The organism is Leuconostoc sp. LN180020 (genome assembly GCF_014844115.1).
GTDB lineage: Bacteria > Bacillota > Bacilli > Lactobacillales > Lactobacillaceae > Leuconostoc > Leuconostoc citreum.
Genome location: NZ_CP039736.1, coordinates 1,748,089 through 1,805,759 on the forward strand (window position 1 = coordinate 1,748,089; position 57,671 = coordinate 1,805,759).

Sequence of the window (57,671 nt, forward strand, 5' to 3'; positions counted from 1 at the left end):
CACCGTTAGTGTCTAAAATTGTCCGAGAATCAGTACCTGACGCGGTTCGGAATGCGATACGTCCCGGAATATTACTTTTGATTGTGCCATTAATTACTTTAACATCCGGCCGCTGTGTGGCTAAAATCATATGAATGCCTGCGGCACGTGCTTTGGCGCCTAAACGTGCTATAGACACTTCGATTTCTGATCCTACTGTACTCATTAAATCAGCAAATTCATCAACTATAGCAACAATGTAGGGCATTTTTTGCATGATGGCTGCCCCAGTAGTGGCTGCTTCATCGTTCTGCTTGGCAACAGCTGCGTTATACTCACCAATATTTCTTTTGCCAAATTGTGCCAAAAGCTTATAGCGATTTTCCATTTCGTCAACGACTTTTTGCAAGGACTTAGCAGCTTTACGGGGATCGGATACCACCGGTGTTAATAAATGCGGAATACCATTATAAATTGATAATTCAACAACTTTAGGATCAACCATCATCAATTTTAATTCACTCGGTTTTGCTTTCAACAATAGCGACACAATAATGCCATTCAAACCAACAGATTTTCCCGAACCAGTTGAGCCAGCAATCAGCAAATGCGGCATATCGGCTAGATTAGCTGTAATGATATTGCCAGTAACATCGCGCCCTAATGGCACACTAAGCAAATGCTTATCATCCTTCGGTGCATGTTCTATCATATCTCTAAAACCAACAACTGCTTGCGTATCATTAGGAACTTCGACACCAACATATGGTTTACCAGGAATTGGTGCTTCAATACGAATCGATTTTGCCGCAAGTGCGAGCGCGAGATCATCAGCTAAATTAGCAATACGGTTGACTTTTACACCTTGCCCTGGCTTCAATTCATATTGTGTAACTGTCGGCCCTAAAGACACACTCGTGACTTCTGCCTCCACGCCAAAACTCGACAGTGTATCATGTACCAAACGTGATTTTTCAGTTAAACTCTGAAACTCGTTGGTTTGGTCAGTTGGCGATACTTGTGTCAATAAATCGGATGATGGTAATTGATAATCTGGATTGTCGATTTCTGGTTGATCTGTCGTCATCACGGTATCATCATCGCGTGCTGTTTTGTCAAGGCTGTTTGTTGTTTCGGCTGTTGGTGCTTTTTTAGGTGCGTCCGATTCATTATTTACATCATCAGTCACTGGTCCTTGCCACTTGATTTCCGGCTCAACAAAAGGTTGTGCAGGCTCTTGATGTACCGCGGGCATTTCCGATTGCACAATTTCTGCTTGCTTTTTATGGTGAAGACCTAATGGGTCTTCACCATAATCTGTAATATCTTTCTTGGGCTTTTTTCTAAATAAAGACTGTCGTTTTTCTGGTCTATTTTCACGTTGAGACTGAACATAGGCAACCCCTTCTTGAGCTTTTTCGAAGCCTTTTTGGGTTAAATCACGTGCTGGAATCCTGAAGAAAATCACTACCCCACCAAAAAAAAGTATCAATGAAATAATCCAAGTCCCTATGTTAGAGAGTAGCGTAAATGATACTTGATAGAGTAGTGCGCCAACTACACCACCTCCTACGGGCGTGTTAGCTGATTTGTTGGCGACATCTTGTGCAATCAACCGCAGAATTTCACTAGCAAAACCATTACTATTTTTTATGTCGTACGTGAAAAATAATAGTGATGATAAAGTCAAAAGTGCTACGAAAGCCATAACCAAACCGATAACAAAATGATGTGCCACTTTGATCCATTTTTTAAAGATAAAATAATAACCTAAAGATACGGTTAATGGTAGTAAGGCCACCCAATACAAATTTCCAAATAGAAAACGACCGGCATCAGCCACATAGACACCTAATAAGCCAAGTTTAAAAAGACCTAAAATTCCTAGTAATGTTGCGAGTAAAATAGTGATATTTTTACCAACAACAACACGAGTGCTTGTTTTTTTGCGCGATGTAGTTGTTCGCCTCTTTTGTGGTGTTTTTCGAGTTGCCAATGGTTTTATCCTTTAAAATTAAATTAATATATCATCTTTTATTTTAGCATGAAACAAAAACAAACACATGTTCGTTTTTGTTTTGCTTAACCTCATGCTATATAAAAAGCCGCAACCGAAGTTGCGACTTGATATAGCTCGTGAGAGAATCGAACTCTCGATTCCGCCGTGAAAGGGCAGCGTCTTAGCCACTTGACCAACGAGCCATGGTCAGTGCAGTCTAACTGTGTTAGACAACTATAATATAATACCAAGAAAACATCTAGCTGTCAAGCGCCTACTTCAACTTATCTTGTTCATACGTATGCGTTGTTTCCAAGTTTTGAAAACTTTGTTGACGTAATGCTTCATATAAAACAATCGCAACCGTGTTAGATAAGTTCAATGACCTAATGTGTGTATCATCTTGGGGTATACGAATGGCTTTTTCAGGATTCTGTCGCATAAATACCTCTGGTAAACCAGTCGTTTCTTTACCAAACAAGAAGTAATGGTCACCCTGAGATTCAGCATAATCAGGTTGTGTATAATCCATATTAGCAAACTTCGATACCAGATATAAATGATCTTTTTCAGTCAACGTCTCTAGAAAATCAGGTAAGCTAGCATGCTTGACCAACTGCACATGATCCCAATAATCAAGGCCTGCACGTTTAACATGCTTATCATCTAATTCAAAACCAAGCGGTTCAATGAGATGTAAAACAGCATCAGTCCCTGCTGTGGTACGCGCAATATTACCAGTATTAGCTGGCATCAAGGGTTCAAATAATACGATATGATTTGTCATTTTGATCCATCTTCCAATTCTTCTTTAAAAAATTCTGAGTTACTACGCCACCAAGTATAGATACGCGTGACAATAACTTTAATCACAGCATAAGCTGGAACAGCCAACACGACACCTAACACGCCAAATATGTGACCACTGCTTAGCAGTACAACAATCACAGTTACCGGATGAATTGATAATGCTTCACCAAGAATTTTTGGCGCAATCACATGCCCTTCTATAGGTTGCTCAATAGCTAATACAATAATCGCTAAAATTAATAGTTTTGGTCCACCAGCAATCAAGGCGACCGCAAAGACCGGCACTTGTGCCAAAATAGATCCAACGTAAGGTATCATATTAAAAATACCTGCCATAAGTGCTAGCAAAATACCATACGGTAAACCAATGACCGTATACCCGATACCAAACATCACCATTACAGCGAAAGCCACACCCAATTGGCCTCGAATATACTGCGCAATTTGTTTACTAATATCTGTTAATAATTGCCCAATAGAGCGCTGTGCTTTTCTAGGAAATTTTTCAGATATAAAAGCTGAAAATTTGTGCCCATCTAACAGCATATAGTAAAGAATAAAAGGTGTTGAGACGGCGGTAACCCCTACACTTGTCAAAGTAGAAGCAAACGTACCTATGCCAGCTACACCACTTGTCAAATATTTACGACTCCAGTCGATCATGCTCTGATTGATGTTGGTATTTGTATTATTCAAAAACTCGCGTACTGGCCTAAACTGCGCGGATTTGAAAGTTTCATTAATGAAATTTTGACTCGTACGCCAATAGTCAGGCCAGTTATTAATAAAGGCAATGATTTGGTCACGCAAGACAATGACGACCACCGCTAAAATACCAGCAATGATAGCCAACAGTAAAATCAAAATAATCGCAATGGAAAGTCGACGTGGCATGCGCGTGTATCTACTCATCAAATTGATCAACGGACTCAGCAGATAATATAACACACCGGCAATCAATATTGGTGCGCCTACTGCAGTAAATAATGCACGCACTGGCTCAAAAATAAATCGAATTTGCCAACTTAAAAAAATAATTAATAAGATAAGCAAAATAACTAACAGCCCGTTTAAAAGATTATTGCCGGAAAACCAGCGCCTATACCATGATGGCTTTTCGTTGTTTTTCATTGTCAGAGGCCCTCTATTTTTAGTTTATTAGTTTATAATTTTAGCTTGTAATACCATCATATCATACTCTAAATGTAATCGTTGATTGGTTGTTTCACAATTAAATTGCGTTAGTGTCTCTCCATTAAAATATATGATATTATTAAGTTAGTTTAATTTTAGGAAGAACAATATGCCTTCAACTGCCACAGCCCATACAAATATAGCCCTAATCAAGTATTGGGGCAAAAAAAATACGCGTTTGAATTTACCAACAACGTCGTCAATTTCATTAACACTCGACCAATTTTATACGAAGACAACAGTCACACCAAATAGTCAGGCTGATCAATTATTTATTAATGGCAACGCCACCGACGCAACGCGTGTACACAACTTCTTAAATAATTTGCGCCAATATTTAGGTGATTTTGAACCTTTAACTGTCACTTCCAATAATCATGTCCCCACAAGTGCCGGACTGGCTTCATCGGCATCCGCTTTTGCGGCCTTAACCGCAGCCACAGCACGTGAACTGAACTTCAATTTACCCTTAACGACACTCTCCCGGCTCGCTCGCCGTGGCTCTGGGTCAGCATCACGTTCATTCTATGGCCATTTTGCCATTTGGCATGAAGGTATTGATGATACGTCGTCTTTTGCCGAAAGTTTGAATGCGCCAGCTATGCCAATCGCATTAGTCGTTGCTGAAGTATCTGATGCCGCCAAAAAAGTTGGTTCCACAGAAGGGATGCGGCGCGCCGTCACTTCTCCGGACTATCAAGAATGGTTACGTGAAAGTGCTAAACAATTAGTTGATATGAAGCAAGCCATTCAGCACAGTGATATTGAAAAAATTGGTGCCATCGCCGAAAAAAATGCCCTCAGTATGCATGCTTTGAATTTAACCGCACGTCAAAAGCCTTTTACATACTTTACTTGTGACACGCAACGTATTTTATCTATTGTCTCTGATTTGCGTCATCAAGGCATATTAGCTTTTGCTACCTTAGATGCAGGCCCTAATGTTAAAATAATTACAACTTTGGATTCCGCTAAGCTAGTCGAAGCGGCTTTGTTATCTGAATTACCGGCACTTCATGTTCAAACCGCTACAAGCGGTTCAGGTATTATTTATGACTAAAATACTCATCCCCGGCAAACTATTTTTAGCCGGTGAATATGCAATTACACATCCAGGAAATACCGCATTAATTGCGACAACAAAGACTGGTTTATCTGTTGAAATAGAATCAGCCGCCCAAACATCGGTCATACATTCCAATACAATTACTACCGATTGGCATTTCAACATTACAGAAACCGCAATAGTTAGCACTGACGACTGGCGTTATGTCAGAGCAGCCGTCAATATTATGCAAGCTTATACCACAACAAATCAATTCAAACCATTAAGCAATATTAACGTCAACATCACTAGTAATCTTAACAGTCCCTTTGGTAAAATCGGTCTTGGCTCTTCTGCAGCTGTCGTTGTGGGCATAGTTGAAGCTATTAATGCACAATTTAATCTGAAACTACCAATTTTAACACGCTTTAAATTGGCTAGTCTTGCCCATCTACATGTTCAAAAAAACGGGTCCCTGGGTGATATTGCAGCTATTATGTATGGTGGTGTGATTGCCTATCAAAGTCCTGATTTATCCAGTTTTAGACAAAATGATGAAAATTGGCTTAGACCATCATTGGCTAACAAAATTTGGCCAAAATTGCATATTGCGCAGTTGCCTTGGCCGCCAAAGTGGCAGTTACTTTTGGGCGCAACTTTGGAGTCGGCTGATACAAAATCAGCGCTAGAACATTTTATTTTATCAAAACAATTTATTACAGAAAGTCAACAAATAGTCCAAAGCCTTATCCACACCATTACTCAAGAAGATTATCCACAATTAGCACTAGGTTTGCGTCGCAATCAAGAGCTACTGCAAAACAGCTTACCCACAGGCTATATTACGCCTAAACTTGCCCACTTACTCGAAAGCTTGACCAATATAGCTGGTAAAATTAGCGGTGCTGGCTTTGGCGATAATGGCTTTGCGGTACTGCAAAACAATGCTGAACAACTAGAATCAGTTTGGCAACGATATCAAATTGTTGCACAACCTATTATCATTTCACCACAAAAGCGAGGTTAGTCTATGCGTGAATCAGCTCAAGCTCATCGCAAAGATGAGCATTTGTCACTCGGCGTCAATCTTTGGCGTCAGCAAAATTTTCTCACACCTGGTGCAAGTTACGAAGATGTGAGATGGTTGCCTGTAGTGTTCCCAGAGATGGCCGTATCCGACACCGATGTAAGTGTTGATTTGTTTAATCATCATTTTGACTGGCCTTTTTATATCGAGGCTATGACAGGAGGCTCCGAACTCACCGGACGAATCAATAGTCAGCTAGCCGAAGTGGCTAGAACAACCAACTTAGCCATGGCGGTTGGCTCACAATCTATTGCACTCAAAGAACCCGATCTTGCGAGCACTTTTAAAGTTGCTCGCAAACAGCATCCGGATGGCTTTTTAATTGCTAATTTAGGTGCCGATCATCCAATTGAAAATGTTCGCGCAGCTGTTGATATGATTGATGCCAATGCCATTGAAATGCATGTCAACGTTGCCCAAGAATTAGTCATGGCCGAAGGCGATCGAGAATTTTTTTGGCTAGATAACTTGGCTAACGTTATTGCCAAATCGCCTGTCCCCGTTATCATTAAAGAGGTCGGCTTTGGTATGAGCCAATCAGCTATAAAAACAATTCAACAATTGAATCCAGCTGCAATCAATATCGGTGGCGCTAACGGTACCAACTTTGCAGTAATTGAACGTCGTCGGAATCGCCAAGCTGAAACATTGAACATTGATCAATTTGGTTTATCAACAGTTGAAAGCCTTATTTCTGCTCAAATCATGCAAAATCAATATCCTATTATTGCAACTGGTGGCATTCAATCAGCCAATGATGTGATTACGAGCTTGATGTTGGGTGCAACATTAGTCTCTAGTGCTGGCTTTATGTTAAAAACATTAATGGATAATGGGCAAAGTGCTTTAGTACAACAAATTGAGGGTTGGCAATCTGCTTTACCACGATTACTTACCCTACTGGGTGCGCAATCCAACCAAGAGCTCGTCGAAAAACAACGTCTGTACTCACCCTCTTTACAAAATTTCATCACACAACAAAAAGCGTCACCTGAAAATAGGTGACGCTTTTTGTTAGTTTATTTAATTAAATCAACCTTGTCAAAGTCAACAACAGCAATAACTGGTAGATTTCGGAAAAAATTGTTATAGTCCATACCGTAGCCTACTAAAAATTCGTCAGGCACATCTAAACCAAAATAATCAACTTCAAAGTCAACAACACGTGCTGCTTTTTTATCAGCTAAAGCCACAGTCGTCACACTAGCGGCTCCCTTTAACTCAAAGTAGTTATGCAACCACTGCATCGTACGTCCTGAATCGATAATTTCATCAACAATCACAACATCTCGACCAGTTAAGTCCATGCTGACATCATGAACCACTTTAACTTGACCTGTTGATGATGCGCCAGTATAACTTTTTACATCAATAAAATCAAAATCAACATCCAATGCCATTTTGCGTAGTAAGTCGGTTGCAAAAATCACCCCACCCTTTAACACAGCAATAAAAACTGGCCGTTGCTCGTGCTCAGCAAATTGCAATGTTAATTCGTTAGCCACCCGTTGCACCTGGGCTTGAATATCTGTTTCGGTTGCTAAAACTGTTTTAATCGCTGGATGGTTAATTAATGATTTCATGCCAAACCCACTCTCTTGAAAATATCATCAACATGACGCAAATGATAATGATAATCAAATGCATCATCAATTTGTGCCTTGCTCAACTTGTCTGTAATTGTGGGATCTGCATCAACCAACTCACGGAACATTAAGCGTTCATCCCAAGAACGTGCTGTTAAAGGTTGCACAGTATCATATGCCTGTTCGCGTGATAATCCGGCATCAATAAGACTCAAAAGTAAACGCTGAGAATAAATTAAACCGTACGTACGATCCATATTTTGACGCATTGTATCAGGGAAAACACCCAAATTATTCAAAATACCTGTTTGGCGGTCCAATATATAGTCTAATATTGCTGTTGCATCAGCTAAAATAATGCGTTCAGCAGAAGAATGAGAAATATCACGTTCGTGCCATAAAGTCACATTTTCAAGTGCTGTCACAGCATAGCCGCGCAACACACGTGCCAAACCAGTAATATTTTCATCACCAATTGGATTACGCTTATGCGGCATAGCGGAAGACCCTTTTTGTCCCTTGGCAAAGCCTTCTTCAACTTCATGAATTTCCGAGCGTTGTAAAGAACGAATTTCTGTTGCTAATTCTTCCATTTGTGTTCCAATCAAGGCAATGGTTTGAATGTAATCCGCATGCAAATCACGTGGCAACACTTGTGATCCAATTGGTTGTGGTGTTAAGCCAAGTTCTTTCATAGCCACAGCCTCAACATAAGGGGGCACGTTGGCAAATGTGCCTACGGCACCAGATAATTTACCGGTTTCCACTTCTGCCGATACACGGTCGAATCGTTCAATGGCACGTGATGCTGACGCGTAAAAACGTGCCATCTTCAAACCAAATGTAGTTGGTTCAGCATGAACACCGTGTGTCCGTCCCATCATCACTGTGTCCTTATACTTTAAAGCTAAAGCTTTTATGGCTGCCTGCCATGCTTTTAAATCTTTCTTGATAATGTCATTAGCCTGTCGCAAACGCAAGGCCTGCGCGGTGTCAACAACATCTGTTGACGTTAAGCCATAATGAATCCATTTACGTTCCTCGCCCAACGATTCAGAAACGTTACGCGTAAAAGCAACGACATCATGACGCGTCGATAATTCAATTTCGGCGATACGATCAACATCAAATGTTGCATGCTTGCGAATTTTGACTAAGTCAGCTGCCGGAATATGCCCTGCGGCAACCCAACCAGCATCAACAGCAATTTCAACATCAAGCCAAGTCTGATATTGATTATGTAATGACCAAATATCACGAAGTGCTTGACGAGAGTAACGTTCTATCATTTTAAGATTTCCTCTGCTTAATTAGTGTTCTATCTTGCAATTCAATTGTACCAGTTAAATGTGCCCTTGCGTTCGTTATTTTATTAGTTTTATCTCACAAACTCTGTTTTTCATCACCTAAAAGCGAACAATGGAGCTGTTTGATGGTATCAAGACGAACGTTAGGATTGTAAACGTTTTATTGAATTAATGTTTGCTGGGGTTTAACTACCCAAGTTGCGATGATATAAGCAATAGCGTACAGTACAGCGATTGCAATAAACACGTTTTGGTAGGGCATCTTCAAACCATGTACAATAAAACTGGCTAATTGATTACCTGATAAACCAGCTGCCGCCCAGGCAGTTAAAGCCACGCCATGAATTTTTGAAATTGCTTGCATACCAAAGCGATCCGCGAGCAATGGTGGTAAAGCTGAGAAACCGCCACCATAACCAGCATTAATTAAAAAGAAAGTCATAACCAGTACAATAGGCATGAGGCGACTAGCATCTGGTAAGAAAAATGCGGCCAATGACATCATTAATGACATGGCAAAAATAATGCGATAAATCGTGTTGCGGTCACGCAATCTATCTGAAAAAGTAGCAAAGCCAATACGACCTGCGGCGTTAAAAAACGCATCAATACTAACAATCGTAGCAATAGCGGCTACTGAGAAGACGGCTGAACCAGAATCATTATGAAGACCTGACAAAATATCTTTTTCTTGTGAAATAATGGCTAGCCCAGCAGTAATATTTAAATAAAACATCAACCAAATACCAATAAAATTCGTGTTTTTGATCAAAATCATTGGGCTAAAACGATTTTTCAAAGGTTTTTCATGCCAATTAGCTGGTTTTCTAATCAATAACGCCCCACTTAACATCATCAACGCAAAAATGACACTCAAAATCACAAACATTTGCCACAGACCAGCACTTTTTTGGAGTGACATCATAATTGGTGAAAAAATCATTTTTGACAAACCAAATCCAGCAACCGCTAATCCAGTCCCTAGTCCTTTATTGTCTTTAAACCATAACATCAAATTTTTGACCGGTGTCAGATAACCGATACCAAGACCAATGCCCATGATTACCCCATAAAAAATATAAATACCCACCAGCGATTTCTGCTGAATACTGATGCCTGTACCAACCATACCCACAACAAAGAAAGCAGTAGATAACATAGCTGATTTTTTAATATCCCGCTCAACAAAAGGTCCCAAAACTGCAGCTGATAAACCTAAAAACAAAATAGCTATCGAAAATGCCCATTCAACGCTTGGTACCGATTGCCCAATGTTATCAGCAATTGCTTGTTTAAAAACACTCCAAGCATACACTGTTCCAATACTGCCGTGAATGAGTAGCGCTGGCAATGCTGCTCGTAACCACTTATTTTCCATGTGACTGATTCTCCTAATAATTTATCTTATCATTTAATCATATTTTTTAAACGGTGTAAACAAAATACGTATATTTAATAATAAAATGAGATTAATATAATTAAAAACACGAACTTTTTTCAGTTCGTGTTTTACGAAAGTCGTTTTTCTTGTTGATAATTAATCGGTAGCCACTCAAGCACACGCTCAATTTGTTTATCCCAGTAATACCATTCATGTTCACCGTGACTTGTTTCAAAAACAACATCATATCCCAACGCTTTAATTTGCGCTATCGATTGCTGATTATTTTCAAACAAATAATCTTCTTCACCAATCCATGCATATAATTTTGGTAGGTTCGTCTGTTGTTGCGTTTGTTGCTGTGCAAGCGCCAGCAAATCATTTTCTGACCCCTCAAATTTTGACAAATCACCAAAAATACCACGCCAGTAAGCATCATTTTGCCATGTACTACGCTCAGGAAAATTTGGATTGCCCATTAAGGCACCAGATAATGAAGCTGCATAACTAAATTGTTGGCTGCTAAAGGCCATTTTAAAGGCCCCATAACCGCCCATTGACAAACCTGCAACGAAATTTTTCTCCCGCCTACGAGATAGTTGTGGTAATAAAGTAGCCACTTTTTCGGGTAATTCTTGTAATAGTGCATCAAAATATGACATACCGTATTGCGTATTGGTATACCAAGCCAAATCTGTGGATGGCATAACAATAGCCACTGGTGTTTGCCGAACCAGTCTTTCAATGCTTGTCCGACGTGACCAAACTGCCTGATCACCTGACATACCATGCAAAAGATAAAGGACTGGAATATCTTGCAAGTCCGTGTTTGTCCATTGTGGATTATGATCAGACAATTCAGGTAAAATCACATGCATGATACGATCCATACCCAAAATTTGGGAGTAATAATTAATTTGTAAATACGCCATTCAAATTATCTTTTCCTCAATTTATACAACGCAAACAAGCGTTCCCAGCTAGCAGAACAACATATTCTTAAAACAGACCTGTAATTTTCCCTGTCTCATCAATGTCAATATCAAGTGCCGCTGGATGTTTTGGTAACCCTGGCATCGTTAAAATAGACCCAGTCATCGCCACGAGAAAACCTGCGCCTAATTTGGGCACAAACTCACGAACATGTATCACAAAGTCTTTGGGTGCGCCCAATCGTTTAGGATCATCAGAAAACGAATATTGCGTTTTAGCCATAATAATCGGCAATTTGTCCCACCCTTGCGCCTTAAAAGCCATGAGTTGTTTTTGCGCTGTTGCCGATAATTCAACGCCTAATCCACCATAAATTGTGGTGACAATCGCATTAAGCTTATCAGTTGCTTCATCTTCTGGTTGATAGAGTGGTGTGTAGTCTGCTTCTTGATCAGCTGCTTCAATAACCGCTGCTGCCAAATCTTGTGCTCCGGCGCCACCTTCTGCCCAAACTGTTGTCGTATAAGCTGCTGCACCAAAGGCCTGTGCATAGTCCTTAATCGCTTGAATTTCCGAATCAGTATCAGCAGAAAAACGATTAATAGCAACAACAACAGGTACACCGTATCGGCCCATTGCCTTAAGATGCTGACCCAAGTTTTCTAAACCAGCTGCTAGTGCTGTTAAATTTTCATTATTCAAGTCAGCTAAAGCCACACCCCCATGATGCTTTAAAGCACGCACTGTGGCAACTACCACAATTGTATCAGGTGTCTTGCCTAGTATTGGGACTTTAACATCCAAAAACTTTTCACCACCCAAATCAGCACCGAAGCCACCCTCAGTGACTGTATAGTCAGCTAATTGCAGCGCTGTTTTAGTCGCCAAAATTGAGTTTGTTCCCTGTGCAATATTAGCGAATGGGCCACCATGAACAATCGCTGGTGTATGTGCCAGCGTCTGAACTAAATTAGGCATAATTGCGTCTTTTAATAGCACAGCTAAAGCACCTGAGACACCTAAATCAGCGACTGTTACAGGTACTTTATCATAAGTATAACCAACCACAATACGTGCAACACGCGCTTTTAAATCCATCAAATCCGTAGATAATGTTAAAATAGCCATCAACTCAGAAGCTACCGTAATATCGAAACCGTCTTCTCTTGGCACGCCCGATGTTGGGCCTCCCATACCAATTGTGATATGGCGCAAAGCGCGATCATTGATGTCCAAGACACGTTTCCAAATGATGCGACGTGGGTCAATATTTAATGGGTTGCCTTGTTGTAGGCTATTATCTACAACAGCAGCCAAGGTGTCATGTGCGGCAGTTAAGGCATGAAAATCGCCTGTAAAATGGAGGTTAATATCAGCCATCGGTATAACTTGTGACATACCACCACCCGTTGCACCACCTTTCATTCCCATCACAGGTCCAAGGGACGGTTCACGCAAAGCAATCATTGTTTTTTTACCAGCTAACGCCAGTGCATCAGCTAGACCAACTGTCACGGTTGATTTTCCTTCGCCTGCTGGCGTTGGATTAATAGACGTTACCAAAATTAACTTCCCTAAGTCCTTTTTGCGGGAAATTGTAGGATCTAATTTAATTTTAGCTTTATCATAACCATAAGGTAAAATTTCATTTGGTTTCAAACCGGCTTTTTCGGCAATTTGTGTGATTGGTAATATTTCAGCTGATTGTGCAATGGCGATATCTGTCTGCATCGTTTTAACTCCTCGTTCCATCATAATAAGTATTAACTAGCTCATTCTTTCGCTTCGTGTGCTATTGCTTGATAAGCAATATCATGTCTGTATTGAAGTGATGTGTCTAATTGATCAATTTTATTATAAACTTTTTGTTGTGCTAACGTGGTGTTCACGTCATGGGCTACCACTGTTGCAACGCGCCCACCACTGGCAATGCCGTTTTTCACACCAGCAAAATTAATTACTAACGGTGCAACATCTTTATCTGTTGGCACTTGTGCACCTTTTATAGGCGCTTCCGGATAGCCCTCAGCCGCTAGAACAACACCAACATAAACATCAGAGGTTTGCCAGTCAGATGTGATTTGCTCACCATGACATAATTGGTTGATTAAATTATAAAAATCACCAGTGTATTGTGGCAAAACTACTTGTGCCTCTGGATCCCCAAAGCGCACATTAAATTCAATGACCTTTGGCCCATCGGCAGTCAGCATGACCCCTGTGTATAACACACCAGAAAACGGTGTGCCCTCCGTTGTCATTGCCGCAATCGTTGGCATCACAAGTTCAGCAATTGCACGTTGACGCGTTACGCTATTAATCCAGCGTACGGGACTATATGCGCCCATTCCACCAGTATTAGGTCCTTTATCGTGATCAAAGCGTCGCTTATGATCTTGAGCCAGCGGTGCGTGTGTCACAATCCCGTTTTGCCCCACCAATGAAAAAATAGAAAATTCGACACCTTCTAAATATTCTTCAATAACTAATTTAGCTTTGGGTTCATGCTTATATACTTTAGATAAATAAGCTTTTGCATCGGCTTCACTTGTAATAATAGACACACCTTTACCCAAAGCTAAACCATCTAATTTAAAAACAATTGGCAACCCGAGTTTTTCTACAGCAGCTATAGCGTCAGCCATTGAAGATACTGTGCAAGATTGGGCTGTTGGGATGTGATACTTTTCTAAGATGTGTTTCGTAAATGACTTTGACCCTTCTAGTTGTGCTGCGACTTTACTAGGTCCAAAAATAGTTAATCCCGATGCTTGAAAAACATCGACTACGCCAAGTGTTAATGGTTCCTCGTTACCAACAAATGTCAAATCAACAGCCTGTTGAATTGCTAACTCACGTAAGCCAATTAAATCAGTTACGGCAACTTCAGCCAGTTGTATTCCCGTATCACGCATCCCATCATTTCCTGGTGCAACAATAACCGTTGTTACTTGTTCACTACGTAAAAATGCCTGTGCTAAAGCGTGCTCTCTTGCCCCTGAACCAATGATTAATATTTTTTTCATCTTATCCTCTGAATGTTCGTTTTATGACCTTATACATTCCTAGTTTACCAAAAAAAAAAGCCTTTGTGTTCGTATATAAATTATCTTTTTCTAACAAAACAAAAAATCATTCGTAAATAACGAACAATCAGACGTTTTTTAAGTTACTAAACGAACGTTTGTATTTTAACCATCTACAACCAATTGAGCGTGGTTTCTCCGGTACTCGTTTGATCAAGTGACAGTTCACTAATTGTTGGTTGGTCAAAAACCGGTAGCATGGCCATAAAAGTTGGTGGGGTTACCATGTCTTTTAATGCCTCACGCGTCGTCCAAAAAATATGCCCCTCACGACTAGTCTTGATATCGCCATAATAGTGGTTCGTTTTGAACAACATCACAATATATCGACCATTTGCTGTCAAAGGCCACTCTTTAATACCTACAAATCTCAAATGATTAACATGTAAGCCAGTCTCTTCAAAAGCCTCACGAATCACACTGGCAACAATTGTCTCACCATTTTCAATATGACCACCAGGAAATGTCACCCCAGGCCAAGCAGGATTTTTGCGATCTTCAACCAAAATTTCTTTTGTTTTTGGATTTTCAATCATAATCATATTCATTAACTCAATCGGTATTGTACGGTTCATAATAACTCCTTATCAAAAGTATAGCATAAAAAAAACACCCATTAGTGGCTGGGTGTTTTAGCTAATTTTAGTGCTTAAAATGACGTGTACCTGAAAAGACTAAGGCAATGCCTAATTCATCTGCTTTGGCAATTGAATCTTTGTCTTTAATAGAGCCTCCTGGTTCAACAACGGCTCTAATACCATTTTCTGCCGCATACTGTACTGAATCATCCATTGGGAAGAATGCATCAGACGCCAAAACAGCTTCATCAAAGCCAGACTTAACTGCCGCTTTTTGGATTGCATAAACTACGGAGTCAATACGGTTAGGCTGACCTGCACCCATACCTAAAGTCTGCCCATCACGGGCAACAATAATTGCATTTGATTTCACATGTTTAACAACTTTTTGCGCAAAAATCATGGCACGTAACTGTGCCTCAGTCGGCTGTACTTTTGACACAACCTCAAAGTTAGCTTTTGATTCAGTATACAAATCACGTTCTTGCACAACAACACCGCCTAATACAGATGTCACTTCTAACTTTTGCGGTACGGTTGTCGTAAATGGTACCGTCAACAAACGCAAATTCTTTTTAGCTGACAGAATGTCAAACGCTTCCGGTGTAAAGCTTGGTGCAATAATAATTTCCAAGAAAATAGCGTGCATTTTTTCAGCAGTAGCAGCATCCACTTCACGATTCAAAGCCACAATACCGCCAAAGATAGAAACATCATCTGCAGCAAAAGCCTTATCCCAAGCTGTTTCAATTGTTGATCCCTGGCCGATACCTGCAGGATTCATATGCTTAACAGTCACAACCGTTGTTTCTTCGAATTCAGCAATAATACGTAACGCAGCATCCGCGTCGCGAATGTTATTATAAGACAATTGTTTACCGTGCAAAATATTGGCATTCAAAACAGAATAATCTTCAGGCAAAGCTGTTTTGTAAGCTGCTGCTTTTTGATGTGGGTTTTCGCCATAACGCATATCATCAAACTTTTCATAAGGTAGCGTCAAGTTATTTGGAAATTCTGATACAGTCAAATAGTCAGCAATTAATGCATCGTAAGCTGCCGTATGTTGAAACACTTTGGCTGCCAATGATTTACGGTAATCAGCATCTACTGAACCAGACTGTAACTTATCTACGACGACATCATAATCGGCGGGATCAACAATCGGCAAAACACCAGCAAAATTTTTTGCGGCTGATCGTAACATTGAAGGACCACCAATATCAATATTTTCAATGGCCTCAGCTTCTGTCACACCGTCTTTTTGAATTGTTGACTTGAAAGGATACAAATTAACAACTACCATATCAATTGGTGTAATGTCGAATTCCGCCAGTTTTGCCATATGTTCTGGTAAATCGCGACGCGCTAACAAGCCTGCATGAACACGGGGATGCAATGTCTTAACACGCCCATCCAACATTTCCGGAAAATCAGTCACATCGTCAATGGCGATCACATCCAAACCGGCTGCTGCCAGTACACGATGTGTCCCACCTGTTGATACCAATTCATAACCCAAAGCCACCAATTTTTCGGCAAATGGGACAAGTCCTGTTTTATCTGAAACACTCAATAATGCACGGGTCATTTTAAAAATACTCCTTCGTTAAGTAACTTTTCTAAGGTATTAGGGTATAAAACATGTTCAACATGATGAATACGTGTCTCTAAATCAAGCAAGGTATCACTAGAAAAACATGGCACAGCTTGTTGCGCAATAATTTCACCTGTGTCAATGCCATTATCGACAAAGTGCACTGTAACACCAGTCTCATCAACACCGGCTTCATAAGCATCCAAGATACTATGTCGTCCAGGAAACTGAGGCAACAGTGCTGGATGTAAGTTGACAATTTTGCCAGCATAAGCATCAATGAGTTTTGGTGTTAAAATACGCATATAACCTGCTAGTAAAATACCATCCACTTCATCTTGGGTGAGTTGATCCAAGATTACCTGTTCAGCATCGATTTTTGTATCATAATCTGAATATTTAATAAAAGTTGCTGGTACACCAAATAATTTGGCCAAATTTAATGCCCCTGCACTTGATTTGTCAACAATCAAGCGCACGACTTCAGCATTTAACTGACGTTGTAAAATGGCATCATGTAACGCTTGAAAATTTGTCCCAGTACCGGAAGCAAATATTGCTAACTTGACTTTTCTTACCATGGGGCATCCCCAGTCCACACAACAGGGTTATCTTGACGTGACGTCATTTGCCCAATGACAAATGCAGATTGACCACTTTCTGACAGCATTGTCAAAACACGTTGTTTATCTGCTGGTTTGATAATTAATACCATGCCTAAGCCATTGTTAAAAGTCAATAACATATCTTCGATTGACAACTGACCTGCCGACTGTAAAGTATTGAAAATTGATAAAATTGGCCAACTACCCCAAGCAATTTCTGCTGATAGCTGTGATGAAAACGCTCGTGGTAGATTTTCAGTGATGCCACCACCAGTAATATGTGCCATCGATTGAACTAAACCAGCTGATACCAATGGCCAAACTGCTGCCGCATACAATGCAGTAGGTGTCATTAGTGCTGTCTTTTGTTCGTCAGGTAATGCATTAAAGTCATCTGCTGTTTGTATACCTAATACGTGGCGCACTAGTGAATAACCATTTGAGTGAATGCCAGAAGATGGTAGGCCAATTAAAACATCACCAACACTAGCATTGTCAGGCTTCAACAATTGTGCCTTTTCAGCAATGCCAACTGCAAAGGCTGCAAGATCATAATGATTTGGTGCATATAAACCGGGTAGTTCCGCACTCTCACCACCAATTAACGCCATACCTGATGCTTTTGCTGCTTTTGCAATACCTGTGACAATTTCAGCGACGATTTCTGGTCGCATCTTATCTACAGCTAAGTAATCCAACATAAAAGCTGGCTTAGCCCCTTGCGCCAAAATATCATTAGCCACCATGGCTACCAAATCTTGGCCAATTGTTTGATGTTGATTGGCTGCAATAGCTAATAATAATTTTGTGCCAACACCATCAGCCCCAGAAACCAATACCGGATTTTTATAGTTTTGTCCCAAAGCAAAGGCTGCCCCAAAACCACCTATACCATCCAAAACATTTGGTGTGTATGTATCAGCCACTGCATCTTTCATTAACTCAACAGCACGTTCGCCTGCCTTAATGTCAACACCAGCTTGTTGATAAGCATTTTGTTCACTCATGCTTCTACTCCCTGAATTGTTTGTGAATCTAAATGAATTGTCCCATCATCCTGTAAGGCTTCATTTCGCAATGAAGCAACTTGTCTCGGATGGTATGTTGTCGTTGGTTCTTCAGTAAAATCAACACTACCCGCTGCAATAAACTGAGATAAACTTGCTTCATAATCATAAATTGGACTGGGATAATGACCGTCAAAATAAGCCGTTGTTAAGCCTGTGCCTTTCCCGTCATAAGGTAAATCAATTGCTTTAACAAGTGCCTTAACCGATAAGAAACCAAGCGAATCTGCTTCAATTTTTGTACGCATTTCGTCTAACGTGTTATTGGCACCCATTAATTCATCGGTTGTTTGCATATCAATACCATAAAAAGATGGAAACTTGAATACTGGACTAGCAATGCGGACATGCACCGACTTGGCGCCAGCTTCTTTTAACATGCGTATGATATACATTGATGTTGTCCCACGAACAATCGAATCATCAACTAAGACCACGTTTTTATTGCGAACAACATCCTTCACTGCACTCAATTTCATGCGAACAGCACGTTCACGTTTATCTTGAGTTGGCTCAATAAACGTACGAGCAATATACTGATTTTTCACTAAACCTAATTCGTTTGGTAGGCCAGTTGCTTCCGCAAAACCAGCGGCCGCTGATAAACTAGAATTTGGTACACCTACCACAATATCTGCTTCAGGTACAGGTTGCTCCGCTGCCAAAGCTGCCCCCATACGTTTACGTGCTTTGTGGACATTGACACCATAAATCGTTGAGTCTGGCCTTGCAAAATAGATATACTCCATCGCGTCAATATTCAATGTGGTTTTATCGGTATAGGTGTCAATAGTCAAACCATCATCATTAATGATTAGTAATTCCCCTGGTTGTACATCACGCACGAAACGTGCCCCAATAACATCTAAAGCAGCTGTTTCCGAAGTAACAATATAATTTCCTTCTGGCATTTGTCCGACAACAAAAGGACGGAATGCATGTGGATCAAGTGCGGCATATAATCCTTCAGGCGTCAGCAGCAAATATGCAAAGCCACCTTTCACAGTGTTTAATGATTCTTTTAACTTATCCACAAATGTAGTCGCTTTAGAACGGCGAATTAAATGCAGTAGAATTTCTGAATCTGATGAACTTTGGAAAATTGAACCGTCTTCTTCCAGTTGCTCCCTCAGTGACATCGCATTCGTCAAATTACCGTTATGAGCTAAAGCCAGTTGCATATCATGAAAGTTCACCATTAAAGGTTGAATATTTTCAACGCCGTGTGATCCGGCAGTTGCATAACGTACATGCCCAATCGCACTCTTGCCCACTAAAGCTTTGATACGTTCAGGGTCGCGGAAAACATCGCTTAGTAAACCCAAGCCTCGTTCTTGCCATAAATGGCCATTGTTATTGGCGACAATTCCTGCCCCTTCTTGACCACGATGTTGCAAGGCATGCAACCCATAATAGGTTAACTGGGCCGCATCCTCGCATCCCCAGACACCAAAAATACCACATTCTTCATTTAAACTACGTACATTGACACGCGTCTTTTCGCTTTCACGGGCATGTTGTTCTATCGCTTGCTTTTGCGCTATGCTTTTAATTGACATGCGAGGCTCTCCTGATATACCTTTTTTGTTGCTGTACGAGATAGCATAATGGTTTGATTGGTTGTCACTACTTTTAGGACGTCATCATCTGTCACAATACCAATTTTAGTTGCTTGTGTCCCTGCTAATTGTTCAAACGCTTCGGCTTTTTCGGCCGCTACGCTGACAACAAAACGGCTTGGTGTTTCGGCAAATAAATACTTATCTGCCTGTTTTGTCTGAACATCAAAACTCAAATCACCAGCGAAACTACTTTCAAGCAAACCAACAATTAAACCACCCTCTGATAAATCATGCGCACTCGATAACAGTTGCTTTGAAATAGCTGAATAAACTAATTTTTGGGCAGCTATTTCGGCTGTGTCGTCAAACGCAAATAATTGACCTGTTAACTCACCGTGCTGCATCTTTTGAATTTCTGATCCATTAAAACTGTCATTGGTTTCACCAATAACGTAAATGCTATCACCAGCATGCTTAAAATTAACCGTTGTCGCATTTGTAATATCAGATAACAGACCAACCATGCCAATCATTGGTGTAGGATAAATGGCCTGACCATCTGTTTCGTTATACAGTGACACATTGCCTGAAATAATTGGTGTATTGAGTTGCTTGGCTAACGCGTTAATACCGGCTACCGCTTGATCGAGTTCATAATATACTTCTGGATTGTCTGGTGAACCAAAGTTCAAACCATCAGTAATGCCAATTGGCAAAGCGCCTGTTGCCACAATATTACGAGCAGCTTCAGCCACAGCCATCTGGGCGCCTACAAATGGATCCAAATAAAGATAACGTGCATTCACGTCTGTAGTCATAGCTAACGCTTTTTTTGTACCACGTACGCGTACCAAACTAGCGTCACCACCTGGTTTAATGGCCGTATCAGCACGTACCATTGAATCAAAATGACGGAATAACACAGCTTTAGAAGCAATGGTTGGTTGCGCAATCAAGTCTAAAATTGTTTGTTTCACATCGTTAACGGCTGGTTCAAACTGTGCTGATGAAAATCCAGCGATGCGCTTAGGTTCAGCCATTGGCAAATTTTGCTTCGGTGCATGTGTCAAAAAGTCAATTGGTACATCAGCAACTATTTCATCATCAAAGGTTAAAATATAGCGACCATTATCGGTGACATTACCAATGATTACTGCATCCAAATCAGCGGCTTGGAACAAATCAATTATTGCCTGTTCCTCACCACGTTTAACAACGAGTAGCATCCGTTCTTGTGATTCTGACAACATCAATTCATACGGTGTCATGTTTGTTTCACGTTGTGGCACGCTATCAAGATTAAGCGTGATACCCATACCCGCTTTTGCTGCCATTTCCGAACTTGAAGATAACAAGCCAGCCGCACCCATATCTTGAATACCGACAATAATATCAGAATGTTCACGCACAGCTTGCAACGTTGCATCCATGACTAATTTCTCTAAAAAGGGATCACCAACCTGAACAGCCGAGCGATCTGACTCATGTGCTGTTGAAAATTCAGCTGATGCAAACGACGCGCCATTGATACCATCTCGCCCTGTTTTAGCGCCTACATAAATAATTGAATTACCAACGCCCTTCGCTTGCCCAACTTGCATAGCTGCTTGATCCATCAGGCCAACAGCCATCACGTTAACTAGCGGATTGCCTGCGTATACCGGATCAAAACTAATTTCACCACCAACTGTTGGGATCCCAATGGCATTGCCATAACCGGCAATACCGGCAATTACCCCATCAACAATATGTCGTGTATGTGCATCATCTAGTTCCCCAAAACGAAGCGAATCAAGCACTGCAATTGGTTGTGCACCCATTGAGAAGATATCACGTAAAATGCCACCGACACCAGTCGCAGCACCCTCATAAGGTTCTACAAAACTTGGATGATTATGGCTTTCAGCTTTGAATACAACTGCTTGCCCATCCCCAATATCTAAAATACCAGCACCCTCACCTGGCCCTTGCAATACCCGTTCATTAGTTGACCAAAATTTTCGTAAAATCGGTTTTGATTTTTTATAGGAAACATGTTCCGACCACATACCAGAAAAAATACCTGTTTCTGTAAAATTGGGCAATCGTTTTAGTTCAGATACAATCAGCTCATATTCAGCTTCAGTTAATCCCCATTGTGTATATATTTTTGAATCACGAACTTGCTCAGGTGTGAGTTCATTATTAGTGACCGTTGTCATACGTCTATTGCCTTTCATATCTTAGCTATTTAAAACTCGTTAATCGGTTGATTGAAAAATTAAGCCTTTGTGAGAATCCCTGATAAAATACTTTTAAAGAATTTTTGCCCATCAATATTTCCCGTTACTTGATCAACTGCTCTTTCTGGGTGTGGCATCATACCAAAAACATTCCCCTTCTCATTCATAATACCGGCAATATCATGTGCTGAACCATTTGGGTTATCAACATAACGAAAAACAATTTGGTGATTTTCTTCAAGTTTGTCCAAAGTTGTTTCATCAGCGAAATAATTTCCCTCACCATGAGCAATAGGAATTAAAATCGTATCGTCATTGTCATAAGCGTTGGTATAGGCCGTATTAGGATTAGCAATTTCTAACTCAACTTCATCGCAGATAAATCCTGGTGTTGCGTTCATCAATAATTGGCCGGGTAACAAACCTGCTTCAGTTAAAATTTGAAAGCCATTACAAACGCCAACAATCAGTTTACCGGCATTAGCGGCCTGTGTAACTGCCGACATGATTGGTGAAAAACGGGCAATAGCGCCTGTTCTAAGATAATCACCATAAGAAAAACCACCTGGTAAAAAAATAGCATCAAAACCAGTAAGATCATTTTTTTTGGCGGAAATAATTTGCGCATCAACGCCAAAATCTTGCAGTGCGTATAACATATCAAAGTCGCAGTTTGATCCAGGAAAACTAATAACTGCCGCTTTCATAGCGTCACCTCATCTTCTACCAAACTCAAGTCAAAGCGATAGGTTTCTGTATTTTGGTTGATTAACAAAGCAGTCGTAAAACTCTCTACTTCAGCTGTAGCAGCATCAACATCTTTAGCGTTTAATTTTACTTCGAAGTATTTACCCTGTGTCACTTGTGAAATGCCTGCATAGTCCATACGGTGCAAGGCTGATTTAATCACCTCACCCTGCGGGTCTAAAATCGATGGCTTATAAGTAACATAGATTTTTGCTAAATACATGAATTTTCTCCTCAATCTTCCTGTTGTAAACGTGTTAAAACATCTTGATAGCCAATGGTCACATCACCAGAATGCTGACGAAATACATCTTTATCAAGTGATGCACCTGTACGCATATCGACAAGTCGCATATTATCTGGTGATAATTCATCTGCTAAAATCACTTTACCGGCTCGTGTACGACCAAATTCTAACTTGAAGTCAACTAGATGAATCCCAATTTTTTCAAAACGTGCGCGTAATAATTGGTTCACATCTTGTGATTTTTGACGTAGTTGTGCCAATTCAACCGCGTTAGCATAACCCAAAGCTAAGATTTGTGAGTCATTGATAAATGGATCATCTAATGCATCAGATTTATAATAAAACTCTTGGACGGTTGGCGTTAATTGTTGCATAGGTGTGACGTCAAACTTACTAACAAAGTGTCCTGACGCATAATTTCGTGTCACAACTTCAATTGGTAGAATATCTAATGTAGTGACTAACTCATCTGTTTTGGAAACTGCTGTTAAATAATGATTTTCAATACCGTTTTGAGTGAGATAATCAAACAGCAGATGACTAATCGCACTATTGAGTTCACCCTTACCTGCAATCATTTCTTTAACTTTACCGTTCAAAGCGGTTGCCTGATCCATATAATGTACCCAAAGAATATCTGAATCATTTGTTTGAAATACCTGTTTAGCTTTACCCTGATAACGCAATGCTTGCTTTTCAATTGTTTGCCCTTGATAATCAATGCTGACCATGTGTTTCTCCCCATTTTCGTAAAGCACTAATGTTTTCTTTGCCTAAAACAGTAATATGACCCATTTTGCGATTGGCCTTAATTGTCGCTTTACCATAATCGTGAAAATGCCATTCTGGATGATTAACCAGGTCTTCACGAGCTTGCGTCAATTCATCACCCAGTAAATTTAACATCAGCGAAGGCTCATATAATGTCACATCAGACAACGGTAAACCTGTAATACTTCTAATATGTCCTTCAAACTGAGAAATAGACGTTGCTTCAATCGTATAATGGCCTGAATTATGTGGGCGTGGTGCCAGTTCATTAACCCAAACCTGACTGCCATTAACAAATAACTCAATACCAAGCACACCACGTAACGTTAATGCTTCAGCAATACGGGTGGCAATACGTTCGATATTTTTAGTATCCTCACTGCTAATTGCTGCAGGTGCATCACTTGTTTTCAAAATGTGATTGACATGCACGTTCTCAGCAATTGGCCAATGGGTCACCTGACCTTTTGCATCACGGGCAACCATGATACTCAATTCTTTTTTAAATGGGACACACTGTTCTAAAATTAACTGACCACTAGGCCAATTGTTTAATAAGTCAGCCACATCATGATCATTATTTATTGACCATTGACCGTGACCGTCATAACCACCACTAACCGTTTTTAAAATAGCTGGTAAGGTAACTTGTTTAATCGCTTCTTTAAACATTGCTGGTGAATCCACGGCCACAAAATTAGCAACTGGCACCTTAGCAATATCTCGAATAAATGACTTTTCCGTCAACCGATTACTTGTTATTTCAAGTAATTTTGTCCCTTGTGGCAAGGCAACCTTTTGCTGTGACAATGCCGCTACATCAACGTTTTCAAATTCGTATGTCAACACATCACTACGTTCAGATAATTGCGTTAAAGCAACGATGTCGTTATAGGCAGCGACAATTTGAAAGTCTGCAACCTGACCTGCTGGTGCTGCTGGCGTTGGATCTAACACCCCAACTTTATAACCCATTGCTTTAGCAGAAAGAGCCATCATTTGACCTAATTGTCCCCCACCGATAATGCCTATTGTGGCTGGCGGTAATATTGGTGAAGTCATATTAAGTCATCCTCACTATCTACTGACTGTTGCGTTTGCCTTGCACGAAATGTTGTTAGTGCTTTCAAAATTGTATTGTCTTGTAAGGCAATGATTTGCGCTGCTAATAACGCTGCATTCTTAGCGCCCGCTTCTCCAATGGCTACTGTAGCTACTGGTATACCTGCTGGCATTTGCACAATAGACAGTAACGAATCAATGCCATTTAAAGCATGTGATTGCATTGGAACACCAATAACTGGCACTAACGTATTAGCGGCTAACATACCAGGTAAATGTGCTGCACCACCAGCTCCAGCAATAATAGCTTTTAAACCTTTGTCTTGTGCTTGTTGACCAAACACTTGTAAGTGCTGAGGCATACGATGCGCTGAAATAATATGTTTTTCGTATGTCACACCTAATTCATCCAGCAATACTGTTGTCTTTTGCATTGCTGGCCAATCACTCGTTGATCCCATGACAACTGCAACCTGAGCCATAAATCCCTCCATTGTTCGCTTTTTAACAGCAAGAACATGATTTAATCTTATTTAGTTCGTTTACAATTTAAATTTAACAGAAAAAAGAACAAAATGCTTCGCTTTTAAATAAGAATATTCACACAATAAAAAAAATCGTTCGTTTATACCGAACGATTCACCTAATTTGTAATTGATATACGAACGTTAGCTTTGTAAGTGTTTTCAATATTGATAAAACTTAATATTCGGAAATTTATGGTCAAAAAAAGCACCAACAATAGTTGATGCCTTGAAATGTTAACGGCCCGTACGCGCCATACGCTTTTCAGCATAACCTAATGCACGGCTAATACCAAATGTTAACACAAAGTATATCATTGATGTAATCAAAAGTGGGAAGAAGGGTTTAAAACTTGCCCCCTGCACAACCCCAGTTTGGAACATCAATTCACCAACACCAATAACCGAAACGACAGATCCTTCTTTGATGACTGTCACAAATTCATTACCCAATGCCGGCAAAATATTCTTAATAGCCTGTGGTAAAATAATGAACCGCATGGTCTTGCCTTTAGAAAGACCGAGTGAACGTGCAGCTTCAGTTTGACCATAGTTGACTGAGTTAATACCAGAACGAATAATTTCTGCAACATAGGCTGCAGAGTTCAGTCCCATAGCTAAAGCACCCGCAGCAAAGGCTGATAAATTAAGTCCTATAACTTGCGTTCCAAAGAAGACCATAAACGCTTGCACCAAGAGCGGTGTACCACGAACATATTCAACATAGATATTACCAACGGCCTTTAATAGGAAGTTGGGTGACAACTTAAATAATGCAAATACAGTACCTAAAATTGAGCCAATGACAACTGCCACAGCAGCCAACGCCAACGTGATTAGCGTTCCTTTAATGAACAAATTACCATATTTCGACCAAAAAGACTGCTTAGCAAACATCAAGGTATTTGCTTCTTTCTTATAGGCTTTCAATTTACCTGATGACACAATATCATCAATAGCCTGATTAATTTTTTCTTTTAGCACTGGTGAGTTTTTAGGCATTGCAACCGAAACTGCGCCTTCAGCTTCGTTTGGTTGCGGATAAATCACTTTTAAAGCTTTATTTTGTTGTGCGTATGCCTCTGATATTGGATCATTTAATACAACACCAGCTATTTTACCTGCTGATAACTGTGAAACAAGGTCCGGCACTTTTTGAAGACTAACTAAGGTGGCACTAGACATATTATTTTGCACAAAGGTCTCTTGTGTTGTCTGACGTTGTGCTCCAACCTTTTTACCAGCAAATGAATTCACATTTGAAGTAAATTGGGCTGCATTTTTCTTTAACACCAGTACTGTCTGCTTTGGTGATAAATAAGACTTTGAAAAATCAACAACCTTCTCACGATCTGGTGTTGCATTAATACCGGAAATAATCACATCGATCTTGCCAGTTTGCACGGCACCAATCAGACCATCAAAACCCATTTCTTTAATTTGAAGCTTGACCCCCAAATCTTTAGCAATCTGCTTAGCCATTGAAACCTCAAAGCCAACAATCTGGTCACGTCCTTGAACCGTGGCATGAAACTCAAACGGTGCATAATCAGCTGATAAGCCAACTACCAACACACCACGTTTTTTGATAGCAGAATAGGCAGGGTCTGTTTCAGCTGCTTGTGCCTTTGGTGTTGCAACCATCATTAATGGCAACAACAAGATAATGCTCATCATTAATAATGATATTTTTTTCAATGTTTTATTTATCATACGGTATTCTCCCTAGAATCTATACTATTAACGTTTTTAATCATAACCCGCTCTGAATTTTTATGCAACATTTTCAGGCGAATATACGAAATGAGCTTGTATATTACATGTACATATGTATAAAACGCCATAAAAAAACGCCACAAAGTGGCGTCACCTGCTGTAAGCATCTATAGGCCATGTTTTGTTCCAGTGATATGCAGGTACATATCACTTTCGGTAATCATCTATCTAAGTTTGTAATCAAACCATACCAACCATCGCTTCAATTCGCTAGATTAGCCGCCCCTACCAAAAGTTTGGGTTGCCCGCTTGTGGGGTTTACCTCGTCTCAAACGCTAACTTTCATTAACGCATACGTTTCTATGGCACCTTCGAGCCTATTTAGACATAGCTAGAAGCCTTAGCCCTTTCGACCGCCGTGGCATTACTGCCCCTGGGTTTATTTTTTATCCCAGCACAATCACTACAACCATCTCAGGTTGTGCGAGCATGGACCTTCCTCACGCTAGAAATATAACGCGCAATTACCCGATACTTACATGTCGTGTATAAAAATTTAATTATTAAATGACGTGGTAATTAGATATTATCAGAATCATGTCCAAAGACTGCACGTTCAAGATTAGCAACGCGCTTAATCAAATCTAAGTTCGTCACAACTTGAGCAGCTTTTGGTGTTTCAACTACTGGTGTCACTGGTGCCTCAACTACTGGTTCAGCAGCAACATTAGTCTGTTGTTGCTTAATTGCAACTAACTGATCCTGTGATGCTTTCAAAGCCGTCTGTAATCTCGCGACTTCACCTTGTAATTGTTCAATACGACCAGCAAAAGCGCCATAGTCCTTGATAATATCATCTAGAAAGCTGTCAACATCGGCGGGATCGTAACCTACACCCATTCGCTTTTGCTTGAAAACGCGTTCTAAAATATCTTTTTGCGTGTACTTTACTTGTTCCACAAGTCACACCTCATTTACTTTTTTACTTAACCTATATTACCAATAAATCGATTAAATTACAAGTTTATAACACATTTATTCAAAGAAATCGTTTTCGGCTTGCTGTTCACTATACGTCGTTGCATAATCTTGTAATTGATCCATGTCAATTAGCGTCAAAGGATATGGCGTTTTACGTTGATGTTGTTGAATAATTTTGTAGTCATATTTAGCTTTGCCTTCAAACTCAGGATCGTAAAATAGCAATGCAGCGTCTGTATGGTTTAACATAAAAGCTTGATAATTTTGTAATTGCCCTGGCCCTTGATATGTTGCATGCGAGACACTGTCAACAAAATCAACGCCTTGTTTAAGTACCTGTAATTTACTTTGACTATTGGGCTGCCATTGACTGCCAAAATCTTCGAAAGGCAACATCATGGCCACTTTAAGCATTGGCCAATCCTTTTTGAGTGCTAGGACGACTTCAATAGTCCATTGCTCAACACCGAGTTGCCCGCCAGTTAGTACCCATTCCAACCCATTTTCAAGTTGCTGACGTACCAATTGTTCTATAGCATATTTCATAACCAATATTTTAGGATCTTTATCGCCAAAAGTACCCATCTCATAGCTGCGATATCCTGTTATCCAGAGTCTTGACATCCCACCACCTCGAATAAAAAGCCTTGCATGTGCAAGACTTCCAAACATAAAATTAATGACTATTATTATTACCAACTTCAGCTGGCGTTGCACCTGATTGTGGTATTGAGTTAACAGATGGTAAGCCACCATTACTCCACTTAGCACCCTTAACTTCATATTCTACAATGTTGCCACGTACCTTAGATGTCACTGTATCAGGCATCGTCCAATCTGTATTTGGCTTATTTTGCATAGCATATGACATCACACGTTGGTAGAATTGCGCCGGTAAATCTTGATAAGACCACGGAATGTAATTTTCCCGTGGCACATCATATCCTGTCCAGACTGACAACGCATATGACTTAGTATATCCGGTAAACCACGCATCCTTAATAGCTTGGTTAGGCATGCCTTCATCATCACCATAACCAACCAAGCCAGATTTACCTGCCTGATGTAATCCAGGAATAATAGCATCACTGGCTGTCGCATTAGGCTTAATAACACCTTTCATCATATCAGTTAACATGAAAGCAGTACTTGTCTTCATAGCACGTTGACCATTGACACTATAATTATGGGTAGAGCCATCCGCTGTCACAATTTTTGTGATATAAGTTGGCTTATAATATGTGCCACCATTTGCTATAGCGCCAAAGGCTCCAGCTTCTTGTTCAGTAGAGGCTGTAATACCAATCGCATCAGCACCACCAGGCGTATGATCAATTGGCACGCCAATACCATTAATAAACTTACCAGCATCAGTCCCACCAACATCTTCCAATGTACGTGCTGCTGGTGTGTTACGTGACTGCGTCAGCGCTGTTCGCATGGTGATATTACCCATGAATTTGCCATCCCAGTTTGACAGATTTTTATCTGTGCCGGCATACTTATATTCTTTATCTTCAACTGTTCGATAAGTTGGCCAATTCAAGTATTCAATAGCAGGACCATAATCTAATAGTGGCTTGATTGATGAGCCTGACGAACGTGTCTTCAGTCGGGCGTGGTTAGTGCCTTGTAATGTTTTAAGATTACGACCACCAATTTGCGCAACAACGTTACCGTTGCTTGGATCAGTCATTGTTGCCCCAATTTGCGTATCTGCTGATGGGAAAGTCACAGCGGTTCCATTGGCATTATCATACATGGATTGTTGTAAATTAGAATCCATATTCGTATAAATTTTCAGACCTGACTTATTCGTATCATAACCGAGTGAAGCGGCTTCTGCGAGTGTTGATTGTACATAAGCATCGACAACTTTACGATTTGTATTAGCTAACGCTGTTTTTGATGTCAAATCTTGCAAGCCGTCATTAATCGGTACCTTGATGGCATCATCTGCTTCTTTTTTGGTAATTGCCCCATACTTAACCATTGCCAACAAGACTGTATTACGACGTTCTTTAGCAGCTGAATTATCTTTAAGGTACGGGTCATAATTTGTTGGTGATTGTGGCATACCTGCTAGTAAAGCTAGTTGAGGTAATGACAATTCTGTCAATGGTTTGCCGTAGAAATACTCCGCAGCTGTTTTCATACCAGAAACACCATGCCCCATATAAACTTTGTTCATATAGAACGTTAAAATTTCATCTTTACTGAAATTTTTCTCAACGCGCAAAGCGAGCCATGCCTCTTGTGCCTTTCGTTTCAATGTTTGGTCAGCCGTTGACGTACTAAATACAGACAATTTAACCAGTTGCTGTGTTAAAGTTGATCCGCCTTGCATACCCAATGATGAGCCACGTAAGTTGGCTAATGCAGCACCAGCAATACGAACTGGATCGACGCCGTTATGTTTATAAAAACGACGATCCTCGATTGAGACAACTGCTTGTTTTAAGGACTTAGGAATTTCATTAGAATTAGCGTAATCTCTCTCAACAGCAGATAACTTCCAAATTGGATTACCTTGACTATCGTATATCGCGCTAGATGGTTCTGAAGCTAGATTAGAAGCTGTAATGTTAGGTGCATCATTCGCATAAGTCACAAAAACAGCTGCGCCTGCTAACACCCCAATGAAGCCAATAACTAAGAGCCATAAAATAGTGGCTAAAATCCAACGTCGCTTTTTCTTTTTTGGTTTTTGGGGGCCACCCGTGCTATTACCATTGCCATTATTGGGTGGCATAGTAGGCGGTTCAGTCGCCGGATGGTTATCGTACATATTTTGGTTACGGTTGACACGCGACCACTGATTCTTATTTGCCATAATTGACGACATACTCCTAAATAATTAGTTAAGGTTCTCAAAATATTGATCGACAGCTTTTAGATAATCTAAACTTGGATTCAGACTTTCTGGCACACGATAGCCTTCAGCAATGATATCTTGGTAAGCGATTGACTGTTTACCACGTAACTTCTCCCATTGCCTAATCAGTGCTTGTGCTGGGTAAATATAGGATTCATCTAAACTGGTAAATTTGATAATCACAAAGCCAACCCCATTTTGAGACAATACATTGGCTAAATGCACAATTTGATGTTCGTGGAAATTTTTGAGTGGGAAAGAAGTTTTATTTTTTGTTTCTTTTGCGTCAAAGTCAATATATCTACCTTGATAGACACCATTGTAATCCGTTGTTGACGCTTGCTTAAAGTAAGCTTCAGTAATTTTTGCTGCTGAGCGCGCTGGATAATCAACTTTAACAATCGTAATGGGTGTCGGTTTCTTATGTATCACCGCTAGATGATTGGCGAGATAATAATCATTAGCTAGATTAATCTCGTCTTCTAGACCCATACCTCGTTTGCCAAATGTTAACGCTTTTTTAGTTGTTTTGCCCGTACGCATTGTATTTTTTGCTTGCGCAGTTCGTCGTCGTGTGCCGGCCGGATAATTAATTGCCATTAATCCCCTCAACGTTAAATTAAACTATATATTTTCTATTTTACCATAAAAGGGAAAATGACAAACTAGTTTTTTCGACGCTTTATTATGCGACACAATAACAGCCTGTGACTTTCCAGCCGGCGCAACTATGCTAAAATAATCATTGATAACTACGTGCTGGTCATCTTGAAAACATCATTTGAACAGCACAATAGATTGGAGTATCAACCATGCAAAAAGTTTATATTATTGAAGATGATGAAGGCATCACCCAACAAATGAGACAAGCACTTGAAAAATGGCATTTTGCCGTGTCTAGTGTAGCCGATTTTGAGGCAATTGATACTGAAGTTAAACAGTGCCAGCCAAACATTATCGTCATGGATATTACCCTACCTTACTTTGATGGCTTCTTCTGGACGCAAAAAATTCGTACCTTTTCACAGGTACCTATTATTTTTGTTTCTGCAGCTAGCTTAGATCCTAATGCTATCAGGGCAATAGCCATTGGTGCCGACGATTACTTAACTAAACCTTTTTCAACAGCGGTTTTTATTTCTAAAATTCAAGCAATTTTACGACGCATAGGTCAATATGATGACTTCAATGATACAATTACATGTGGCAACTATAGTTTAAGTATTGTGACAAATATCCTGCAAACCCCAACAAATTTTATCAAACTGACTGCAACAGAAAGTATCATTTTGAGATTATTAATGCTTAATCCAAACCAGACTATTTCCAAAGAAAAGATCATCAAGCGTATTTGGCAAAATGGTGATTTTACAGATGAAAACATTCTAAATGTTAATATCAGTCGTCTTCGTGATAAACTAACGCAAGTTGGGCTAAAAAATAGGCTTACCACTGAATACGGGAAAGGTTATAAATTTATCTCATGAGCACTGTCAAACTTTATGCCAAAATCAGCATATCTGAATGGCCTATCATCTTAGCCTATAGCCTATTGATGCTACTGTTAAGCTTTTTAGGCTATCTTTATAAAATTGATTTAGTTATCATAATCGACCTTATACGTTATTCTATCATTCCTCTTTTGATTATCGTTAGCACACGAATCTATCAAAAAATCATTGATACAAAGCAGGTTCAGAAAGCAATCATTGAACAGAAAGCCACAAATATCAAAATGCACGGGTTCTATGGTCACTTATACGCCAAGACCCTAACAACTTTTATGAACAAAGCACAAGCTGATAACCGACAACTCATAGAAGCGTTCAAAGAACGTCAAGATTACTTGACTTTATGGAGTCACGAAATGAAGACCCCTTTAACTACCTTAACCTTAGCAGCTGAAAATAATACCGTTGTACCAAGTGATTTGGTTAGCGAAAAAGCTGACCTACTGACATATCATATTGAGCAACTCTTAACGATTGATCGTTTGGCTGATTTTAACAAAGACCTTTATTTCGAGTACATATCTCTGTCTACTTGTGTTACCGATGTTGTTAAACAAAATACCTCTTATTTTTTATCCCACAAAGTAGTACCTATAATTACCCTACCAGAAGTTATGGTGTTATCTGACCAAAAATGGTTGTGTGTCATGCTAACACAACTGATTAGTAATGCAATTAAATATTCACCTCAAAATAGTCGAATTGCGTTAACTTTTGACGACCACACTTTATGGATTAAAGATTTTGGCGTTGGCATCTCGCAAAGCGACCTACCTCGTATTTTTGACCAAGGTTTTACCGGGACAAATGGCCGTCTTAATAATGAAGCCACAGGTATGGGACTTTATATCGTGCAAAGAATTGCTGCTATATTAGATATTCAAGTCACTATCCAATCATATCAACAAAAGGGAACCAGTGTTGCGGTTCAATTCAATCCTAAAAAATTAAAATATAACAAACTGTAAGTATTCTCTCGCTTTTGTAACTACAACCAATCGCAAATCTTCTTTATACTCAGGGTATCAATAAAAGGAGTTTTGATTATGAGTTTATTAAATTTAAAACATATTAAAAAGGTTTTTACCGAGGGAAATACTAATCAGGTTGTTGCCCTCAGAGATATTGATCTTTCAGTTGAGAAAGGTGAGTTTGTAGCTATCATGGGTGAGTCTGGCGCCGGTAAGTCAACGCTACTCAATATTATTGCTACACTTGATCAGCCTACTAGTGGCACAATAACGCTTAATCAAACTGACCTTAGTCATCTATCAGAAAAAGACTCGTCCCAGTTTCGCAGAGAACATTTGGGTTTCGTCTTTCAAAGCTTTAATTTACTGGATACATTTAATAATCGTGATAATATTTTTTTGCCTCTGGTTTTATCAAAAGCCAAACATGAATTCATGATAGAACGTATCAAACCATTATCCAAAGCTTTAGGTATTGATAACCTATTAGATCGTCAGCCATCTGAAATTTCCGGTGGACAAAAACAGCGTATTGCGATTGCCCGAGCATTAATTACACAGCCGGATTTATTATTAGCCGATGAACCGACAGGCGCTTTGGATTCCGGTAATAGCGAAAAAATCTTGCAATTATTTAATCACATTAATCAAAGTGGACAAACAATTCTAATGGTGACACACAGTGCTGAGGCGGCAAGCTATGCTCAACGCACATTATTTATTAAAGATGGCATCATTTACAATGAACTCTATCGTGGTAATCAAAACCGCAGTCACTACCTCGAACAAATCATCAACAGTCTAGCTGCTTTACAAAGTAGAGAGGTGACTAGCCAATGATTCAATTTAAGCTCGCCTATCATCATCTTGTTAAGAATAAAAATCAAAGCCTACCCTTTATTTTCTCCAATACCATTTGGGTAGCTGTTGTTTATATCTTTTTAGCAATGTTATATGATACTAACCTGAAAAATATTTCTTTTGGTGCGATAGCTGTTGCGCTTATGCAACTTGGCCTTGGCTTTGTCATATTAGTTTCAGGTTTAGCCATTATTTATGCTGAACAAACCTTAAGTAAACAACGTACTAAAGAACTTGGGTTGTACAGTATGCTTGGTTTAAACAAGCACAACTTACGGCAAGTCATCGGCATTGAAAATTTACTTTTTTATGCCATCAGTACAGGTCTTGGACTAATTATTGGTATTACCTTTTCCAAACTTTCTGTAATGAGTTTACGTGTGCTGCTTAATTTTGAACATCTTCATCAAACACTCACCATAAAACCTATTGCTATCGCTGCTATCATTTTTGCCATTATTTTCTTATTACTGACGCTATACGATTTTTGGGGGCTACGCCACATTAATCCTATTACACTATGGCATAAATCTTCTAAAGCGGAAACAGTACCGAAAGGACATACATTTTTAGCAATCACTGGCTTAATCGTGCTCATCATGGGTTATTATATTTCTATTTCATCCCGAGCATCACTCTCGGCATTTTTGCAGATGATGGTCGCTATTATACTTGTCGTGGTTGGTACCTATTTGATTTTTATCATTGGAAGTATTGTGTTTCTAAAGCTATTAAAGCAGAATGAAAATTACTATTATAATCCTAAAAATTTTATTGCTGTCGCCAACATGCTTTTTCGAATGAAGCAAAACGGTGCTGGCCTAGCAACAATCAGTCTTTTGTGTACCGCCACCTTAGTATCAATTATCGCCTCTGTCTCACTTGTCGCCGGCCAAAATAATCTACTCAATTTGTGGAGTCAAAAAGATATTCAAATCGTTTCTAGGTCACCAATTAACCTTGTCCAGAATGAACAGATAACACAATTTGCTAGCAAAACAAATATAAGCCTTCAATCGCGGCGCCAAATGACTGTGACGATGCCAACAAACGGTGAACTGAAAAATAACTATTTTAAAGCCAATAATTCTTTAAAAACTGAAGTGGCGATATCGTCGCTGGACTTACAACAATATAATCACATAGAAGGCACACATTATCATCTGGCTGATGACGAAATTCTCTTGTACAGTCCAGACAACACTTATCAAGGCAAGGAGATTATAATTCATGGTCACAAATACAAAGTTAAACCAGTGACATCATTTAACACTTCTTTTGTATACAACCATAGCACCTATAAACCAATTTTTATTATCGCTAAATCACAAGCGATCGCACAAAAAATTAATCCCACACCTGTACTTTACGTCACCAGTTTTAACACTGTTGGAACTAAATCGGCTTGTAAACAATTTGGTGAAAAACTTCCTAATCTGCTCAACGCCGATCCTGCCAGCATCACGTCACGCTTTGTCATTAAAGATTTGTTTGGTTCACTGTTTGGTGGTTTCTTATTTATTGGTGTGCTCATTAGTTTAGTGATGATTTGCGCGACCGCTATGATTATTTACTACAAACAAGTTTCTGAGGGTTATTCAGACAAGGCAAACTATGCGATTATGCGGCAATTAGGTCTTAGTCAACAGGAAACAAGAAAAGCAATTAATAGCCAAGTACTTACTGTTTTTCTCTTACCAATTGTTGGTGCTGTCATCAATTTAGCTTTTGCACTACCTGTACTCAAAAATGTTTTATCGGTTTTTTCAATGTATAATATTAATATTTTGATAAGTGTTAGTTTCATTTGCATTGCCCTACTCATCATCATTTATATGTTAATATATTGGGCTACAACAGTAGTCTATAAACAAATTATTGCTTCATAACAAAAAAACATCGTGTTAACAGGTATGCGTTAGCACGATGCTTTTTATAACATTAAATGGACTATGACACTTATAACCCGAAACGCATGCCAGATTATTTACTTGGTTTGCGCCACAGCTTGATCAGACTTATTCTTTAAATTTTGCGCATCTTGCAGTGCCTGCAAGAGATTATCTTCTGAATGTTTTTTATCATCTAATTGTTTATTTAAATCACTAATTTTGCTATTCAATTGATCTATCTCTTGTTGCTTTGCAGCGACTTTTTGATTGCCTTCGTCAATTTTTTGCTGAATCTCCTTTTTCAGGGCTTCTTCTTCATTGTTTTTCTGGTTGACTAAGTCCTGATATTGCTGTTGTTGGCTCTTTAACTGATTTTTCAAATCAGCCAGTTCTTGTTGATTTTGAGAAGCCTCCCCTTTTAAGCTATTAATACGATTAACTAATTTATCAATATTATCAGCAGTGGCTTGCATGTTTTGATGGCCAACTGTCCAATCAATTGCTGCTTTAACACCAATGACTGAGCTAAAAAACGCAATCACTACTATTGATGCAACAATTATTTTTTTGAAACGCATTATTCTTCTCCATACTACTTATCTTACTGTTAATGACAACGACAACTAATATTTTCTATTTACGACATAATAACCACCTACCTTTTTGATATATGCCCACAGCCATGGCTTTATCGTCAGGGTCGCGATAGTAACAGGTCTAGACGCAACTTTTGATTTTTTAAATAAATTCATCAAACATTACGTCTGTTATTATATTAACGTCAATTAATATATTTTCGATTAAAATAGTATTTTTTAAATAAAAAAACATGTACTTAAATGCCTTATTTAATAATCCGTCAGTAGTTTGGCCTCAGTCATTAGCATCAGCGCACACTTTATTCTGGTTTCAATATACGATACAATGGGAACGTTACTAATAATAATAAAAGCAGTCGTATGTTTAATTTTTTGTTAAATGTTAAACAGCACAAAAAACTTTTTAAGGAAAATAACAATGAAAAAAATTATATTAGTTGTCGTCGTTATAGTAGCAATTATCACTGTTCTAATCATGACATCTAAAACAGATACCTCTTCTAGTACCCAGTCTTTTGCAAGTCAAAAATTACAAACCACAACTGAAGCACAGGACGATAAAGTGATACTAAATAAAGTTTCCGTTGATCTCAAACAAACTTCTGATACAATGTTAAATGATTTCAATGCGTCGTTAAAAAACGCTCCTCAAGATATTGAAGGGCGAAAAAAAATGACAGAAACGCATGTTCAAAAATTACAAGATATGGCCAAGAATGGCTTAAGTCAGTTAGATAAAGTACGGTCTGAAAAAGGTAAAAATAATCAGAATTATAATGATTACGCTACCCAGATTAAGAATTTATATTCCGAAAAAAGCAAAACATTAATTGATGCTTATAACAATTCAATTAAAACACAATAACCTAAAAGCAAGCTTATCTGGGCTTGCTTTTTTATATGCCTACCCCACTGTTTTAAGATATATTATGGCCAAAGATGGCTAGTTGATTGTTCTTTTTCGATAATTAAGTGTATATTTAATTCATAAGTGTTATAAAACTTAATTAATAGTTAGGACACTGGGGAGAAACATGACATTCTATACGGAACAACTATAAAAACAATTAGTCAGCATTTGATGTCTTACACTACGTTGAACGTGCCAAGCAAACACGATAAAAGGTTTGGGAGAAGATTATGTTTAAAATACTCAGAAAAGCACTGTTAGTACTGGCCATATCGAGTCTCGCTGGCCTAGCATCTGCTGATACAATTTCAGCAGATAACAGTTACAGAGACACTAGTTTAACGAATCCAGATCAACATCCCCTTAACTTTAATCACTCAAAACAACTGGTACTAAAAGACAAAGACAACCATCAACGTGCTACTGATGCGCATATTCAACTATCTTATTCAGAAAAGCCATCGGCAAAACGCGCAGCACGTCTCGAGTATAATCCTGTTGGTTGGCATAACTATCGTTTTAAGTACGAAAAAAGTAACGGTAAAATTAGTAAAGCTTGGTTATTCAATCGCGGTCACCTTGTTGGTTATCAATTTAGTGGTTTAAACGATGAGGCGCGTAACCTAGTTCCTGAAACTGCTTATTTAAATGCTGGTGCGCTGAAAAGTACTAATGCTTCTAATAAGAAAAGCATGCTTTACTATGAGAACCATCTAGCTACTTGGCTTAAGGCAAACAAGGGTTATCGCCTTGATTATCAGGTTACACCATTGTATAGAAATGACGAACTTTTACCACGTCAAATTCGTTTAGCCTATGTTGGTTACAAAGAAAGTGGTAAAAAAGTAACGATTAACCTGCATTCTTATCGTGAAGAAAAAGGCAATGATGAAACAACAGTTGTTTATCTTGATAATGACAGTCCAAATGCCATTATTAGTTATTCAACAGGCACCGCACGTAATACACTAAACAAAGAAAAAACGCTTAAAGAAGAAAAAGAGGCCGCTGATAAAGCTAGTTCAGAAGCAGTCGCCTCTGCCGAAAAGGCTTCACATGAAGCAAGTGAGTCATTATCACGTGAATTAGCTCATTCAGAGTCCCGTGCAAAAGAAGCAGCCGATACAGCAGTACAACAACAAGCACAAACTTATGTTACGCCTGATCCATCACCATCCTCAGCCGCAGATGGCAACATTAATAATACCGGTGCCTACAAGTGGGCCATTCAAGATGGCTTTAACTGGCAAACAAGAAAAGGACATTCAACGCGAATTGCACCTGGTGGTGCACTGCCTGCTGGCTACCACTGGCAAGTTCAGTAACTTTAAACATACACTATTACAATAAATATTAAACAATACTTATTTTTAAAATAGAAAGTATCTCTTAAATTTTTGAAATTAACATTTTGCTAGGCAAAATAAAAAGAGCAAGCACAAAGTAGGCTTGCTCTTTTTATTTATCGGCTGAAAAAACTATAACTGATATAATGCACTAATGATCATTATACCCTTAGCATTGCTTATTCCCACTCAACAGTTGCTGGTGGCTTAGCCGTAATGTCGTAGACGACACGATTAATGTGTCCAACTTCATTGACAATACGTGCTGAAATCTTTTGCAGCAATGGCCAAGGTAATTGGGCAAAATCAGCTGTCATACCGTCAACAGAAGTGATGGCACGAATGGCAATTGTATAATCATACGTACGATAATCGCCCATTACACCAACAGAGCGAACACCTGTCAAGACAGTAAAATACTGCCAAACATCGCCTTCAAGACCTGCTTTTGCAATTTCATCACGCAAAATCCAATCAGAATCACGGACGATTTCTAGCTTATCTTCGGTAATATCACCTAAAATTCGAATACCTAAGCCAGGACCTGGGAATGGCTGACGCCAAACCATTTCGTGTGGCATATTCAATGCTTCACCCAACTCACGAACTTCGTCTTTAAAGAGTGTGTTCAATGGTTCAATCAACTTAAACTGCATATCTTCTGGCAATCCACCAACATTATGATGAGACTTAATTGTTTGTGCCGTATCCGTACCAGACTCGATAACATCGGTATAAAGTGTTCCTTGTGCTAAGAAATCGATATCTTTTAACTTAGTTGCTTCATCGTTGAAGACTTCAATAAATTCATTACCAATGATTTTACGTTTTTGTTCCGGATCTGTGACACCAGCTAATTTTGAAAGGAAACGATCTTGTGCATCGACTTTAATGATATTCAAACCAAATTGGTCGCCCATCATTGTCATGACTTGTTCTGCCTCGTTTTTGCGCAGCAGACCATGATCTACAAAGATGGAAGTTAATTGATTACCAATGGCTTTATGTAATAGTACACCAACAACTGATGAATCAACACCACCTGATAAGCCCAACAAAACTTTTTTATCACCCACAGTTTCGCGAATTCGGGCAATTTGTTCATCAATGAATCCACTCATGTCCCAATTTGCTTCTGCTTGTGCAATATCTAATACAAAGTTTTGGAGAATTTGCTTACCGTGTTCAGATAGTGTCGTTTCAGCGTGAAACTGGACACCATATAAGCGTCGCTCATCATTAGCAATTGCCGCAATTGGTGTTTTGTCTGATCCACCAGCAACAACAAAACCTTCTGGTAAGGAAACAACATTGTCTGAATGACTCATCAACACAGTTTGTGATTCGGGCGTATGCGCAAATAAACGACCAGCTGACTCTGTTTTCTTTAGAACGGTTTGGCCAAATTCACCATTACCAGGATTAGCTTCGACCTGACCACCAAGGTTTTGAGCCATCAATTGCATGCCGTAGCAAACACCCAGTACAGGAATACCTAATTCAAAGATACCATTATCAATCGCGAAAGCATCGGGTTCATACACTGACTTTGGCCCACCAGATAAGACAATTGCTTTAGGATTATATGCTTTAACTTCCTCAGCAGTCATATGACGCGACTTCAATTCTGAAAAAACACCCATCTCACGAATGCGGCGGGTAATTAATTGGTTATATTGGCTACCGTAGTCTAAAACTAGGACCTTATCGGCATTTACTTCAGCCATTTGGTTACTCTCCCTTTTTGATCTAATGTTATCATCACTTAGCGTAGTTTGGTGCAATTTTTGTAATTTCGACATCGTGTGGATGTGATTCTCTCAAACCATTATCTGTGATTTGCACGAATTGTGCGCCCAGCTTTAAATCCAAAATAGTAGATGATCCTGTGTAACCCATACCAGCACGTAAGCCACCATCTGCTTGAAAGATTGCATCATCAATTGACATGTCACCACCAACAAATGTGCCATCAGCTTCAAGGACTTCACCCTTGAGTAAATCAGTAACCAAAATAGCATCAGCACCAGCAGAAATCGCTTTAACTACATCTCCTGAATAATGGACACCACCTGAGGCAATAACCGTCTTATCAAACTCTGAGGCTACTTCTGCAATTGCCATTGTTGTTGTTAAGAATGGGTACAATGCATTATTTGGCAATGGTGAGTTCACTGAACGCCCAGCAATCACTGCATCAACACCATCTTGATACAAAGCACCAGCAATACCCTGGTCTTCCACCGCACCAACTGCTAAGAAAGTTTTTGGAAAGGCTTTACGAACAGCTTTGACAATAGCATTTGTTTCTTGATTTAAGTCATCTTGCAAATAGAAGAAAATAGCATCAGCACCAGCGGCCACAAGTTTATCCACACGTGCCTGTGCACCTGTAGTCAACCAAACTTCGGCTGCTACACGGACACGACCTTTATCGTCAACAAACGCATTAGGATATTTCTCATTGTCTACTTCTGTTGCTTTAGCAGCAGAGATCACAGCCATTTGTGCTGCAATATCTTCTTGTTCGGCTACCACACCTAAGCCACCATTTAAAGCAGTTGCCACAACACGATTATCTGTTGCTGTACCGTTGGCTTCTGAAACTAATGGCATGTTCAAAACAAAGCCATCTGCCAATCGTGTTGCCAAAGATACTGTGTGAGGGAGCACATTCGAAGCTCCTGGAACTAATAATACTTGGTCATAACCCAAGCCTTTGTTTTCATTATTTTCAGACATATTTTTTCTCCGTGATACAAACATTAAAATGTTGGCATTGTATAAGACTTTTTGACATGTGCTACTTCCGCTTCATAGTCAATCACACTGATATCACGTGTCATACGACCATTTTTTGATAAGTCAGCAACTGAGCTTTCGTCCATCTTAGCCATTTCTTCACGGATAGCGGTCATCATCTTGGCTAATACATCTGCCAAAGCCCCCTTGTAAGCGACGCGGGCTTCGATACCTTCTGGTACCATTTTTTTAGCTTCATTGACTTCCCCTTGGAAGTAACGGTCTTTAGAACCAGCTTCCATTGCAGCAATTGACCCCATGCCACGGTATGTTTTGTATCGCTTACCATTGTCTTCAAAAACGTCACCTGGTGTTTCTTCTGTACCAGAGAACATTGAACCGAGCATAACCGCATTTCCCCCAGCAGCTAATGCCTTTGTAATGTCTTTTGCAGTTTTAGCACCACCATCAGCGATAATAGCTTTACCACGGCGTGCCCCTTCTTCAGCTGCATCACGCACAGCAGAAAGTTGTGGCACACCAATCCCTGCAACAACACGTGTTGTGCAAATTGAACCAGGTCCAATACCAATTTTAACCACATCTGCACCGGCATCATACAAAGCAGCAGCGCCTGAAGTTGTCGCAATATTACCAGCAATAATGTTCAAAGTTGGGAACGCGTCACGCACCTCGGAAACTTTACGCAATACACCTTCTGAATGACCATGAGCAGAGTCAAGTACAATCGCATCAACACCGACAGCAGCCATGGCTTCGACACGTTTTACCGTATCAGAAGTCACGCCTACCGCACCGGCAACTAAAAGACGTCCTTGATTATCTGTTGCAGCATTAGGATAAATATCTGAGTCAAAAGTAGCTGTTTTCACACGCTTCACTTCATCAGCCTGCTCGGCAATAGTCATGTTCTTATGAATAACACCAAGACCACCCAATTTAGCCAATTCTGTCGCAAAACGTGCTTCTGTGACAGTGTCCATGGCCGCTGAAATTAATGGTAATTTCAGCTTCAATGTCGGTGTCAACACAGTGCTAACATCTATGTCAGCTGACTTAACTGTTGCGTTTTGATCATAAACTAACTTCATATCATCAAACGTCAAGCCCATCTTAGCAAACTTATTGCGTGAGCTGAACTTAGGCTTTTCATCGTCTAAGAAAAATTTTTGCATGAGATCCTCCAGATTTAAATGTCATCAGTAAATTGTGCAATGATTTACTGATTCTGACTTATCATGTTAGGCCTTTTTGTTAACACAATTGTTAACGGATCCGCCGAGTATATTTTAGAATGAAACTAAACACATTTTATTGACAGTAAAAAAGCATTCGGGACACGACAGATCCACAAATGCTTCAACGACAAAAATATATCGGTTCACATTTGCGGATAGTCACGACTTTTGGGGCGTGGTAGAAACTGCTGGCCATTTCCCAGCGATATATCTGCAAACAAAAGATTTAGTTGTTGATATCACTTTACAGGTTTTTATGAGAAAAATCAACCCTAGAAAAAAGCAATTAATTGCTTCACAAATAAAAAACACCTAGTCATTAACTAGATGTTCTTACATTTTTTCTAACCTTGCAATTCGTTCTTCAATCGGTGGGTGTGTATCAAATAAGCGCGCCTTTTTCTTTAGTGGGTCGCTAATATATAATGCTGCCGATGATTCATCTACATGTGACATTGGTGGTGCAGAATTCAACTTACGTAAAGCAGCAATTAATTCTTGTGGATTACGTGTCAACGCTACACTACCAGCATCAGCTAAATATTCACGATTCCGTGAGATAGCCATTTGAATAACAGCCGCTACTAGAGGTGCAAAAATCATGACTACTAACGATAATATAAAAACCAATAGTTGCCCACCACCGCCACTATCGCGATTATCACGATCACGGCTACCCGAACCGAAAAGCCACCAATTACTGCCTAAATTAATCAAAAACGATATGGCAGCTGTTAGTGCCAAGGCAATTGTCGATATGCGGATATCATAGTTCCGGACATGACTGATTTCATGACCAATAACGCCTTCTAATTCATTTCGGTTCATTAAGGCGATTAATCCTGTTGTTGCAGCAACAGCAGCATTCTTGGGATTATTACCAGTTGCAAACGCGTTTGGACTCTCATCTTCAATAATAAAAACCCGCGGCATAGGTACTTGCGCAACCATTGCCATATCCTCAACTGTGTGCCAGAGCTCTGGTGCTTGATCAGCTGAAGTGACTTCTGTGCCATGGTTCATTGCCATAACAACATCTGTTGCGTTACTAATCATAATGACTGCATAAATTACACCAACAAGTAGAGCACCAATAATACCAGTCACTAAAGATTTTAGAAGTAAATAACCGACCGCAGCCCCTACAATACCAACCAGCGCCAAAAAACCAATTAATAAGAAAACCGTTCGACGTTTATTAGATTGTATCTGCTCGTATAACATTAAAACTTAACCGTAGGTACTTCTTTTTCTGTTTCAGGTACAGCAATAAACTCACTTGGTTCAAAGTGATGAATGCCCGCAATAACGTTACTTGGAAAGGTCTGAAGCTTGGCATTATAGCTAGCTGTTGTTGTATTAAACAACTGACGAGAATAGGCAATCTTATTTTCGGTGTTAGTCAACTCTTCTTGCAATTTGGTAAAGTTGTTGCTAGCTTTTAGTTCTGGATAAGCTTCTGCCACAGCAAACAAGTGCGTCAAGGCACCAGATAACTGATCAGACGCTACCATAGTATCAGCTGGTCCTTGCGCATTGTTAACTTTTGTACGCGCATCTGTGACAGCTTGCAATGTTGACTTCTCAAAGTCTGCATAACCCTTCACGGTATTTACTAAGTTTGGAATCAAATCATTTCGACGTTTGAGTTGTACATCTATTTGACTCCAAGACTCTTTTGTGTGCATCCGTGACTTAACCAAGCCGTTATATACACTAATCCAAATAATTGCAACAATGGCAATTACTGCAATGATAATCAGAAATGTCATGAGCGTTCCCCTTTTAAATTAGCATTTGCTAATATTTTTTTGTTAATACTATAACATAATAATCATCTCATATATTGGCTTATTCCACAAATACTTCGCGCTTATCTTTCAAACCAACTTGGTCAATATGCGCGATGTACCATTGGTAAAAGAAAGGTAGTTGCTGTAGTAGTGTAAAAATTGTGACCTGTTGATTATCATCAACAATGGCATAAACCCATTGTTGATGCCCTGAGTCATTGAATACTTGTGTTAATCTGATAGCAATTTCTCCAACAGCAATTTCCACCCCAATTTGTTGGCCTTGCGCTCGCTTTAACACAAATTGCTGCTTGGCTGCTGTGACAAATAAACTATCTAAAACAACCGACGGCAACTCTCTTTCAATCATCACCAAATCTCGTTGATGTTGGGCAGCAAGTCCTGGTAAATCAATGCTAAACTGTTCTGACGCTAGCTGCTCAGCAATAGCTATGAGGCGTTTTTGAAAAATCGCTAATGCTTGGACCCCGGCTAACTGTACAGCTTCTGTTTGCACTAACTTAGCAAACTGTTGTGTGTCTAAATAAAAACGCTTATGTACAATATCCCAATATAATACCCGCAATTCTTGTGCTGTTTCTTCCAAATAAAAACCACCTGACGCTAAAGGCGCCGGTACGAATTTGAAAGCCGCATTTGGCCATTCATCAAAATGTAACTCAGCCGATTTTTGTCCCCTTGGCAAAACAGTTTCAGTATTTGATAGTGAGGCAGTTTCGGCCAGACGTGCAAAGGCTACCGTCACCCAATGCGTACTTGGAAACCAATAATCATTTGCAATTCGTAACATCGTTGATTCATGGATATCAAAAGCCAATATTTTCTCAACAACTTCTAATAAATCTGCCGTCTCATCAACATCGCCCAAAGTAGCAATTAAAATTTGCCAACGATTAAAGAGCGTCAAATCTTGTTTTAATCTTTCACTGTAAACCTGTGTATCAAAATCTACCATATCATTACCCTTTTTTGAGGTTATCTAAGTAAACATCATGTAATTGTGATATCGCTGCCACAAATGCTGCCACGTTTGAATATTGCGACAAAATTGCCTGCAACTCTAACTGTCTCAAGGCGTCATCTTTTTCGTAAGCTAATAATTCATTTTCTTGATCAACTAATTTACGTTCAACTTCTGGTATGCGCTTCTGAGTCGCCTCTAATAATTCGCGCTTTTTTTCTAAAGCTTCACGTGTATTTTTGTCATTACGATTAAATAAGCCTGACTTGTTGGCTGACAATTCTGTAAGCTGATCTTTGACAACTTGTAACTCTAACGTTCGTTTTGTATTATCTGCTAAGAACGCTTTTAGTCCTTTAATATTTTCGTTGATTTCTTGAACTTTACTTTCATTAATACTTTGGCCCTCTGACAACTTTTCGGTTGCCTGAAGTTCGGTTATCATTTGCTTTTCCAAAGACAGTGTTATCGACAAAATGTTTAACGTGCCTAATTGCCGATGGTGCCACCAATCACCTAAAAAAACGTCATAAGTATCGCTAATCGTGCTTGAAGGCGTAAGCGATAAAAAGGGTAACTTTTCAGCAAAAAAGTGCATTAATTCTGGTGCTAGAAAATCAGTTAGCTCGGCTGTTAAATCAGACACAATTAAAGGTAACTGTTGTCCAGATGACAGCGAATCATTATTTGTTGCTAATAGTTCATAAACTTCAGCAACATGTTGCTTTGTAATGGCCAATTGTAATTGCCCTAAGTATAAGATTTTATTATCAATACGGTTAAGCAAATCTGGTTGTAAGGTTGTTTGTGTTTCTTGATTTGTCATCACGATACCTCCATTCGGTACAAAACTTAATCTTAGCATACACCAAGTAGATGGTTAAAAATAGCCTGTTAATATTTTTTTATGACTTCGTCGAGAGAAAATAAAAAACGATAATTATCACAATTATCGTTTTGGACGTAAGATTGCTGGGATACGATTAATGCGCGAACCTAATAGTTCATCGCCAAACCCCATACGTAAGTATAGTAAACAAACAACGGCACCACCAACACCTGCACTAATTAATGCTGTTAGGGTTACTGATAATTTGCTGTCTAATGGGAATATGAACTGACTCATCACAACAACAATGAGATAAGCGATAACTGCCATCACAACCGCACCAATAAATAGCTGCCAAAGTTCATCCGCAATATCACTTAGAGACACTTGATAGGCTGTTTTCAAATAACTAAGCATAAACGCAATAGCAATTACCATGCCAATGACGCTTGACATCAAAGCGCCCATCCCTTCAAAATAACGAATAAACGGCACTTGCAAAGCAACTTTAACTAATAATCCAAAAACAAACGCTTTTATTACAATAGACACTTCGGACAGTGCTTGCAAAATAAAGGAAAGTAACATAAACAGGCTAAAGACAACGGCCAAAACTGTCGAATATTGTAAAAGATATATGCCTTCTTGATTAGACACGTCAATAGGATAAAACATTTTATATAGTGGGCCAGCGATAGCAAACATACCTAATGCACTGGGAAGCATCACCAATGCAAATAATTTAATCACCTGTCGTAATTGTATTTGAATATCTTCACGCGTAAGTGTGGCTTTACTACCAGATAACATTGGTAATGCTGTGGCTGCAATGCTAGTAGAAAACGGCACAATAATCATAATTAGCTTATTCGGATTGGCACTAAACAATGCAAACTCCACCTGTAGCTGTTCATTAGTATAAGCAAAAAAATGATTCATAATATCAAAGTACGTATACTGATCAACAAGTTGAAATAAAGTAATTGCTGAACCGATAATAATAAAAGGCCATGATTCTTTCAAAATACTAAAAATTAACCCCCATGTCGAAGCCGCTTCATGCGGTTGGGTTGTATCGAGTGGCTGAGATAAAATACGATGATATCTCAACCATCCCCATATCAAGACCATCATACTGAAAATAGCCCCGATAAACGCGGCAAACGTTGATTGCACAACCACACCACTCCAGTTTCCTGGGTTAATTTTTAAAATTGCTACAGCCGTAACCAGCATGTAAATCACACGAGCAATTTGCTCAACAACTTGTGATAGTGCTGAAATACTCATCAACTGGTACCCTTGAAAAATACCTCGAATCATTGACATTAATGGAAAAATAGCGACAGCAGGAGCTAGAGAACGTAGCACTGGCACAAAGTTGCTATTACCCTTAGATAACCAGGGACTCAAAATATAAATGGCTCCGCCAAATACAATTCCTAGTATCACGCCAAGCAATAATGATTGTCGTGTGAGTTGACGTGATTGGTAAACATCATGTCTTGCGTTATATTCTGCAACTAACTTAGATATTGCTGCTGGAACACCAAACGTTGCGATTGCCAAAAACATCGCATAAATATTATAACCTTGCCCAAATAAGGCATTAGCACGATTGGAATTAGATCCTAATAAGGCCATCCAAGGTACGATATATACTGCCCCCAAAATACGTGATAACATATTGCCTGCTGATAACCAAGCAGAACCTTTAACGAGCGTAGCCTGACTTGCATCTTGGCTACTTTCTTCTCTTTTTGGTGTTTGATTGGCAGCAATTGTCTCAATTTCAGCAGCAAATGGATCTGGCGTTTGAATTTTATTCAAGTTTGGTTTTTTAGCTATAATCCGTTGCCGAGATTGTTGGTTTTGGGCTTGAATAGCTGCAATCTCAGACACCGATTGCCTTGGTATGTCACGCGCTTGTATACGTTGTGATTGAGGTTGAACTTGCTTTTGTTGTGCACGTTGACGTGCACGTGCCAGTATTTCGTCAGCACTTAATATTTGACCATCCACATTAATTTTATCAACATGTTGACCGCGTATATTCTGATCTTCGGGACGTTGTTCATCCGTCATTTGTTTACTCCTCTTAAACTATTATGTACGCTGACTATACTTAGTCAGCCTATTTTTATCACACAATAACTTTATTAACTAACAACAATATTGACAAACTTACCAGGAATAGCAATAACCTTACGAACGGTCTTACCCGTAATGAAGTTTTGTACATTATCATCAGCTTTAGCTGCAGTAATCATGTCATCTTGATTAATATCACGCGCGACGGTCGCTTTACCACGAACTTTACCATTAACCTGAAAAATAATTTCAACTGTATCATCAACCAACTTTGTGTCATCGTACGTTGGCCAAGAGACGTATGAAATTGATTCACGATTGCCTAAGCGAACCCAAAGTTCTTCTGCTAAGTGAGGGGCAAATGGTGCCAATAATTGGATAAAGCCATTCATATAAGTCACAGGTAAGGCATCAGACTTATACGCGTCATTAACAAAAACCATCATTTGTGAAATTGCTGTATTAAAGCGCATATTTTCTAAATCATCTGTCACTTTTTTAACTGTCTGATGATAAATTTTATCCAAATCACCAGGATTAACAGTTGTCACATGATCGCGTAACTGCCCTTCATCGTCAATTAACAATCGCCAAACACGATCTAACCAGCGACGAGAACCGGTAATGCCTTCTTCAGACCAAGGCTTACTTTGTGTCAAAGGTCCCATGAACATCTCGTAAACACGTAGCGTGTCAGCACCATATTCACGGACAATATCATCTGGATTGACAACATTTCCCTTTGATTTTGACATTTTTTCGTGGTTAGCACCCAAAATCATTCCTTGGTTCACTAACTTTTGGAATGGTTCTTTAGTTGGTACAACGCCCAAATCATATAAGAATTTATGCCAGAAGCGAGCGTACAATAAGTGTAACACAGCATGTTCAGCACCACCAACGTATAAGTCAACATTCATCCAATACTTCAATTTTTCAGGGTCTGCTAGTTGGTGATCATTATGTGGATCAATATAACGTAAGAAGTACCAGGATGAGCCTGCCCACTGAGGCATTGTATTTGTTTCACGACGACCTTTAACGCCATCGTCACGTGTCACTTCTAACCAATCGGTTAAGTTAGCTAGTGGTGACTCCCCACTACCTGATGGTCGTAATTCTGTGGCATGTGGCAACAAAAGTGGTAACTCATTTTCTGGTACTAAGCTTGTTGTCCCATCTTCCCAATGAATGACAGGAATCGGTTCGCCCCAGTAACGCTGACGAGAAAAAATCCAATCACGTAGTCTAAAGTTGGTTTGTGCATGTCCAGCTTGATGTGCTTCTAACCAGTCAATCGCTTGATCGATAGCGGTCGCTTTGTCCAAGCCGTCTAGGAAATCAGAATTGATGTGTACCCCATCGCCAGTATATGCAACATCATCATTCTCGCCACCAGCAATCACAGGCTTAATCGCCAAATCAAACTTTTTTGCAAACTCAAAATCGCGGTCATCATGCGCTGGAACGGCCATGATTGCACCTGTGCCATACGAAGCTAAAACATAATCGGCAATCCAAATTGGCAATTTTTCACCATTGATTGGATTGATACCATAAGCACCTGTAAAGACACCTGTTTTATCCTTGTTCAAATCTGTACGTTCAAGATCTGATTTAGCAGCAATCGCTGCACGATAATCTGCAACAGCTTGTTTTTGCTCTGCTGTGACAATACTGTCAACTAGTTCATGTTCAGGAGCCAAAACCATATACGTAGCGCCAAATAAGGTATCTGGTCTCGTTGTGTAAACTTCAATTTTAGCATCTGCGTGATCAACATTAAAGAACACTGCAGCACCCTTGGAACGGCCAATCCAATTACGTTGCTGTTCCTTAATCGCTTCTGGCCAATCCAAATCATCTAAGTCATCAACTAATCGGTCAGCATAGGCTGTGATTTTCAGTACCCATTGTCGCAAGGCTTTTCGCTCAACCTTATTTCCAGAACGTTCTGACTTACCATCAATCACTTCTTCATTAGCCAAGACAACACGGTCAATTGGATCCCAATTGACCATCATGTTAGACTCGTATGCTAGACCTTTTTCATATAATTTTTCAAAAATCCACTGAGTCCACTTATAATAAGATGGATCTGTCGTATTTATCTCACGATTCCAATCGTATGAGAGGCCCAATGATTTTATTTGCTCACGAAAATGATCAATATTTTGACTCGTAAAGTCAGCTGGATTATGCCCTGTTTTCATTGCATACTGTTCTGCTGGCAAGCCAAAAGCATCCCATCCCATAGGGTGTAAGACATTAAATCCCTTAGCTCGCTTAAAACGGCTCATAATGTCTGTTGCTGTATAACCTTCTGGATGGCCAACATGTAAGCCCTGTCCTGACGGATAAGGAAACATGTCAACAGCATAATACTTTGGCTTATCAGTTGTATCAGAGGTAGCAAAAGTTTGATTATCATCCCAAAACTTTTGCCACTTTTGTTCAATTTGTTGATGTTCGTATGGCATATTTTTTCATACAGCAATTTACTAGAATCACTGCATATCCTCCTTAAAATAATTAAAGTAAAAACGAAAAATCACCCTATATCACACTAAAAAGCATGACATAGGGCGAATTAATCGCGGTACCACCTATGTTTACGTATTGCTACGCCTCAAAACGTCTTAACGCGACGATACGTTGAAAGTTACTAAAGTTTCGCTTTCAAGGTGATTTAACCGAGTTCAACATGTTGTTCGGTAAACTTTCACCACCGCTTACTCTCTAACACACCACGCCATGTCTACTACTGTTAAATATAATGCTCTAATTATATCACGTTTAATCAAAATCAGGTATACTGTATGTTATGATTATAAAGCAAAAAACACAGATTATATTTGCGCTAATTACTTTTAGCATTTTTCTCTGTCTAACGATTGGCTTGGTATCACAAGCTTTGTGGTTCGAACAGCTCAATAGTATCGGTCAACATTTAATACAACAACGATCGCCATTAGCAGATATTATTCTAATCAATATTACGCAACTTGGTAGTGTCACATTTATTGGATTAAGCACGTTAATCTTGATTATTTTCTTAAGTTATAAGAAAGCTTACCCTGCATTGCAGTTTTTACTGGTCAATATTTTTTTATATGCAGGGTTAACGACACAAATAACCAAACGTATTATTCGCAACCCACGTCCAATGCCACAGTTAATTCCAGAGCACGGCTTTAGTTTTCCTTCTGGACACACGATGGTTGCTATTTTATTCTATGGTACATTAATCGTGCTAACCAAGCGTTATGTGTCAAAAAGTTGGTTGCAACTAACAGCAATTACTATTTTCACCTTGCTACTCTTTGTCATCCCAATCAGTCGTATCTATGTCAATGTACATTACCCGACTGACATTATTGCTGCACTGTCGTTAGGCTATAGTTTACTCACTCTTTCAAAATATCTATTTTTAACAGGAGATTCCTATGATACCATCAATTGAGACACTCGCACACCAACTCATTGAACAAACTGTAAAAGTTGGCGATATTGTGATTGACGGGACGACTGCCAATGGCATTAATACGCGTTTTCTAGCGACAAGGGTCGGCAAGTCTGGCAAAGTATTAAGTTACACGGCGACAAAAGATAATGCAAATGCAACAGCTGCCTCACTATTTATGAGTGGCTTGTCTGAACGCGTCACTTTGCTCGGTAAAACGCTAGATCGTTATTTTTTACAAGAAATTGGCTCACAGAGTCAAGCAAGTATTGGTATTTTTGACTACTCAGATGATGCACAAAATAAGAATCAATATCCTAATGACTACACTGATCAAATCAATCGTGTGTTGCCACGACTCAAACATGGTGGCCTTATGCTCATTAAATTTCAAGACATACCTACCGACTGGCTAGCCTATCTTGATACACTAATCAAAGCTGACTATACGCAAGCAACCTACCGAACTAAAAAAGGGACCCTATTTATTATTGAACGTATTTAATCATTAGGAGGCAACATGAATAAAGAAAAACAATATGTGACGATTGCTGCAATGGTCACGATACTTGTGGGACTAGTCATCGCTATTTTCCTGCTAACATCTCAAAAAAATAGTGGTTCATCCAACGATACGGCTAAGCAACAAACCTCTCAAGTAAAAAGGGATCCCAAGCTTGATCAGATGACATTGCCACAACTTAATACGACTATTGCTGGTGACGAGAGCGAAGTGAGACTTGTTACCACTGCCGGTGACATCACACTTAAGCTATTTAATCGCTATGCGCCGCTTGCAGTTGAGAATTTTATTAGTCATGCTAAAGCAGGTTATTACAACAACACAACGTTTCATCGCGTACTTGCAGATTTCATGATCCAAGGTGGCGATCCACAAGGAACTGGTAAAGGTGGTGAATCAATCTGGCATAACAAAGATAAAAATATCGATAGTGGCCAAGGTTTTAAAAATGAAATCAGCTCTTCTTTATACAATATCCGTGGCGCATTATCTATGGCTAACGCTGGTCCCAACACTAATGGTTCTCAATTCTTTATTAACCAAAATAAACAAGACCAATCTCAAAAACTTAATAAAAATCAATATCCAAAAAAAATTGTAGCGGCCTACAAAAATGGTGGTAATCCCTCTTTAGATGGTAGCTATACCGTGTTTGGCCAAGTCATATCTGGCATGGCTGTCGTTGACAACATTGCCTCAGCCAAGGTCAAATCCGAGGGCGAGGGCTCTACGCCTATTGATCCCATTAAAATCAAAAATATTGTTATTCTAAAAGAAGCGAAATAAAAAGCAGTGATTAATCACTGCTTTTTACTTTACTTAAAATTATGATTCACTCACGCGCATAATCAAAACATCTGTGCGCGATGCTTGGGTTACAAAGGAAGGCACCGTGCCCGCCATAACGCGTTGCAATGGGCTCAAGCCTGTTTCCCCAACGACAATCAAATCGCTCTTATGATCTTTAGGAAAATCACGGGCAATAACTTGTTTTGGTGTTCCAAAACGTACGTGGACATCAACGTCATTGTGCCCAATTTGGTGAGCATACTCGTAAGATTTATTAATAACTACCTCAGCATCCTGCTCCATCTGATAAATAATATCGGCGTTCATAACAATGGTACCAAAGTAACCACCTGATGTGTCTACTACATTTAAAATATCAATGTGCGCATCGGGTGCGAATTCATGCACTTTCTTGATGAGAACATTTGATACATCTGAACCATCAATTGCAACTAAAATATTCTTGTATGCCATAATCTCTTACTATGCTGCGCCTATCACGCGACATGCTCCTTTGTTTATTTCTTTACAAGTTCATTATACCGCTTATGGATAAAAAATGTAAGCGCTTTAGTCCATTGTTACATTTTTTTCTGTAAATCAGTGCGTCGTAAGTAACTAACGCCCTGTTGTGACCCAACAATGACTTCATCGGCAATATCTAAAAATAAACCATGCTCAACAACACCAATCCGTCCGTCTAGATATCGGCTTAACTCGTAGGGCTGATCAATAACTTGTAAATCCAGGTCAACAATATAATGCCCCATATCAGTCACAACTGGTTGACCATCTGCTCCTGTACGCAATTTTGGATACAAATGATGTTGTTCAAATTCAGTAATCAATTTACCACTTCCAAATGGCACAACTTCAACAGGTAACGGAAACTGACCTAACTTATCATGTACTTTAAGACTATCAACAATCCAAACCACACGTTTAGAATTCTTCGCTACAATTTTTTCCATTAAAAACGCCGCGCCACCACCTTTAATACCATTCAGTTCTGTATCAACTTCATCTGCGCCATCTATTGTTAAATCAATCATGGGTGCACTGTCGATATCTTGTATTTGAATGCCTAATTCTTTGGCACGATCAGCTGTTTTAAAAGAGGTCGTTACACCAATAATATTTAGCTTCTCATGTTGTACACGCTCAGCTAAGGCATCTAAAAAGAAGGCAATTGTCGACCCTGTTCCCAGGCCAACTGTCATACCATCTTTGACTAACTTTGAAGCAGCAATAGCCGCCTTTTTTTTTGCCACTAATATATTGTCCATGTGCCTATCATAACAGAAATAAAAAAAGATTGATAGTAATCGTATGTGACACACGATTACCACCAATCACTATTATAAGACTTTCTTCAAAAATTCCTGTGCACGCTGAGTTTGTGGTTGACTAAAGAACTTTTCTGGTGTGGCAACTTCTTGTAGTCCGCCATCTGCCATGAACCAAATTGTGTCTGCCACTTCACGAGCAAAGCCCATTTCATGTGTGACGACTAACATTGTCATACCAGCCTCAGCTAAAGATTTCATAACATTAAGTACTTCACCAACCATTTCAGGATCCAATGCACTTGTTGGTTCATCGAACAGCATCACGTCTGGCGACATGGCTAACGCTCTTGCAATGGCCACACGTTGCTGTTGTCCGCCAGAAAGACTTGTTGGATAAACATAATATTTATCAGATAATCCAACCTGAGTTAACAACTGTTTGGCTAATTGTGTTGCTGCGTCATCTGCCAAACCTTTCACTTTCATCGGCGCCAATTTAACGTTTTCTAAAACAGATAAATTTGGAAATAAATTAAAGCTTTGGAATACCATACCCATTTTTTCGCGCAGCTGATTTAGTGCATTTTCACCTAAATTAGTGAGTTCACTACCTTCAAAGGTAATTTGACCACTCGTTGGTGAATCTAATAAATTAACAGCACGTAAAAAGGTAGATTTACCGGCCCCTGACGGCCCTAAAATTGCAATCACTTCACCTTGTTTAACTGTTGCATTAACATTATCAAAAACAATTTTGTCACCGTATTGTTTCTTTAAATTGGCTATAGTTAATAAATTGTCCATATTAATTACTCCCTTTGGTCTCTAAGTAATAGTATACATGAATGCAGTTTATATGCATTAAATATACTTTTTATAACTGAATAATTGTATATTATTGCATAAAAAGTAGCGTATACTTAACTCACACGGAGGTATATAAGATGGCAAAAATTATAAATAATGAGACATCTGTCACACAGTCGATTGATGATTTATTTCAGCTACCCGCTGATCAAAAAGAAAAAAGTAATTCTTCTCGCGATGCGATGCTTGGTCGTGAGAACAACAAAGATCAAAAAAAATAAAGAAAACTATTACTTTACCATACTTGGAGATGTTAAAGTGATAGTTTTTTTAACAAAAAAACACGCTTACGCGTGTTTTCAAAATAATTAGTCTTCGATTTCAGTAACTGTTCCGGCACCAACAGTGTGGCCACCTTCACGAACAGTAAACTTCAAGCCTTGTTCGATAGCAACAGGTGAAATCAATTCGATTTCGAATGTTACTTGGTCACCAGGCATAACCATTTCTACACCAGCTGGCAATTCAACAACACCTGTAACGTCAGTTGTGTGGAAGTAGAATTGTGGACGGTAGTTAGTAAAGAATGGTGTGTGACGTCCGCCTTCTTCCTTAGAAAGGACATAAACTTCAGCCTTGAACTTCTTGTGTGTCTTGATTGAACCTGGCTTTGCCAAAACTTGGCCACGTTCGATTTCGTTACGGTCAACACCACGCAACAATGCACCGATGTTATCACCAGCTTGTGCTTCGTCAAGTGTCTTACGGAACATTTCAATTCCTGTAACAGTCGTTTTCTTGATTTCGTCTTTCAAACCAACGATTTCAATTTCTGTACCAGTAGTCAATACACCACGGTCAACACGACCAGAAGCAACTGTACCACGACCAGTGATTGTAAATACGTCTTCGACAGGCATCAAGAAAGGCTTGTCAGTTTCACGCTTTGGTTCTGGAATGTATGAATCAACAGTATCCATCAATTCTTCGATAACCTTAACTTGTTCAGGGTCACCTTCAAGGGCCTTCAAAGCTGAACCCTTAATTACAGGAATATCATCGCCTGGGAAGTCATATTCTGACAACAATTCGCGAACTTCCATTTCAACCAATTCAACTAATTCTTCATCATCAACCAAATCAGTCTTGTTCAAGAATACAACAAGATATTCAACACCAACTTGACGTGCCAACAAAATGTGTTCACGTGTCTGTGGCATAGGACCATCAGTTGCAGCAACAACCAAGATAGCACCGTCCATTTGAGCGGCACCAGTGATCATGTTCTTAACGTAATCGGCGTGACCAGGGGCATCGATATGAGCATAGTGACGTGTTTCTGTTTCGTATTCGATGTGTGAAGTGTTAATCGTGATACCACGTTCTTTTTCTTCAGGCGCGTTATCGATTTCAGCAAAATCAGTAGCTGTGATACCTTGCTTTTCAGCCAATACCTTTGAGATTGCGGCTGTCAAAGTCGTCTTTCCGTGATCGACGTGTCCAATAGTACCAATGTTAACGTGGGGCTTAGTGCGAACGTAAGTTTCCTTAGCCAATGTAGTTTCCTCCAAAATTCATTTATCAGTATTCTGAAAAATGTTTATAAATATATTTTACAACGCAAGCCGTCAAAAGACAACAGTTAATTGCGTTTTTCCGGCTCTTGAAGCCAAAAATTATTATACCGAGTTATTAAGAAAATGTAAATAGTTTTACGAATTAATTTGCAAAAAATGAGGCAATCAAGCTACGAACATGTTGATGCCATTTTCGCTGTTCAGCAGGCTCATTATCCGTACTTTTATCGTAATATTGGCCAATACTTGCTGTTACCCACGCTTCTGGATTAGTAATAATTTCTGTCACACGTGGATAAAGTAATGTCATTTCAAATCGTACTTGCTGGGCTAACATATCCATTGCAATGGGATCATCATGGCCAAGGCGTTCATCTAAGAGATCTGCAACTGTCTCAAAAATAGGTGAATCGACTAATAAGCTCACTTGACTTAAATTAATCGTATATGTCTTATCATCTAACCAACGATAGGCG

Annotated in this window: 53 protein-coding genes, 1 tRNA gene, 1 other RNA gene and 1 riboswitch (2 of these 56 only partly in view); of the genes, 13 read left to right on the forward strand and 42 right to left on the reverse strand. The window is 39.4% G+C overall.

Annotated features, from left to right (window positions below; genetic code table 11):
- The 4 genes from FAZ25_RS08830 to FAZ25_RS08845 all read right to left on the reverse strand — a co-directional run.
- On the reverse strand, nt 1–1,975 hold the 5' portion of the coding sequence (locus tag FAZ25_RS08830; RefSeq protein ID WP_192269551.1) for a DNA translocase FtsK. 437 nt of this gene lie to the left of the window's left edge; 1,975 of the gene's 2,412 nt are visible here — the first part of the coding sequence; the start codon lies at nt 1,973–1,975; the stop codon falls past the left edge of the window.
- 134 nt (nt 1,976–2,109) lie between these two features.
- Nucleotides 2,110–2,181: transfer RNA gene (locus FAZ25_RS08835), tRNA-Glu, on the reverse strand.
- 71 nt (nt 2,182–2,252) lie between these two features.
- Complete coding sequence (locus FAZ25_RS08840) at nt 2,253–2,765, reverse strand: tRNA (cytidine(34)-2'-O)-methyltransferase (RefSeq protein WP_004903484.1); 513 nt, start codon at nt 2,763–2,765, stop codon at nt 2,253–2,255.
- Nucleotides 2,762–3,919: an AI-2E family transporter gene (locus FAZ25_RS08845; protein WP_192269554.1), complete on the reverse strand. Its 1,158-nt coding sequence runs from the start codon at nt 3,917–3,919 to the stop codon at nt 2,762–2,764. The genes FAZ25_RS08840 and FAZ25_RS08845 overlap by 4 nt, the downstream gene beginning before the upstream one ends.
- A 172-nt stretch (nt 3,920–4,091) precedes the next feature.
- Here FAZ25_RS08845 and mvaD point away from each other — a divergent pair, with 172 nt between their 5' ends.
- The 3 genes from mvaD to fni are packed head-to-tail and all read left to right on the forward strand — an operon-like array spanning nt 4,092 to nt 7,119.
- Nucleotides 4,092–5,042, forward strand: coding sequence for a diphosphomevalonate decarboxylase (gene mvaD / locus FAZ25_RS08850; protein ID WP_040176748.1), 951 nt, complete (start codon nt 4,092–4,094; stop codon nt 5,040–5,042).
- A complete protein-coding gene (locus FAZ25_RS08855; protein WP_192269557.1) occupies nt 5,035–6,054 on the forward strand; it encodes a phosphomevalonate kinase in 1,020 nt (339 codons plus the stop codon). Before mvaD ends, FAZ25_RS08855 begins: the two co-directional genes overlap by 8 nt.
- 3 nt (nt 6,055–6,057) lie before the next feature.
- Complete coding sequence (fni, locus tag FAZ25_RS08860; RefSeq protein WP_192269560.1) at nt 6,058–7,119, forward strand: type 2 isopentenyl-diphosphate Delta-isomerase; 1,062 nt, start codon at nt 6,058–6,060, stop codon at nt 7,117–7,119.
- A 14-nt stretch (nt 7,120–7,133) separates the two neighbouring features.
- On the opposite strand, the gene hpt is transcribed toward fni, so the two are convergent.
- The 23 genes from hpt to recU form a co-directional block, all read right to left on the reverse strand.
- Nucleotides 7,134–7,697 (reverse strand): hypoxanthine phosphoribosyltransferase, encoded by a 564-nt coding sequence (gene hpt / locus FAZ25_RS08865; RefSeq protein WP_085698913.1) that lies wholly within the window; start codon nt 7,695–7,697, stop codon nt 7,134–7,136.
- On the reverse strand, nt 7,694–8,989 hold the full coding sequence (purB, locus tag FAZ25_RS08870; protein ID WP_004908177.1) for an adenylosuccinate lyase: 1,296 nt from the start codon (nt 8,987–8,989) through the stop codon (nt 7,694–7,696). The genes hpt and purB overlap by 4 nt, the downstream gene beginning before the upstream one ends.
- 178 nt (nt 8,990–9,167) lie before the next feature.
- Nucleotides 9,168–10,385, reverse strand: coding sequence for an OFA family MFS transporter (locus FAZ25_RS08875; RefSeq protein ID WP_192269563.1), 1,218 nt, complete (start codon nt 10,383–10,385; stop codon nt 9,168–9,170).
- Between the two features lie 131 nt (nt 10,386–10,516).
- A complete protein-coding gene (locus FAZ25_RS08880) occupies nt 10,517–11,320 on the reverse strand; it encodes an alpha/beta hydrolase family protein (RefSeq protein ID WP_192269566.1) in 804 nt (267 codons plus the stop codon).
- A gap of 67 nt (nt 11,321–11,387) precedes the next feature.
- Nucleotides 11,388–13,052 carry a formate--tetrahydrofolate ligase gene (locus FAZ25_RS08885; protein ID WP_192269569.1) on the reverse strand — a complete coding sequence of 555 codons (1,665 nt, stop codon included), beginning with the start codon at nt 13,050–13,052 and terminating at the stop codon, nt 11,388–11,390.
- Between the two features lie 41 nt (nt 13,053–13,093).
- The gene (gene purD, locus FAZ25_RS08890; RefSeq protein WP_192269572.1) at nt 13,094–14,347 is read right to left on the reverse strand and encodes a phosphoribosylamine--glycine ligase; all 1,254 of its coding nucleotides are present in this window, start codon (nt 14,345–14,347) and stop codon (nt 13,094–13,096) included.
- 173 nt (nt 14,348–14,520) lie between these two features.
- On the reverse strand, nt 14,521–14,982 hold the full coding sequence (locus FAZ25_RS08895) for an 8-oxo-dGTP diphosphatase (protein ID WP_192269575.1): 462 nt from the start codon (nt 14,980–14,982) through the stop codon (nt 14,521–14,523).
- A gap of 67 nt (nt 14,983–15,049) precedes the next feature.
- On the reverse strand, nt 15,050–16,576 hold the full coding sequence (gene purH, locus FAZ25_RS08900; RefSeq protein WP_085698901.1) for a bifunctional phosphoribosylaminoimidazolecarboxamide formyltransferase/IMP cyclohydrolase: 1,527 nt from the start codon (nt 16,574–16,576) through the stop codon (nt 15,050–15,052).
- Nucleotides 16,573–17,163, reverse strand: coding sequence for a phosphoribosylglycinamide formyltransferase (gene purN, locus FAZ25_RS08905; protein WP_192269578.1), 591 nt, complete (start codon nt 17,161–17,163; stop codon nt 16,573–16,575). The genes purH and purN overlap by 4 nt, the downstream gene beginning before the upstream one ends.
- The gene (gene purM / locus FAZ25_RS08910) at nt 17,157–18,194 is read right to left on the reverse strand and encodes a phosphoribosylformylglycinamidine cyclo-ligase (protein WP_004904168.1); all 1,038 of its coding nucleotides are present in this window, start codon (nt 18,192–18,194) and stop codon (nt 17,157–17,159) included. The genes purN and purM overlap by 7 nt, the downstream gene beginning before the upstream one ends.
- Nucleotides 18,191–19,813, reverse strand: coding sequence for an amidophosphoribosyltransferase (gene purF / locus FAZ25_RS08915; protein ID WP_004904170.1), 1,623 nt, complete (start codon nt 19,811–19,813; stop codon nt 18,191–18,193). The genes purM and purF overlap by 4 nt, the downstream gene beginning before the upstream one ends.
- A complete protein-coding gene (gene purL / locus FAZ25_RS08920) occupies nt 19,795–22,017 on the reverse strand; it encodes a phosphoribosylformylglycinamidine synthase subunit PurL (protein ID WP_192269852.1) in 2,223 nt (740 codons plus the stop codon). Before purL ends, purF begins: the two co-directional genes overlap by 19 nt.
- A 59-nt stretch (nt 22,018–22,076) precedes the next feature.
- A complete protein-coding gene (purQ, locus tag FAZ25_RS08925; protein ID WP_004903524.1) occupies nt 22,077–22,745 on the reverse strand; it encodes a phosphoribosylformylglycinamidine synthase subunit PurQ in 669 nt (222 codons plus the stop codon).
- Nucleotides 22,742–23,008, reverse strand: coding sequence for a phosphoribosylformylglycinamidine synthase subunit PurS (gene purS, locus FAZ25_RS08930; protein ID WP_004903526.1), 267 nt, complete (start codon nt 23,006–23,008; stop codon nt 22,742–22,744). Before purS ends, purQ begins: the two co-directional genes overlap by 4 nt.
- 11 nt (nt 23,009–23,019) lie before the next feature.
- Nucleotides 23,020–23,763: a phosphoribosylaminoimidazolesuccinocarboxamide synthase gene (locus FAZ25_RS08935; RefSeq protein ID WP_085698891.1), complete on the reverse strand. Its 744-nt coding sequence runs from the start codon at nt 23,761–23,763 to the stop codon at nt 23,020–23,022.
- Nucleotides 23,750–24,865, reverse strand: a complete 1,116-nt coding sequence (gene purK / locus FAZ25_RS08940; RefSeq protein ID WP_192269581.1) for a 5-(carboxyamino)imidazole ribonucleotide synthase — start codon at nt 24,863–24,865, stop codon at nt 23,750–23,752. Before purK ends, FAZ25_RS08935 begins: the two co-directional genes overlap by 14 nt.
- A complete protein-coding gene (purE, locus tag FAZ25_RS08945; RefSeq protein ID WP_004903530.1) occupies nt 24,862–25,347 on the reverse strand; it encodes a 5-(carboxyamino)imidazole ribonucleotide mutase in 486 nt (161 codons plus the stop codon). Before purE ends, purK begins: the two co-directional genes overlap by 4 nt.
- Before the next feature lie 279 nt (nt 25,348–25,626).
- Nucleotides 25,627–27,102 (reverse strand): ABC transporter substrate-binding protein/permease, encoded by a 1,476-nt coding sequence (locus FAZ25_RS08950; RefSeq protein WP_004903532.1) that lies wholly within the window; start codon nt 27,100–27,102, stop codon nt 25,627–25,629.
- Nucleotides 27,103–27,270: 168 nt separating this feature from the next.
- An RNA gene (gene rnpB / locus FAZ25_RS08955) (RNase P RNA component class B) lies at nt 27,271–27,641 on the reverse strand.
- A 43-nt stretch (nt 27,642–27,684) separates the two neighbouring features.
- Complete coding sequence (gene gpsB / locus FAZ25_RS08960; RefSeq protein ID WP_004904184.1) at nt 27,685–28,065, reverse strand: cell division regulator GpsB; 381 nt, start codon at nt 28,063–28,065, stop codon at nt 27,685–27,687.
- A 75-nt stretch (nt 28,066–28,140) separates the two neighbouring features.
- Nucleotides 28,141–28,710: a DUF1273 domain-containing protein gene (locus tag FAZ25_RS08965; RefSeq protein ID WP_036069311.1), complete on the reverse strand. Its 570-nt coding sequence runs from the start codon at nt 28,708–28,710 to the stop codon at nt 28,141–28,143.
- A 52-nt stretch (nt 28,711–28,762) separates the two neighbouring features.
- Complete coding sequence (locus tag FAZ25_RS08970; RefSeq protein ID WP_099044967.1) at nt 28,763–30,919, reverse strand: transglycosylase domain-containing protein; 2,157 nt, start codon at nt 30,917–30,919, stop codon at nt 28,763–28,765.
- A gap of 24 nt (nt 30,920–30,943) precedes the next feature.
- The gene (recU, locus tag FAZ25_RS08975; RefSeq protein WP_004903542.1) at nt 30,944–31,561 is read right to left on the reverse strand and encodes a Holliday junction resolvase RecU; all 618 of its coding nucleotides are present in this window, start codon (nt 31,559–31,561) and stop codon (nt 30,944–30,946) included.
- Between the two features lie 212 nt (nt 31,562–31,773).
- Between recU and FAZ25_RS08980 the strand changes: the two genes are divergently transcribed.
- The 4 genes from FAZ25_RS08980 to FAZ25_RS08995 all read left to right on the forward strand — a co-directional run bounded on the left by FAZ25_RS08980 (nt 31,774) and on the right by FAZ25_RS08995 (nt 36,193).
- The gene (locus tag FAZ25_RS08980; protein WP_192269584.1) at nt 31,774–32,448 is read left to right on the forward strand and encodes a response regulator transcription factor; all 675 of its coding nucleotides are present in this window, start codon (nt 31,774–31,776) and stop codon (nt 32,446–32,448) included.
- Nucleotides 32,445–33,440 (forward strand): HAMP domain-containing sensor histidine kinase, encoded by a 996-nt coding sequence (locus FAZ25_RS08985; RefSeq protein WP_192269587.1) that lies wholly within the window; start codon nt 32,445–32,447, stop codon nt 33,438–33,440. The genes FAZ25_RS08980 and FAZ25_RS08985 overlap by 4 nt, the downstream gene beginning before the upstream one ends.
- 78 nt (nt 33,441–33,518) lie before the next feature.
- The gene (locus tag FAZ25_RS08990; RefSeq protein ID WP_158191849.1) at nt 33,519–34,283 is read left to right on the forward strand and encodes an ABC transporter ATP-binding protein; all 765 of its coding nucleotides are present in this window, start codon (nt 33,519–33,521) and stop codon (nt 34,281–34,283) included.
- Nucleotides 34,280–36,193, forward strand: coding sequence for an FtsX-like permease family protein (locus tag FAZ25_RS08995; RefSeq protein ID WP_192269590.1), 1,914 nt, complete (start codon nt 34,280–34,282; stop codon nt 36,191–36,193). Before FAZ25_RS08990 ends, FAZ25_RS08995 begins: the two co-directional genes overlap by 4 nt.
- Nucleotides 36,194–36,291: 98 nt before the next feature.
- On the opposite strand, the gene FAZ25_RS09000 is transcribed toward FAZ25_RS08995, so the two are convergent.
- A complete protein-coding gene (locus tag FAZ25_RS09000; RefSeq protein WP_158191851.1) occupies nt 36,292–36,774 on the reverse strand; it encodes a hypothetical protein in 483 nt (160 codons plus the stop codon).
- Between the two features lie 439 nt (nt 36,775–37,213).
- Here FAZ25_RS09000 and FAZ25_RS09005 point away from each other — a divergent pair, with 439 nt between their 5' ends.
- On the forward strand, nt 37,214–37,660 hold the full coding sequence (locus tag FAZ25_RS09005; protein WP_004904202.1) for a hypothetical protein: 447 nt from the start codon (nt 37,214–37,216) through the stop codon (nt 37,658–37,660).
- A gap of 275 nt (nt 37,661–37,935) precedes the next feature.
- Nucleotides 37,936–39,030, forward strand: a complete 1,095-nt coding sequence (locus FAZ25_RS09010; RefSeq protein ID WP_004904203.1) for a DNA/RNA non-specific endonuclease — start codon at nt 37,936–37,938, stop codon at nt 39,028–39,030.
- 200 nt (nt 39,031–39,230) lie between these two features.
- On the opposite strand, the gene guaA is transcribed toward FAZ25_RS09010, so the two are convergent.
- The 9 genes from guaA to leuS all read right to left on the reverse strand — a co-directional run bounded on the left by guaA (nt 39,231) and on the right by leuS (nt 51,227).
- A complete protein-coding gene (gene guaA / locus FAZ25_RS09015) occupies nt 39,231–40,778 on the reverse strand; it encodes a glutamine-hydrolyzing GMP synthase (RefSeq protein ID WP_192269593.1) in 1,548 nt (515 codons plus the stop codon).
- 34 nt (nt 40,779–40,812) lie between these two features.
- On the reverse strand, nt 40,813–41,793 hold the full coding sequence (locus FAZ25_RS09020) for an IMP dehydrogenase (protein WP_004904205.1): 981 nt from the start codon (nt 41,791–41,793) through the stop codon (nt 40,813–40,815).
- Between the two features lie 23 nt (nt 41,794–41,816).
- Nucleotides 41,817–42,989, reverse strand: coding sequence for an IMP dehydrogenase (locus tag FAZ25_RS09025; protein ID WP_004908133.1), 1,173 nt, complete (start codon nt 42,987–42,989; stop codon nt 41,817–41,819).
- A gap of 199 nt (nt 42,990–43,188) precedes the next feature.
- Nucleotides 43,189–43,285: riboswitch (purine riboswitch) on the reverse strand.
- Nucleotides 43,286–43,385: 100 nt separating this feature from the next.
- Nucleotides 43,386–44,276: a zinc metalloprotease HtpX gene (htpX, locus tag FAZ25_RS09030; protein ID WP_004900296.1), complete on the reverse strand. Its 891-nt coding sequence runs from the start codon at nt 44,274–44,276 to the stop codon at nt 43,386–43,388.
- Nucleotides 44,276–44,824 carry a LemA family protein gene (locus FAZ25_RS09035; protein WP_004900299.1) on the reverse strand — a complete coding sequence of 183 codons (549 nt, stop codon included), beginning with the start codon at nt 44,822–44,824 and terminating at the stop codon, nt 44,276–44,278. Before FAZ25_RS09035 ends, htpX begins: the two co-directional genes overlap by 1 nt.
- A 79-nt stretch (nt 44,825–44,903) precedes the next feature.
- Nucleotides 44,904–45,821, reverse strand: coding sequence for a hypothetical protein (locus FAZ25_RS09040; RefSeq protein WP_004908131.1), 918 nt, complete (start codon nt 45,819–45,821; stop codon nt 44,904–44,906).
- A gap of 4 nt (nt 45,822–45,825) precedes the next feature.
- On the reverse strand, nt 45,826–46,653 hold the full coding sequence (locus tag FAZ25_RS09045; RefSeq protein ID WP_004904209.1) for a hypothetical protein: 828 nt from the start codon (nt 46,651–46,653) through the stop codon (nt 45,826–45,828).
- 123 nt (nt 46,654–46,776) lie between these two features.
- Nucleotides 46,777–48,741, reverse strand: a complete 1,965-nt coding sequence (locus FAZ25_RS09050; protein ID WP_040190019.1) for a polysaccharide biosynthesis protein — start codon at nt 48,739–48,741, stop codon at nt 46,777–46,779.
- Nucleotides 48,742–48,815: 74 nt separating this feature from the next.
- The gene (gene leuS / locus FAZ25_RS09055; protein ID WP_004908127.1) at nt 48,816–51,227 is read right to left on the reverse strand and encodes a leucine--tRNA ligase; all 2,412 of its coding nucleotides are present in this window, start codon (nt 51,225–51,227) and stop codon (nt 48,816–48,818) included.
- Nucleotides 51,228–51,571: 344 nt separating this feature from the next.
- On the opposite strand from leuS, the gene FAZ25_RS09060 reads away from it, so the two are divergent.
- The 3 genes from FAZ25_RS09060 to FAZ25_RS09070 are packed head-to-tail and all read left to right on the forward strand — an operon-like array spanning nt 51,572 to nt 53,519.
- Complete coding sequence (locus tag FAZ25_RS09060; protein ID WP_192269596.1) at nt 51,572–52,210, forward strand: phosphatase PAP2 family protein; 639 nt, start codon at nt 51,572–51,574, stop codon at nt 52,208–52,210.
- Nucleotides 52,194–52,715 (forward strand): SAM-dependent methyltransferase, encoded by a 522-nt coding sequence (locus FAZ25_RS09065; protein ID WP_192269599.1) that lies wholly within the window; start codon nt 52,194–52,196, stop codon nt 52,713–52,715. Before FAZ25_RS09060 ends, FAZ25_RS09065 begins: the two co-directional genes overlap by 17 nt.
- Nucleotides 52,716–52,730: 15 nt before the next feature.
- Nucleotides 52,731–53,519, forward strand: a complete 789-nt coding sequence (locus tag FAZ25_RS09070) for a peptidylprolyl isomerase (RefSeq protein WP_192269601.1) — start codon at nt 52,731–52,733, stop codon at nt 53,517–53,519.
- Nucleotides 53,520–53,558: 39 nt separating this feature from the next.
- Here the strand turns inward: FAZ25_RS09070 and FAZ25_RS09075 are convergent, their stop codons facing one another.
- The 3 genes from FAZ25_RS09075 to FAZ25_RS09085 all read right to left on the reverse strand — a co-directional run bounded on the left by FAZ25_RS09075 (nt 53,559) and on the right by FAZ25_RS09085 (nt 55,615).
- Complete coding sequence (locus tag FAZ25_RS09075) at nt 53,559–53,996, reverse strand: universal stress protein (protein ID WP_004900325.1); 438 nt, start codon at nt 53,994–53,996, stop codon at nt 53,559–53,561.
- Nucleotides 53,997–54,103: 107 nt separating this feature from the next.
- Complete coding sequence (gene rpiA / locus FAZ25_RS09080; RefSeq protein WP_004900328.1) at nt 54,104–54,808, reverse strand: ribose-5-phosphate isomerase RpiA; 705 nt, start codon at nt 54,806–54,808, stop codon at nt 54,104–54,106.
- 72 nt (nt 54,809–54,880) lie between these two features.
- Entirely contained in the window at nt 54,881–55,615 is a 735-nt protein-coding gene (locus tag FAZ25_RS09085) for an amino acid ABC transporter ATP-binding protein (protein ID WP_004900331.1), read from the reverse strand.
- Nucleotides 55,616–55,755: 140 nt separating this feature from the next.
- Here FAZ25_RS09085 and FAZ25_RS09090 point away from each other — a divergent pair, with 140 nt between their 5' ends.
- Nucleotides 55,756–55,899 (forward strand): hypothetical protein, encoded by a 144-nt coding sequence (locus FAZ25_RS09090; RefSeq protein WP_186737716.1) that lies wholly within the window; start codon nt 55,756–55,758, stop codon nt 55,897–55,899.
- Nucleotides 55,900–55,986: 87 nt separating this feature from the next.
- Here FAZ25_RS09090 and tuf read toward each other — a convergent pair whose 3' ends face one another.
- Entirely contained in the window at nt 55,987–57,174 is a 1,188-nt protein-coding gene (gene tuf / locus FAZ25_RS09095) for an elongation factor Tu (protein ID WP_004900335.1), read from the reverse strand.
- Between the two features lie 163 nt (nt 57,175–57,337).
- Nucleotides 57,338–57,671: the 3' end of a type I restriction endonuclease subunit R gene (locus FAZ25_RS09100; RefSeq protein WP_192269604.1), read on the reverse strand. It continues 596 nt past the right edge of the window; the window shows 334 of its 930 coding nt (coding positions 597–930); its start codon lies beyond the right edge, outside the window; it ends in the stop codon at nt 57,338–57,340.

Coding starts and splice junctions, on each gene's coding strand:
- FAZ25_RS08840 (WP_004903484.1), bottom strand. CDS start 2,765: ATGACAAATCATATCGTATTATTTGAACCCTTGATGCCAGCTAATACT.
- FAZ25_RS08845 (WP_192269554.1), bottom strand. CDS start 3,919: ATGAAAAACAACGAAAAGCCATCATGGTATAGGCGCTGGTTTTCCGGC.
- mvaD (WP_040176748.1), top strand. CDS start 4,092: ATGCCTTCAACTGCCACAGCCCATACAAATATAGCCCTAATCAAGTAT.
- FAZ25_RS08855 (WP_192269557.1), top strand. CDS start 5,035: ATGACTAAAATACTCATCCCCGGCAAACTATTTTTAGCCGGTGAATAT.
- fni (WP_192269560.1), top strand. CDS start 6,058: ATGCGTGAATCAGCTCAAGCTCATCGCAAAGATGAGCATTTGTCACTC.
- hpt (WP_085698913.1), bottom strand. CDS start 7,697: ATGAAATCATTAATTAACCATCCAGCGATTAAAACAGTTTTAGCAACC.
- purB (WP_004908177.1), bottom strand. CDS start 8,989: ATGATAGAACGTTACTCTCGTCAAGCACTTCGTGATATTTGGTCATTA.
- FAZ25_RS08875 (WP_192269563.1), bottom strand. CDS start 10,385: ATGGAAAATAAGTGGTTACGAGCAGCATTGCCAGCGCTACTCATTCAC.
- FAZ25_RS08880 (WP_192269566.1), bottom strand. CDS start 11,320: ATGGCGTATTTACAAATTAATTATTACTCCCAAATTTTGGGTATGGAT.
- FAZ25_RS08885 (WP_192269569.1), bottom strand. CDS start 13,052: ATGCAGACAGATATCGCCATTGCACAATCAGCTGAAATATTACCAATC.
- purD (WP_192269572.1), bottom strand. CDS start 14,347: ATGAAAAAAATATTAATCATTGGTTCAGGGGCAAGAGAGCACGCTTTA.
- FAZ25_RS08895 (WP_192269575.1), bottom strand. CDS start 14,982: ATGAACCGTACAATACCGATTGAGTTAATGAATATGATTATGATTGAA.
- purH (WP_085698901.1), bottom strand. CDS start 16,576: ATGACCCGTGCATTATTGAGTGTTTCAGATAAAACAGGACTTGTCCCA.
- purN (WP_192269578.1), bottom strand. CDS start 17,163: ATGGTAAGAAAAGTCAAGTTAGCAATATTTGCTTCCGGTACTGGGACA.
- purM (WP_004904168.1), bottom strand. CDS start 18,194: ATGAGTGAACAAAATGCTTATCAACAAGCTGGTGTTGACATTAAGGCA.
- purF (WP_004904170.1), bottom strand. CDS start 19,813: ATGTCAATTAAAAGCATAGCGCAAAAGCAAGCGATAGAACAACATGCC.
- purL (WP_192269852.1), bottom strand. CDS start 22,017: ATGACAACGGTCACTAATAATGAACTCACACCTGAGCAAGTTCGTGAT.
- purQ (WP_004903524.1), bottom strand. CDS start 22,745: ATGAAAGCGGCAGTTATTAGTTTTCCTGGATCAAACTGCGACTTTGAT.
- purS (WP_004903526.1), bottom strand. CDS start 23,008: ATGTATTTAGCAAAAATCTATGTTACTTATAAGCCATCGATTTTAGAC.
- FAZ25_RS08935 (WP_085698891.1), bottom strand. CDS start 23,763: ATGGTCAGCATTGATTATCAAGGGCAAACAATTGAAAAGCAAGCATTG.
- purK (WP_192269581.1), bottom strand. CDS start 24,865: ATGACTTCACCAATATTACCGCCAGCCACAATAGGCATTATCGGTGGG.
- purE (WP_004903530.1), bottom strand. CDS start 25,347: ATGGCTCAGGTTGCAGTTGTCATGGGATCAACGAGTGATTGGCCAGCA.
- FAZ25_RS08950 (WP_004903532.1), bottom strand. CDS start 27,102: ATGATAAATAAAACATTGAAAAAAATATCATTATTAATGATGAGCATT.
- FAZ25_RS08965 (WP_036069311.1), bottom strand. CDS start 28,710: ATGTCAAGACTCTGGATAACAGGATATCGCAGCTATGAGATGGGTACT.
- FAZ25_RS08970 (WP_099044967.1), bottom strand. CDS start 30,919: ATGGCAAATAAGAATCAGTGGTCGCGTGTCAACCGTAACCAAAATATG.
- recU (WP_004903542.1), bottom strand. CDS start 31,561: ATGGCAATTAATTATCCGGCCGGCACACGACGACGAACTGCGCAAGCA.
- FAZ25_RS08980 (WP_192269584.1), top strand. CDS start 31,774: ATGCAAAAAGTTTATATTATTGAAGATGATGAAGGCATCACCCAACAA.
- FAZ25_RS08985 (WP_192269587.1), top strand. CDS start 32,445: ATGAGCACTGTCAAACTTTATGCCAAAATCAGCATATCTGAATGGCCT.
- FAZ25_RS08990 (WP_158191849.1), top strand. CDS start 33,519: ATGAGTTTATTAAATTTAAAACATATTAAAAAGGTTTTTACCGAGGGA.
- FAZ25_RS08995 (WP_192269590.1), top strand. CDS start 34,280: ATGATTCAATTTAAGCTCGCCTATCATCATCTTGTTAAGAATAAAAAT.
- FAZ25_RS09000 (WP_158191851.1), bottom strand. CDS start 36,774: ATGCGTTTCAAAAAAATAATTGTTGCATCAATAGTAGTGATTGCGTTT.
- FAZ25_RS09005 (WP_004904202.1), top strand. CDS start 37,214: ATGAAAAAAATTATATTAGTTGTCGTCGTTATAGTAGCAATTATCACT.
- FAZ25_RS09010 (WP_004904203.1), top strand. CDS start 37,936: ATGTTTAAAATACTCAGAAAAGCACTGTTAGTACTGGCCATATCGAGT.
- guaA (WP_192269593.1), bottom strand. CDS start 40,778: ATGGCTGAAGTAAATGCCGATAAGGTCCTAGTTTTAGACTACGGTAGC.
- FAZ25_RS09020 (WP_004904205.1), bottom strand. CDS start 41,793: ATGTCTGAAAATAATGAAAACAAAGGCTTGGGTTATGACCAAGTATTA.
- FAZ25_RS09025 (WP_004908133.1), bottom strand. CDS start 42,989: ATGCAAAAATTTTTCTTAGACGATGAAAAGCCTAAGTTCAGCTCACGC.
- htpX (WP_004900296.1), bottom strand. CDS start 44,276: ATGTTATACGAGCAGATACAATCTAATAAACGTCGAACGGTTTTCTTA.
- FAZ25_RS09035 (WP_004900299.1), bottom strand. CDS start 44,824: ATGACATTTCTGATTATCATTGCAGTAATTGCCATTGTTGCAATTATT.
- FAZ25_RS09040 (WP_004908131.1), bottom strand. CDS start 45,821: ATGGTAGATTTTGATACACAGGTTTACAGTGAAAGATTAAAACAAGAT.
- FAZ25_RS09045 (WP_004904209.1), bottom strand. CDS start 46,653: ATGACAAATCAAGAAACACAAACAACCTTACAACCAGATTTGCTTAAC.
- FAZ25_RS09050 (WP_040190019.1), bottom strand. CDS start 48,741: ATGACGGATGAACAACGTCCCGAAGATCAGAATATACGCGGTCAACAT.
- leuS (WP_004908127.1), bottom strand. CDS start 51,227: ATGCCATACGAACATCAACAAATTGAACAAAAGTGGCAAAAGTTTTGG.
- FAZ25_RS09060 (WP_192269596.1), top strand. CDS start 51,572: ATGATTATAAAGCAAAAAACACAGATTATATTTGCGCTAATTACTTTT.
- FAZ25_RS09065 (WP_192269599.1), top strand. CDS start 52,194: ATGATACCATCAATTGAGACACTCGCACACCAACTCATTGAACAAACT.
- FAZ25_RS09070 (WP_192269601.1), top strand. CDS start 52,731: ATGAATAAAGAAAAACAATATGTGACGATTGCTGCAATGGTCACGATA.
- FAZ25_RS09075 (WP_004900325.1), bottom strand. CDS start 53,996: ATGGCATACAAGAATATTTTAGTTGCAATTGATGGTTCAGATGTATCA.
- rpiA (WP_004900328.1), bottom strand. CDS start 54,808: ATGGACAATATATTAGTGGCAAAAAAAAAGGCGGCTATTGCTGCTTCA.
- FAZ25_RS09085 (WP_004900331.1), bottom strand. CDS start 55,615: ATGGACAATTTATTAACTATAGCCAATTTAAAGAAACAATACGGTGAC.
- FAZ25_RS09090 (WP_186737716.1), top strand. CDS start 55,756: ATGGCAAAAATTATAAATAATGAGACATCTGTCACACAGTCGATTGAT.